Here is a 57314-nt window from a genome sequence, read left to right on the forward strand (position 1 = left end):
TCGTGTCCGATTCCCGGTCGAAGCGGGTCAAGCGGTTTTCGCTTTCCAGTTCTTCGCTTTCGCGTTTCCCTTTCCGGCGAGTCCGACTCTATCAGGCAATTCCTTTCCCTCCGACCAGGCCCCCGCAGGCATGCGGAAGTCCGATTCGGGCAGGGTTTCGCTGGGGAGTCGCCACCGGCCCCGGGACCAGAAGTCGCGGTGGGGCCAGGCAGATCTACGACAGTACAGCCTGGCCGGGAGACGAGGCAAATCGTTCGCGGTGCACTTCTACGTCAGCCAAACGGGACATCTCCGGCGGAATCATCACTTGGCATGACTTACCCTGCTGAGGAGCGCGCCGCCCTGCGCCATCAAGGGGTGGCCATCGAGCAGCCAGGCGTCCCAGCCCCACCTCCCGGAGGCATCCATGACCCACGTGACGTCCCCCCTCAGCGGACAGGCCATCGGACTGGCCGCGGTCCCCGACCCGGTCTTCTCGGGCGCGATGGTGGGGCCCGGCACGGCCATCGACCCCGTCCGGGAGCCCGGCGAGGCGGTCTCGCCGGTCGACGGCGTCGTGGTCTCCCTGCACCCGCACGCCTTCGTGGTCGTCGACAGCGAGGGGCACGGCGTGCTGACACACCTGGGAATCGACACCGTCCAGCTCAACGGCGAAGGATTCGAGCTCCTCATCAACAAGGGGGACACCGTCACACGCGGGCAGGGCATCGTGCGGTGGAACCCGGTCGAGGTCGAGGCGGCGGGGAAGTCCCCGATCTGTCCCGTGGTGGCCCTGGAAGCCACGGCCGACTCCCTCTCGGACGTCCAGGAGTCGGGTGACGTGAAAGCGGGAGGCACCCTCTTCGGCTGGCAGTGAACCTGCCCTTCCGTGACGAGCCAGTCGGACATCCACCGCGGGGTTTCCCGCCGCACAAACGGAGACGGGTGACATGGAGACAACGCTGCGAGGCGTCGGTGTGAGCCACGGGGTGGCCATCGGCGAGGTCCGGCACATGGGAACGGCGGTCCTGGAACCGCCGGTCAGGCAGATCCCCCCGGAGGAGACCGCACGGGAACAGGGACGTGCCCGGCAGGCCGTGGAGGCCGTCGCGGCCGACCTGATCGCGCGCGGCAATCTCGCCGGCGGTGAGGCACAGGGGGTGCTGGAGGCGCAGGCCATGATGGCGCAGGACCCGGAGCTGATGGCCGACGTGGAGCGGCGCGTCGCCGAGGGAAGCTCCGCCGAGCGCGGTCTGTACGACGCCTTCGCCGCCTACCGTGCGCTGCTGGCCAACGCCGGGGAGTACTTCGCCGGGCGGGTCGCCGATCTCGACGACGTACGCAACCGGATCGTGGCGCGGCTGCTCGGGGTTCCGATGCCCGGGGTGCCGGACAGCGACCATCCGTATGTGCTGATCGCGCGGGACCTGGCGCCTGCCGACACCGCGCTGCTCGATCCGACGCTGGTGCTCGGATTCGTCACCGAGGAGGGCGGGCCCACCAGCCACAGCGCGATCCTGGCGCGGGCGCTCGGGGTGCCGGCCGTGGTCGCGCTGCCCGGCGCCGGTGAGCTGGCCGAGGGCGTGGTGGTGGCGGTCGACGGCGGCACCGGCGAGGTGTTCGTCGAACCCAGCGCCAAGAAGCGGGCCTCGCTGGAGAGCGCGGCAGCGGCGCGCGAGGCCGCGCTCGCCGCCTCCAGCGGGCCCGGTGCCACCTCGGACGGGCACAGAGTGCCGCTGCTGGCCAACATCGGCGGTCCGGGGGACGTACCGGCGGCGGTGGAAGCGGGCGCGGAGGGCGTCGGGCTCTTCCGTACGGAGTTCCTGTTCCTGGACGACAGCGAGCAGGCGCCCTCGGAGGAGAAGCAGGTCGCGGCGTACCGCACCGTGCTGGAGGCCTTTCCCGAGGGGCGTGTCGTCGTCCGGGTCCTCGATGCCGGAGCGGACAAGCCGCTGGCCTTCCTCACCCCCGCCGACGAGCCGAACCCCGCACTCGGGGTGCGGGGGCTGCGCAGCCTGCTGGACCACCCCGACGTCCTGCGCACCCAGCTGACCGCTCTGGCCAAGGCGGCCGAGGGGCAGTCGGCGCAGTTGGAGGTCATGGCGCCGATGGTCGCCGACCGGACCGACGCGAAGGACTTCGCCGACGCCTGCCGTGAGGCGGGTCTGCGGGCGAAGGTCGGGGCGATGGTGGAGATTCCGTCCGCCGCGCTGCGGGCACGGTCGGTGCTCCAGGAGGTGGAGTTCCTTTCGCTCGGTACCAACGACCTCGCGCAGTACACCTTCGCCGCCGACCGGCAGGTGGGCGCGGTGTCCCGGTTGCAGGACCCGTGGCAGCCGGCGCTTCTGGACCTGGTGGCGCTGTCGGCGGACGGGGCGCGCGCCGAGGGCAGGAGCTGCGGGGTCTGCGGCGAGGCGGCGGCCGATCCGCTGCTCGCCTGTGTGCTGACCGGACTCGGGGTCACCTCGCTCTCGATGGGCGCGGCCTCGCTCCCCTACGTACGGGCGACGCTCGCGCAGTACACGCTGGCGCAGTGCGAGCGGGCCGCCGCCGCGGCGCGGGCCGCGGACTCGGCGGAGGACGCGCGGAGCGCTGCCCGGGCGGTGCTGGAGGGCGCGTAGCCGCCGCCGGGAACCGGCGGCGGAAGAAGCGGCAGGGGACGACGGAAGGACCGGACGGCCGTGGGACCGGGCGACCGGGTGCAGGGGCTTCCCGCCGTGGTGGCGGGGAGCCCCTGCACGTCGGAGCCCCTGCACGTCGGATCCGCTGCTCGTCGGATCCACTGCTCGTCGGATCCGCTGCGGGTCGGGGCCCGCTCGGGGTGGATCAGTGGTGGGGGCGGGGTTCCTCCGCTCCGATGTCGAATCCGGCGCGGTAGTCCACGCCCGGTTCGGGGCCGACCGGTTCGCCGGTCCCGGCGTCGGTGCAGTAGGCGGAGAACACCTCGCCCGCGGTCAGGGGCAGCAGGCTGCCCCGGTCGAGCCGCCAGCCGTGAACCCGGTCCGGTGCGTCGGGCGTCGTGGTGCGCAGGACGACGCCTCCGGGGGCCTCCAGCGCGACGCCGACCGCGAGTACGGTCGCCAGCTCGGTCCCCTCGGCGGGTGAGATGACGGGCGGGCGGCCTCCGTCCTGGTGGGTGCGGAGGACGGCGAGGAGCCGGTCGTCGGTGGAGCGGATGGAGCAGACGATGTGGTGGGTTCCCGCGCCTGCGGCCTCCAGGAGCCGGAGCAGCAGGTGCGAGGCCCGGTCGAAGGCGGCCCCGCCGATGTCCTGGCCGCAGTCGGCGCACGCCCCGAGGTCCGCCAGGAGCACGGTGGCGTACTCCCAGGTCGCGCGGCGTACGACGCGCGAGACGAGGAGCGGGAGAATCCGGTCGAGCGGCTGCCCGGTGTAGGGGACCGTGACGCCCGCGGCGGCGATCTCGGCCGTGAAACGGGTACGGGCGTCGGCGCTGTCGGGGTCGAGCCGGTGTTCGGCGCAGAACTCGCCGAACTCCGCCGGGTCGAAGAGCGCGAGGCTGGTGTGGAGTCCCTCGGCCTCGAAGCTCTTCAGCAGGCCCTCGACCTCGTGGAGATAGGCGGCGTGGTCCTCGAACGGAAAGGTGCGGTAGGCGCGCATCGCCGCGAAGTCCTGGGGGTCGACCAGGACGCCGAGGGTGCCGGGCACCTCGCGGCGCAGGGCACGGCGGGTGGACCGGGGCCGCCGGTCCGGCGGGGCCCCGGTGCGGCGGGTGCGGCGGGCGGGATCGGCGGCGCGGTCGGTGCGGTCGGTGCGTCCGGTGCGGTTCATGAGTGGTGCTCCCCCTGAGTACGGCGGTCCGGGACCGCGGTCTGCGGACGGCGTGCGCGCGCAGACGTACGGTCCAACTGTGCTCACTGAGCGTAACCAGGGGGTCTGACAACGGCCTTCTCAGGGGCGGGTGCGGGCCAGCTCGGCGTAGAAGCGGAGGAGTTTGACGTCGTCGATGGAGCCGGTGTTGACCGCCTTCTCCAGGGGGGTGCCCTGGAGGAGACGCTTGACGGGGACCTCGATGCGTTTGCCGGTGAGGGTGTGCGGGATGCCGGGGACCTGGATGACCTCGTCGGGTACGTGGCGCGGGGAAAGGTTCTCGCGGAGCGTGCGGGCGATCGCGGTGCGCAGGTCGTCGTCGAGCACGGCTCCGTCGGCGAGGTGGACGAAGAGGGGCATCCAGTAGCCGCCGTCGGGCTCCTCGATGCCCACGACGAGGGATTCGCGGATCTGCGGCAGCCGCTCGACGGCCTCGTAGATGTCGGCGGAGCCCATGCGTACGCCCTGGCGGTTGAGGGTGGAGTCGGAGCGACCGTGGATGATCACCGAGCCGCGCCCGGTGAGGGTGATCCAGTCGCCGTGCCGCCAGACGCCGGGGTACGTGGCGAAGTAGCTGTCGTGGTAGCGGCTGTTGTCCGGGTCGTTCCAGAACCGCAGGGGCATGGAGGGCATGGGCGCGGTGACGACGAGTTCGCCGACCTCCCCCAGGTGCGGTTCGCCTGCGGCGTCCCAGGACTGGAGGTCGGTGCCCAGGCAGGGGGCCTGGAGCTCCCCGATGTGGACGGGGAGGGTGGCCACGGCGCCCGCGAAGCAGCTGCAGACGTCGGTGCCGCCGCTGACCGAGGCGATCCACAGGTCGTCGGTGACCTCTTGGTGCAGCCAGCGGAACCCGTCCGGGGGCAGGGGCGAGCCGGTGGTGGCCACGCACTGCACGCGGCTGAGGTCGAAGTCGCGGCCGGGGTGGGCGCCGGCCTTGCGGCAGGCCATGACGTAGGCGGCGGAGGTGCCGAAGAAGGTGGTTCCGGTCTGTTCGGCGACGCGCCACTGGGCGTTGGCGTCGGGGTGTCCGGGGCTTCCGTCGTACAGCACGACGGTGGTGCCGGTGAGGAGACCGGAGACGAGGAAGTTCCACATCATCCAGCCGGTGGAGGTGTACCAGAAGAAGCGGTCCTCCGGGCCGAGGTCGCAGTGGAGCCCGAGTTGCTTGTAGTGCTCCAGCAGGATGCCGCCCTGGGACTGGACGATCGCCTTGGGCAGTCCGGTGGTGCCGGAGGAGTAGAGGACCCAGAGCGGGTGGGCGAAGGGGACCTGCTCGAAGCGGGGTTCGGTGTCGGCGCCGGTGAGGTCGGCCCAGGCGAGGGCGCCTTCGGGGGCGGGGGTGCCGAGCAGCGGGACGTGGACGACGGCGCGCAGGGTGGGGAGTTCGCGGCGGAGTTCGGTGACGGTGGCGGTCCGGTCGTGCTCCTTGCCGCCGTAGCGGTATCCGTCGACCGTGAACAGGACGACGGGTTCGACCTGCTGGAAGCGGTCGAGGACGCTTCGGGCGCCGAAGTCGGGGGCGCAGGAGGTCCAGACCCCGCCGACGGCGGCGGTGGCGAGGAAGGCGACGACGGCCTGCGGGATGTTCGGGAGGTAGCCGCTGACCCGGTCGCCGGGGGTGACGCCGAGGGCGCGGAGCTCCTCGGCGAGGGAGCCGACCTGGCGGCGGAGTTCGGACCAGCTCATGACCGCCTGGGCCTGCGTCTCGTCGACGTGGAAGAGCGCGGGCGCGTCGGCGCGGAGCGGGTCCTGGGCGGTGCGCAGGGCGTGTTCGGCGTAGTTGAGGGTGGCGCCGGGGAACCACTCGGCGCCGGGCATGGCGCGGCTCGCGAGGACGGTCTCGTAGGGGGTGGAGAACCGGATGTCGAACCATTCGGCGACCGCCTGCCAGAAGGTGTCGAGCTCCTCGACCGACCAGCGGTGCAGTGCAGGGTATCCACCCTCGGCGGGGGCCCCGTGGCGTTCGGCCGCCCAGCTCTGGAAGCGGGTGACGGCCGCGGCGGCGACGCGTTCGGGTCCGGGCTGCCAGAGGGGTGCTTCGTCGGCGCTTGCGGTCATGGGGGCGGCTCCTGGCTGACGGGTGCGCGGGGTGGGCGTCGGCGCGCACGGGCAGGGGTGGTGCGCGCGGGCACTCAGGACGATGCCATGTGATCGTCTCCGGCACCAGGGTCGGCAGGGGGCTCCGTGGCGTGGCGGCGGGCGGGCGTCCGCCGTGTCCGGTGCGGGGTGTTGGTGTACGACCGCCGGGCCCCGGGTGAACGGAAGTTGAACGAAATGCTCGCCGGGTTCGGCTGATGGCAAGGTGTGCGCCATGGACGGTCATGGCCTGGTGCGCTCGGTGAAGTTGATGGGTTCGGTCGGTGGCATGCGGACGGCCTGGCGGTCGTGGCGCGGGGACGCGTGGGTGCCGCCGCAGCGCGGTCCGGAGCTGGCCAGGGTGCCCGGGGCGTTGCTGGGGGCGGAGCCCGGGCCGGGGGGCGGCGTGGTGCGGTTCGCCCGTTCGGAGCTGAGCATCCGGGTGGCGGCGGGCGGCGCTGTGTTCTGGTCGTGGGACGGGGCCGGGGGGCGCCCTTCGTACGGTCTGCCGGGGACGGAGCCGGCGCCCGATCCGCGGGCGCGTCTGGAGCCGGGCACGGACGGGGGCTGGCAGGTGGTGTCGGAGCGTCTGACGGTGTCGGTGTCGCGCGTCGGGGCGGTGGAGCTGCGGACCCCGGGCGGCGTTCCGTTGCGGCGGGAGCTGCCGCCGCGCTGGTGGGAGGCGGTCGGCGGGGGACCCGCGCGGTGGATGCAGCGGGCCGAACTCCCCGCGGACGCACGGTTCTTCGGGCTGGGCGGGCCGCCGTCGGGCCCTCGGCTGCGGAACGGCTCGTACCCGTTGGGCGCCGTGGACGCGGGGCGGCTGCCGGACCGGGAGGACGGGGCGGGCGACGCGTGGGTGCCGGTGCTGCCGGTGCAGTTCGTGGTCTCGGACGCGGGGACGCACCTGGCGTTCTACGACACCACCGGCACGGGGCGGATGACCCTCCGCGAGGGTGAGGAGGGCGCGGGCTCGGGGCACGACCGGCCGGGCGCGAGCGAGGTCCGGATGGACGGCGGACCGTTGCGGTGCTGGGCGGTGGCGGGGACACCGGCCCGGGTGCTGCGCGGCTGGACGGGGCTCGCGGGTGCTCCGGCGCTGCCGTCGCCGGGGCCCGCCGTGGAGGGCGGGGCGGGCGGGGAAGGCGAACCGCGGGTGCGGCGGCTCTCGCCCGGGGGCGGGGCGGACGGCTGGCGGGAGTTGCGTGCGGCGCTGGCCACGGTCGTCGGGCGCGGCCTGTGCGGGGTGCCGTACACGGGTCCGGACCTGGGCGCGTGCGAGGACGGCGACTCGGCGGAGCTGTGTCTGCGGCGGCTCCAACTGGGCGCGCGTCTGCCGCTGTTCCGTGCCGGGGACGGGTCGTGCGCCGGGGGCGGGTCGTGTGCCGGGGACGGGGAGCCCGGGGAGGAGGTGCGGGCGCACGCGGGATCCGCGCTGGCCGAGCGCGAGCGGCTCGGCCCGTACTTCCTGACGCTGGCGCACGTGGCCCGGCTGACGGGTGCGCCGTACGTACGGCCCCTCTGGTGGGACGCCCCCCGTGACCGGGCGCTGCGGGACTGCGAGGACGCGTTCCTGCTGGGTGACGGGTTGCTGGTGGCGCCGGTGCTGGAGCCGGGCACGGTCCGGCGGACGGTGCGGCTGCCGCGCGGGCGCTGGTACGACACGGCATCGGGCCGGTCGTACGAGGGGCCGGGGCGGGTGACGGTGGAGGCGCCGTTGTCGCGGATCCCGGTGCTGGCGCGGGCGGGGGTGGTGATTCCGGTGCGGGGTGAGGGCGGCGGGACGGAGCTGGAGGTCTGGGCGCCGCGGCCGGGGCGGCGCGGTGGCGGGGTGCTGGTGCGGGGCGCCGGCACGGGGCGGGGGAAGCCGGTGGTGGAGCGTTTCCGTAGCCGCTGGGAGGGCGGCCGGGTGGTGGTGGAGCGGGACGGCCACGCGGGGCCGGTGCCGTACCCGGTGCGGGTGCGGGGCGTGTGACCGGGTGCCGCGTGCCGGTGTCCCGGCGTCCGCCGGGCCTCAGGCGTACCGGCCCGCGAACCAGGCGCGGGCGGCTTCGGTGTGCAGCGGGAACGCCAGTTCGCGGGGTGCGCGCAGCACCGCGTACCCGGCGGTCTCGTCGGTCGGTACGGACGGTGGAAGCCGGTCGAGGGGGCGGGCGGGGAGGAGGCCGAAGAGGAGGAGGTGGCCGTCCTGGGAGCTGAGCGCGTCGGCGAGGGTCACCTCGTCGGTGGCGGCCTCGATGCCGGTCTCCTCGCGGAGTTCGCGGACGACGGCGTGCCGCCAGTCCTCCCGGTGGTCGACGAACCCGCCGGGCAGGGCGAGTCCGCCGCGCCGGGGTGCGATGGTCCGGGTGATGACGACCAGGCCGCCGCCCTCCTGGTCGGTGACCGGGAGCAGGGCGACCGCGACGGGGAGCGGGTTGCGGTAGGCGGTCGTACCGCAGGTGGCGCAGGGGCGGGGCCAGGCGTCGGCGCGGAGTGCGGACGCGGCGTAGGGGGCTCCGCAGGCGGCGCAGTGGGAGTCGGGTACGGGCGGCGCGGTGGGCTCGGACACGGGCCGGACTGTATCCGATCACGCTTCCCCGGGGGGCCGGAACCTGATAGCGATGTGCACATGACAACGACGACCGCGGCTGGTGCCGCGCTCCGCACCCTCACCGTCCTCGCCGCCGTCCTGCTCGCCGCGACCGTGTCCACCCCTTCGGCGCGGGCGCGGCCCGAGCCGAAGGCGCCGGACGGCTTCGTGGCGCTGCGCTCCGTGGACCCCACCATCGTCGAGGAGATCCGGTACGCCACGCCGCACACCTTCATGGGCGTTCCGGTGGACGGCTACCGGGAGCCGGTGTGCCTCGTGACCCGCCCCGCGGCCGAGGCCCTGCACCGGGCGCAGACCACGCTGCGGCGCGCGGGCTACTCCCTGAAGGTGTACGACTGTTACCGGCCGCAGCGGGCCGTGGACCACTTCGTGCGCTGGGCGAAGGACCTCGACGACCAGACCATGAAGACGGAGTTCTATCCCCGCGTCGACAAGACACGGCTGTTCGAGGACGGTTACATCGCGGAGAAGTCCGGGCACAGCCGGGGCAGCACGGTCGACCTGACCCTGGTGAGGCTGCCCGCCGCGCCGACGAGGGCGTACCGGCCGGGCGAGCCGCTCGCTCCCTGCTACGGCCCCCGGGACGCGCGGTTCCCCGACAACTCGGTCGACATGGGCACCGGTTACGACTGCTTCGACACCCTCGCGCACACCGACGATCCGCGGATCCAGGGCGCCCAGCGGGCCAACCGGCAGCTGCTCAAGGGCACGCTCACCGGCCTCGGGTTCGTCAACCTGGCCGAGGAGTGGTGGCACTACACCTTCACGCCGGAGCTCTTCCCCGACACGTACTTCGACTTCCCGGTGGACGGGCGCTCGGTGCGGGGCCGCTGAGGCCCCGGGACGAACGGCACCGGACGGTCCCGGCGGCCACTCCCCCGCACCTGACCGGCGGGACCGTTTCCCGGCGGGGCCGGAGCCGTTACCTTGCCCCTATGACACAACAGACGTTCGATTCGTACGAGGAGTTCTGGCCCTACTACGTGGCGATGCACTCCAAGGCCGCGACCCGCTGGGTCCATCTGACCGGGACCCTGACCGGGCTCGCGATCACCGCCTACGGGCTGGCGCGCGGCCGGAAGCGGTACGCGGCGGCACTGCCGCTGTTCGGGTACGGGACGGCCTGGCCGGCGCACTTCTGGATCGAGGGGAACAACCCGGCGACCTTCGGCCACCCCGCCTGGTCGCTGCGCGGGGACGCGCAGATGATCCTGACCATGCTCGCCGGGCGTGACGCGGAGCTGGCGGAGACGGCCGCGAAGTGGCTGGCGGAGAACGCGGACCGGCCCGCCGAGGGATGAGCGGCCCGGACGAACCCCCTCAGGTGCCGGCGGGCTCCCGGAGCCGGCCGGTCCGGGCCAGCGCGTGTTCGACGAGCTCGACCAGGACGTCCCGGACCGAGGACCGTTCCCGGGCGTCGCAGAGCAGGACCGGGGTGTCCGGCCCGAGGTCGAGGGCGGCCCGCACGATGCCGGTGGGGTAGGTCTCCGCGCCCTCGAAGCAGTTGACGGCCACCGCGAACGGGATCGCCCGGCGCTCGAAGTAGTCGACGGCCGCGAAGCACTCCTCCAGGCGGCGGGTGTCCGCGAGGACGACCGCGCCCAGGGAGCCCTGGGCCAGCTCGTCCCAGAGGAACCAGAAACGTTCCTGCCCAGGTGTGCCGAAGAGGTAGAGCACCAGCTCCTCGCGGAGGGTGATGCGCCCGAAGTCCATCGCCACGGTGGTGGTCCGCTTGGTCTCCACCCCGGCGATGTCGTCGACGGGCCGCCCGGCCTCGGTGAGGTGCTCCTCGGTGCGCAGCGGTCTGATCTCGCTGACCGCGCCCACCAGCGTCGTCTTGCCCACGCCGAAACCGCCCGCCACCAGGATCTTCAGGGTGACGGGCGCGACGGCCCGCTTGCGGCGGCTAGAGCGCCCGAAGGCCATTGATCACCTCGCGCAGAAGGTTCACGTCCGGCAGTTCGGCCGGCGGAACGGGTCGGGTCACCTGCACCAGCTCCTCCTCGACGAGATCCGCCACCAGGACCCGTACCACTCCCACCGGGAGGTCCAGACCGGCGGCGAGTTCGGCGATCGACTGGGGCACGGCGCAGCAGAGTTCGACGATCTCCACGTGTTCCGGGGAGAGGGACGCGTCCCGGTCGGGGTCGTCGGCGGCGGGTTCGGGGACGACGACCGCTATCAGGTCGAGCCGGAGGCTGACGGCGCCCGCGGTGCGCCCGCGGGTCATCGCGTACGGGCGTACGACCGGTCCCGCGTCCGCGTCGAACCAGGGGAGGGGCCGGACGCCGGAGGCGGCGTCCGGCGATCCGGGGACGGTGTTCCGGGCCGGTTCTGCGCTCATGCCACCCCCTCACCCTCCGGCGGACGTACCGGATGTACGGGGTGCGTTGACCAGGTGGGCCCCCACGCGCTTGACCATGAGCGTCATCTCGTAGGCCACCTGGCCCACGTCGGAATCCGCGTCGGCCAGTACGGCGAGACAGCTCCCGTCCCCGGCCGCGGTGACGAAGAGGAACGCCTCGTCGAGCTCGACGACGGTCTGGCGCACCTGACCGGCGTCGAAGTGGCGGCCCACGCCCTTGGCCAGGCTGTGAAAGCCGGAGGCGACGGCCGCGAGGTGTTCGCCGTCCTCCCGGCTCAGGTCCCGGGAGGTGCCGGTGGCGAGGCCGTCCCGGGACAGGACCAGGGCCTGGCGGATGCTGGACACGCGGTCCACGAGTTCGTCGAGCAGCCAGTTGAGTTCGCCGGACCCCCTGCGTTCGGAGTCGTATGCGGCGGCGTGCGGTGCGGTCATCGACCGTCCCCTCCCGGTGGTGTTCCTGGGTCTGAGTCGCCCGTGTCGGTCGTCTCGCCTGCGTTCTGCCGGCGTCCGCGCTGCCAGCCCCGCTGCAGCGAGGCCATGCGGTCGCGGACGTGTTCGGCCTCGCGCTGGATGTCGTCGCGTTCGAGGGCGGGGGGCTCCGGCTCGGTGCGGGCCTCCGTCTCCTCGCGGAGCTGCGGCACGAGGCTCGCCTGGCGGATGCGCCGGGGCAGTCCGCCGACGGTGTCCACGGACCGGATGGTCACGGGTTCGGCGTCCGGCCGCGAAGGTGCGGGTGCCTGGACCGGTGCCTGGGCCGTTGGCGGTACGGGCACGGGTGCGGGCGCCGGGTCGGCCTGCCGGGGAACGGAGCGGGTCGGCCCGCCGGACCGGGGGGCGCCGACGCGTCGGCCGTGCTCGGCGACGAGGGTCGGGGGCGTGCGACGGGGCAGCGGCGCGGGTCCGTCGAACCGCATGGGGCGGACCGGCGGCACCGGGCCCTCGCGTTCGTCGCCCGCCTGCTGGTGCTGTTCCGGTCCGTCGCCCCGGCGCGTGTCGCGGGCGCGGAAGAGGCCGCCGCGTTCGCTGTCGCTGTCCTCCAGGTCGCCGAGGCTGCCGAGGACGGGGGCGAGGGCCGGATCGAGCGCCCGGTCGCGGTCGCGTTCGAAGGCCGCCCGCTCGCGGGGGCCCATCGGCGCCTCCAGCTCGACCGGGCCGTCGATCGGGCCCGGCGGGAGCGAGGACGCCGCACCGGCCGCGTGCTGCTCGGAGCGCGGTCCGGGCAGGGCGCGCTCGCTCCTGCGGTCGAGCCGGAACCCGGTGCCGTGGGTCTCCGGCGCCTCGGTGAGCAGGTTGGCGGGGATGAAGACGACCGCGGTGGTGCCGCCGTACGGGGACTTCTGCAGGGAGACCCGCACCTTCTGGCGCTGGGCCAGCCGGCTGACGACGAAGAGGCCGAGCCGGTCGGTGTCGGAGAGTTCGAAGTCGGGGGTCTCGGCGAGCCGGAGGTTCGCGTCCAGCAGGATCTCGGGGGTCATGCCGAGTCCGCGGTCGTGGATCTCCAGGGTGAAGCCGTTGGTGACGCGCTCCCCGTGCACCTGTACGCCGGTGTGCGGCGGGGAGAACGCCGTCGCGTTCTCCAGGAGTTCGGCGATGAGGTGGGTCAGGTCGGCGACGGCGGGCCCGCCGACGCCGATGCGCGGGAGCCTGCGGACCTCGACGCGTTCGTAGTCCTCGACCTCCGCGACGGCGGCGCGCACCACGTCCATCAGCTGGACCGGCTTGCGCCACTGGCGGGAGGGGGCGGCCCCGGAGAGGATCACCAGGCCCTCGGCGTGCCGTCGCATCCGGGTGGTGAGGTGGTCGAGGCGGAAGAGGTCGGCGAGCTCCTGGTCGCTCTCGGTACGCCGTTCCATCGCGTCGAGCAGGGTCAGCTGGCGGTGCAGCAGCACCTGGTTGCGGCGGGCCAGGTTGACGAAGACCTCGGAGACGCCGCGCCGCATGTCGGCCTGTTTGACGGCGGCTTCGACGGCGGCCCGCTGGAGGGTGTTGAGCGCCTGGCCGACCTGGCCGATCTCGTCGGGTTCGTAACTCAGGTGCGGGGCTTCGGTCTCCACGTCGATCTGCTCCCCCGCCGCGAGCCGCCGCATGACGCCCGGCAGGCGTACGCCCGACGCCTCGTGGGCCTCCTTGCGGAGGCTGGAGAGGTCGCGGACCAGCTCGCGGCCGATGCGTACCGACACGAAGACGGAGACGAGCAGGGCCAGGAAGCCGAGGACCCCGGCGACGCCCGCGAGGACGAGCACCCGGTAGCCGGCCGGGTCGGCGCGGTCCTGGAAGCGGTTGGTCATCTCGGTGTAGTCGTTGGCCAGCCGGTCCAGCACGGGGGGCGCGGCCTGCTGCCAGCGTGCCGTGTCGATCCCGGCGCGGTCCCGTGCCTCGCCGCCCGCGATGAGGGCGCTCTCGGCGGTGCGCAGGGGTTCGGTCTCGGGGCTGGCCCAGAACCGTTCGACGCGCAGGCGTTCGTCGCTGGGGAGCATGTCCAGGTTGACCTGGTAGAGCAGTTGGCGCTGGGCGACGAGGGCGGCGAGCTGGCGCAGATCGGCGTCGGTGAGCCGGGAGGTCAGGAGTCCGGAGGCGACCAACGCGTCCTCGCGGGAGAGGAGTTCGCGGGCCCGGGAGACGCCGACGAGCGCGCGGACCTGCTTGTCCAGGGAGACGTGCTCCATGGTGCTCAGGCCGTTGAGGAACCGGTAGGCGGGGTCCACCAGGCCGTCGTAGAAGTCCATGGCGCGCAGCCGGGTGATGCCGCGGTTCTCCACGGACTGCCGGAGGGCGGGGAGTCCGTCGACCGCGCTGAGCACGGCGTCGAGACGGCCCCGGGCGTCGTGGCTCAGTCCGTCGCGGATGCCGCCGCGCCCGGCGCCGTCCCTGATCTCGGCCACCGTCCGGTCGGTGATGGCCTGTTGGCGGCGGAGCAGCGGCAGCGCGTCGGAGGCCCGGGGGTCGGCGAGGAAGACGAGTGTCTGGCGGCGTTCGTCCTGGAGGGAGCGGACCGCCTGCTCCAGCGGGTGGCCCACCTTTTCGACCGTGGCGCCCGCGTCCATCATCTGGCTCGCCTGGCGCCCGGTCACGTACGTGGCGAACGCCCAGAGTGCGGTGAGGGAGACGAGGGGCACGAGAAGCAGTGCCGCGATCTTCCTGCGGATGGACTTCCCGCGAAAGCGCATGGCCTCCCCCAGCTCGACCCCCGCAGGCGGGGGTGTGTCCGTCGGTCCCGCCTCTGCGAACGGCGCGAGCCTACTACTGACACTCTGACAACTCGAAGGATCGTCCGGGCGATTTTCGGCCTTCCCGCGCGGAGTTGACGCGAATCATTCCCGCGTTTCCGGTCGGAGAACTCGGCGTGCGGCAGGGAGACGTGTGTCGGACGCCCGGAATTCCGGTACCGGACACTTGGCCGGAATGACGTGTTTCGTGACTCAAGACCGGGCCGGTCGTTGCCCACACGCGGGAATCTTCGTACCCACGTATTCGTCCGTACGTACGGGGCAGGAGTCACGCCGGAGGCCGGTGCGGCAGGACGGCGCGATCCGCCGTGCGGTCGGCCCGGCCGGTCCGCGTAGAACGCCGGCAAGCCGGGCAGTCACCCTCAAGTCGGTCAGCGGTGGGGAGTTGAAGGTCCTTTGAGCACTCGGGAATACCGGGGCGCCGCGTCGTCGGACGCCACACCGGTGCGGGACGTGCGTGTGCCTCGGCAGTTGTGGGTGGAGGAGCCCGCGGTCCGCCGACGGATGCCCGATCCCGTCCGCACGGCAGCGGTGCGCGCCGTGATGATCGTGTCGTTGACGCTCATCCAGGCCATGGTGGCGTTCCTGTGCACCCTGACGGGGTCCTGGCTCGCCTTCCCGATGGTGCTCGGCGGGGTGGCCGGCACGGTCGGGGCGACCTGGTCGGTGCTGGACGTCTGGGTGACCCGCCAGGTGTGGAACCAGCGCCACGGTGTGGTGTCGGTGCCGAGCAGCACCGCGCGGCAGATGCGCCGCGAGCGCCGGCGGGCCCGCCGCGCGGAGCGCCGGGCCCCGCGCGAGGGCGGCGCGGGCATAGGAGGACACGGGCACAGCGGTACGGGCCGGGGGCGGCTCTCCCGGGTGTGAGCCCCGGGCCCCACGCGCCGACCGCCCCGCGGACACGGCCGCTGAGGCCGTATGCCCGCACCCGATGCCCGCACCCCGTACGGCACGGGCATACGGGGTGCCGTGCAGCACCTCGTACGGCTCGCTCGTACGGCTCGCTCGTACGGCACGGGCACGCCCGCCGCGGTGCGGGCGTGCCCGTGCCGTCCTGCCGGATCAGGCCGTGGCCTGCTCCGTGCTCCGCTTGAACATCCGGGTGGCCGTGATCTCCCCGTGCACGGTCTCGCCCTCGGGGTCCTGCTGCGGCAGCCCCGGACGCAGGTGCTCCTCGACGCTGATGTACTTCAGCCCGGCCCGCAGGTCCGCGTCGTTGCGGAGCCTGATCACCAGCGGGAACTCCGCGAGCGCCGTGGTGTCGAACAGGCCGGTCGTGTAGAGCAGTTGGACGCCCAGCGCGTCCGACACCGCGCGCTGGAGCTCCAGCAGGTACGTGGCGTTGGCGCGGCCGATGGGGTTGTCCAGGAAGAGCGTGCCGGCGTGCCGGTGCTTGTCGCGGCCCCGGTCGTTGCTGCGGAGCGCGGCCATGGTGCAGTACAGCGCGATGGCCGCCGTGAGCAGCTGGCCGCCCGAGAAGACGTCCCCCATCTGTCCGACGGGTACGCGTTCGGCGCGCAGCACCGCGTCGGGCTTGAGGATCTCCACGGCGATGCCCTTGGGCCGCAGCGCCGCCTCGACCCCGCGCAGCAGCAGGGACATGCCGTCGCGGCGCAGGTCCGCGTTCTTCTTGAGGGCCGAGTGGGTGGCCTCGTCGATGACCTCGCCGAGGCGCTCGGTCAGGGTCGCCTGGTCGGGTTCCTCGAAGCGGATGCGGAGGAACTCCTGCCCCGACCACTCCCCCAGTCCCTCGGGCAGCCGGGACAGCCGCTGCGCGGAACGCAGGGTGGCGAGGGAGGACTCCACCAGGCCGCGCAGCCGGTCCACGATGGAGTCGCGGTTCCGTTCCAGCTGGGCGAGTTCGTCGGTGAGGACGCGGAGCCGGGGGGCGAAGGCGTCGGCCCACTTCTGCGCGTGCTCGGGCAGGGCGGAGGCCGGGAGTTCGCGGATCTGCTGGCGGGCGGGGGTGCGCACCTGTTCGTACCGCGTGGAGTTGGCGTGCCGTACGAGGATGTCGCTCGCCTCGCGGACCGCGGCCTCGGCGGCGGAGAGGTCGGCCGCGCAGCCGCGCAGCGAGCGGCGGGCCTCGGCGGCGGAGGTCCGGGCCTCTTCGAGGGTGCCGGGGTGGGGCTCGGGGCCGTCGTCCTCGTCCTCCGTGCCGTGGTCGCGCAGAAGGTCGCGCAGCAGGGCGGCGGTCTCCTCGAAGCCGCCCGCGGAGTCCTCGGCGGTGCGGTGGGCGTGCAGCAGCTCGGCGTGCGCGGCGCGCGCGGTGTCCAGGGCCGCGGTGGCGGCGGAGAGTTCGCCGGTGGCGGTACGCAGCAGGGTCTGGGCCTGTTCGGCGTCGGCCGGGACGAGCTCCTCGGGCAGTTCGGTGTGGTGCGGTGACTCGTCCTCGGGGGCGAGGCGTTCGGCCTCGCCGCGCAGCCGGCCCAGCTGCTCGCTCGCGGTGTTGGCGCGGGTCTCCAGGAGCTGGACGAGCGACTCGGCGCGGGCCGCCGCCGCCTGCCGGGAGGGGCCGTCGGCGCCGTCGGTGCCTTCGAGGAGCTGGGCGGCGCGGGTGCGCACCTTGTTGCTGAGGCGGTCGAGTTCGGAGAGCGCGGCGCTCTCGTCGCTCTCGGCGCGGGCCTGTTCGGCGCGGAGGTCGGCGCCGACGCCGACCTTCTCGTACAGCTGGGAGGCGGCGCGGTAGGCCTCGCGGAGGGTGGGCAGGGCCTGGCGGGCGGTGTGCTCGTCGGGCTCCGGCAGGGTCTCCGGGGCGCCCGCGATCTCGGCGCGCTCGGCGCGCAGCGCGCGGGCGGTGCGGCGGGCGTCGTCGGCGGCGCGCTGGGCGGCCCGGCGGTCCTCGTCGGCGGCGCGGGCGCGGTCCAGGAAGGTCCCCGCGCGGGCCTCGGACTCGGCGGCCTCGTCGGCAAGTTCGCGGAGCCGGATCTGCCAGCCGGCGCGTTCGCGGAGCCGGTGGGCGAGACCGGCCAGGGCGTCGGCGGCGCGGCGGGCGCGCTGGGCGGCCTCCTGGCGCTCCTCGCGGACCCGGGCGGTGTCGGCGGCGGCCTCATCAGCCTCGGCGCGGACGGCCCTGGCCTCGGCGAGGGCTTCCTCGGCGGTCTCGGCCGCGGTCCGCGCCGTGGTGGCTGCGGCGGCGAGTTCGGCGAGCATGCCGGGCGGGCAGTCGGCGCGCCAGGCGCCGATGCGGGCCGCCAGCGCGCGGTCGCCGGCCAGCCGGGCGGCGAGGGCGCGGATGTCCTCGTCGCGGTCGGCGGCGCGGGCGCGCAGGGCCTGGCGCTCCTCGTCGGCGGCGAGTTCGTCGTGCATGGCCGGGTTCGGCGGTACGAGGAACACGTCGTCGGTGCCGCCGGCCGCGTCGGGCACCGGGGCGAGCAGTGCGGCGGCGGTGCCGACCGCGACGGTGGAGCGGGGCAGCAGGGCGGCGCCGCCGAGGACCTCGCGGGCGCGGGCGTGGGCGCCGGGGTCGGTGATGACGACGCCGTCGACCAGTTCGGGGCGGGCGGCGAGGACGCGGGCGTGGTCGGCGGGGTCGACGGCCTGGGCGAGGTAGCGCCAGCCGGGCAGGGCGGGAATGCCGTGCTCGCCGAGGTATTCGACGGTGGCCAGCACGTCGGGGCCGGGCGGCAGCAGTCCGCCGTCGCCGAGGGCGCCGAGGATGCGGGAGTCGTCGGCGGCGGCCGTACGCAGGTCGAAGAGGCGGCGTTCGGCGGTCGCGATGCCCTGGTCGAGGAGGTCGCGCAGTTCGTCGGCGCTGCGGTCGAAGTCCTCGGTCGTCAGGGCGCGGGCGGTGACGGTGCGGCGGTCGGCCAGGGCGACCTGGCCGTCGGTGCCGTGCGGGGCGGACCCGGCCTCGCCGGGGTTGCGGGCGCCCTGCTGCGCGGTGCCGTGCGGTTCGTCGGGGTCCGCGCCGCTGCGGGGCTGGGGAACGCCGGTGCCGGAGGGCAGACCGAGGAGGTCGGCGAGGCGGCTCTCGGCGGCGAGGGCGTCGGCCGCGGCGCGCTCGTCCTCCCAGGACCGTTCGGCGGCCTTGGCTGCGTCGGCGGCGCGGGCGGCGGCGAGTTCGGCGCGGCTCTCGGCGGCGGCGGCTTCCCGGGCGTGGTCGGCCAAGGCGCGGGCGGCGGCGCGGGCGGTGTCCCAGGCCGCGACCGCGGCCTGTTCGGCGTCGCTCGCGGCGAGCGCGGCGCGGGCCGGGTCGGCGTCGGGGGCGGTGTCGTCGAGCCAGCCGGCCCGGACGGCCTCGGCGGTCTCCTGCTCGACCTCGGCGAGGCGCTGGCGCAGGTGACCCGCCTCGCTGCGGGCGCGCTGGGCCTCGGTGGCGGCGGTGGTGGCGTCGCGGTGGGCGCGCTCGCCCTCGGCCTGGAGGGTGTCGGAGCGCTCCTCCTCCTCGTTGGCCACCCGCTCGCCGTCCTCGGCGGCGGTGTGCAGGGCGCGTACCAGGTCGGCGGCGGCGGTGGCGCGGGCGGCGAGCGCGGGTGCGGCGTCGCGTTCGGCCTCGCGGATGGCGGCGGCGACGCGGGCCGAGCGGTCGGCGGCGGCGCGGTGGCGCAGCACGGCCTCGGCGGCCTGCCAGGCGGAGTGCAGCGTACGGGCGTCGCCCAGCTCGCGGCGCTGGGCGGCGGCGGCCTTCTCGGCGGCGGCCAGCGCGAGGGAGGCGTTGCGGTAGGCGAGTTCGGCGGCGACGAGGGCGCGGTGGCCCCGGGTGCGTTCGCCCTCGGTGACGGTATGGGCGGCGGCGGTGACGTGCTGGGCCAGCTCGGCGGTACGGCCGCGTTCCTCGGTGGCGCGGGCGGAGAGCCGGCGGGCGAGGGTGCGGGTGCGGCGTTCGGCGCCGGCGTGGACGTCGCGGCTGCGGGACCGGGCGGCGGTGGCCTCGACGATCCGGCCGAGGAGGTCGGCGGAGCCGGCGGTGAAGTCGCGTTCGGCGGTGAGTTCGGCGCGGCGGCCGAGCTTGTTGCCGAAGCCGCTGACGAGGTCGGCGAGGCCGTCGGTGTCGCGGGTGTCGGTCACGGCCCGCAGCAGCAGGTCGGTGAAGTCGGAGTCCTTCTTGACCGCGAAGAGTCCGGCGGCCTCGCCCTCGTCGGCGTTCATCTCACGCTGGTAGCGGAAGAGTTCGGGGTCGAGTCCGAGGTCGCCGAGGTGTTCGTTCCACCGGTCGTGGATCTCTTCCCAGTGCACGTCGAGGTGCTGGTAGAACTTCCCGGCGTCCATCAGGGCGTCGCGGAAGCCTTTCATGGTGCGGCGCCTGCCGCGGGCGCCGGAGGTGCCTTCGGCGGGGCGGCCGACGGCGGTGGCCTCGGCGACGGGGAGGTTGTCGAGGCTGAGCCCCGGCCCGGGGCGGAAGGAGTACCAGGCCTCGGCGAACCGGCGCGGGTCGTTGGAGACCTGGTGGCCTCGCCACTCGCTGACCTTGCCGACGACGACGCACTCGCCGGTGAGGGTGTGCTGCCATTCCAGGGCGACGTGCCCGCAGTCGTCGGCGAGCAGGAACTTGCGGAGTACGCCGGAGCTGGCGCCGCCGAGGGTGTTGCGGTGGCCGGGCAGCATCACCGAGAAGATCAGCTTCAGCAGGACGGACTTGCCGCCGCCGTTCTCCAGGAAGAGGACGCCGGCGGGGGCGGGCCGGCGCGGCGGGCCGACCGGCTCGTCCTCGAAGAACTCGGCCTGCGCCGGGGCGGGTTCGGGTACGGGCGCTCCGACGCCGCGCAGATCGAGAACGGTGTCGGCATAGCGCGCACCGGCCGGTCCGATGGAGTAGAGGCGGACCCGGGACAACTCGTACATGGCGGCGGACTCTCGTCGTTCGTGAAGCGGAACGGGCAGAACAGGTGGGGCGTGGGGGCGGGCGCGCCGGGCGCGTCAGCCGTGGAAGGGCAGGCCGGCGTCGGCGGCGAGGTCCAGGTCCTCGGTGTCGCGCGGGGGCAGCAGGGTGGCGGCCCCGTCGGTGACGGGGACGACTCCGAGTTCGAGGAGTTCGGCCATGGCGGCGCTGCCCGCCATGTCGCGGACCTGGAGCTGGTAGCGCGCGGTGGTGCGGTAGGTGCCGCCCGCGTCGTCGCCGGTGCGCTGGAGGAAGCCGGAGTCGGTGAGGAAGGCGACGGCCTTGCCGATGATGCCGGTGGTCGATCCTGCGAGGCGGCGGGCGTCCTTGGTGGCGCCGGTCGCGCTGCGGCGGGCGTAGACCCGCCAGCCGGCTTCGAGGCCGGGTGCGTCACTGGTGGGGTCGGTGTTCTCGCCCTGCTCGGCGGCGCGTTCCTCCAGCCGCAGGCACGCCTGGCGGACGAAGGCGTCGACGCCGTTGACGGTGATGCGGCCGATGTAGGCGTCGTCGGCGAGGTCCTCGGGCCGGGGGAACGCCATGGCGGCGACGGCGAGGTGGGCGAGGCCGTGCAGGAACCGGTCGGCGGCGTCGGAGGAGGCGCGTCGGGCGTAGTCGCCCATCCGTACGGCGAAGACCGAGTCCTCGTCGGCGGTGACGGCCATCCCGGCCCGGGTGGAGACCTCCAGGACGACCAGGCCGAGGCCGGTGGCGACGGCGTCCGCGAGCCGCCCGAAGGCGGGTTCCTCGCGGTAGCGGCGGAGCAGGTCGGCGTACTCGGCGTCCCGGGCGGGCACGAGCTTGGGCTGGAGGCCGAAGGAGACCAGGCGTGCGGCGTCGGCGGCGTCGGCCGGGGTGACGGCCGCCTGCCCCGGGGCGGGAGTGGGCTCCACTGCGGGGGTGACGGCGGGTTCGTCCCACGCGTCGGTGTGCTCGGCGCGGTGGTCGCTCACGGCTGGGGCTCCTCGGTGCGGAGTTGCTTCGGTACGGGGGTGCGGACGGGTGCGGGGCCGCTGTTCGCCGGCGAGGCGCTCATGTCGCCTCCTGGCGGTCGGCCGCCATGCCCACCGCGTCGAGCAGGGCGGTCCCCACGATGAGGTCGGCGCCGCCGAACTCGGGGTCGTCGAGCTCGGTGCCGTCGTCCACGGCGAACAGCAGGCGACGCTCCCCCTGGCGGTAGGCGGTGCCGACCGGCGGGCTCGCCGCGTGGACCGCCAGCAGGGCCACCAGGTACGGCAGTTCGGGGTCGTCCACGTGGGTGGCGCGGGCCTCGGCCAGCAGTCCGGAGAGCCGGCGGGGGGCGTCGTGCTCCAGGTCGAGGAGGGCCGTCGCACGGGCGAGCTGGTCCTCGCTGAACCGGCTGTCGTCGGGGGTGGCGATCAGGTCGGGCTCGGGCATCTCGGCGCCCAGGTGCTCACGCTCCACGGGCGGGGCGAGCAGCAGGTCGACGAGGTCGCCGACGCGTACGGAGGTGGGGGTGCGCAGTCCGGTGCCCCGGGCGAAGAACGCGTCGGTGGCGCGGATGGACTGGTCGACGGGGAGCGGCAGGATCGGGGCGAGGAGCTGCCCGTAGAGGTCGAGGCCGGTGCGCGAGGCCGGGGTGGCGAAGGCCTGCCGGTCCTGTTCGGCGCGGAAGAGGGGGCCCGCTTCCAGGAGCCGGGACTGGAGCTGGGTGTGGCGGCGGATGCAGTCCTTGACGATGTCGACGAGCTCGGCGGCGCGGCGCTTGTTCTCGGGTTCCTCGGCCTCGTCGCGCGCCTTGCGGATGTTGGTGAGGATCGCGTTCTCGTGGCGGTAGCGGTCGGCGACGTGGTCGAGCGCTTCGGCGATCATGTCGGGGACGGCGTTGAGCCAGTCGACGGCGCGGACGTTGCGGCGTGTCGCCTCCAGCGTGCGGCGGAGCGTCTCGGCGTACTGCACGGTGCGGTAGCGGGCCTGTTCGGCGGCGAGTTGCGCGTCGGCGAGACGGCCGCGGCTGACCAGCACCTCCAGCTTGACCTCGGCGGCGATCTGCGCGCTGGTCACGTCGGTGTCCAGGGCGCCGACGAGGACGTTGACGGCCTCGTCGGTCGCCCGGAGGAAGACGGTGCCGCCGTGGCCGGGGACTTCCTCGACGAGCTTGAAGTCGTAGTCCCTGCGGACGTAGACGCCGTCGGGTCCGAAGGTGCCGTAGACCGCGCGGAACCCGCGGTCGACGCTGCCGACGTTGATGAGGTTGTCCAGCACCCAGCGGGCGACCCGCTCGTGTTCGGACGCGGGGCGGTCGGGCGCCTGGGCGTGGACCCGGGGCAGCAGCCTGGTCACTATCTGTTCGTGGTCGGCGCCGGTGTCGAAGTCCATGTGGAGGGTGACCACGTCGATCGCGGCGAGGGCGATCTCGGCCATCGCGTAGACGGTGTACTCACCGGCGAGGTTCGCCTTGCGCACGTCGAGATCGTGCAGCGGCGCGGTGCAGGCGAGCGCGCGGAGCCGCCGCGCGAGCCCCTCGTCGGCGGCCGGGCCGGGTGCGGGCCGCGGGCCCGCGCTGAGCTGGGGCGCGGCGTTGTCCGTATCGGCAGGCGAAGTCACGCGTCACAGATTAGGTCCTCACCCTGACAACGGTCGAAACGGCGCAGATCCGACCGCCCCGCCCGGGACGTGCCCGGCCCCGCGGGAGGGCGTCGGAGGGGGGCGGAGGGCACCGCCGGAACACCGGTTCTCCGGCGGTCGCGGATGCGCGGGATCCGTCCCGGGGCCGGTCGCGGGCGGCCCCGGCCCGGCTCCTCGCCCACGCACGGTGAGCGGAGGCGGAGGCGGAGGCGGAGGCGGAGGGCCGGGGCTACCGGGGTGGCACGGGTCGTACGGCGGCCAGCGCGGCGAGCACCGTGCGCCGGTGCTCCTGGTCGAGGCGGGCGGTGGTGCCGAGCGCGGCGTGGCCGGCCTCCCGGGCGGCCATCAGGAGGAGCTGGGGCAGCAGGTCGGTGGAGCGGCGGGCCAGCCACCCCGCGCCCTCGGTGACGAGCAGCCGTACGGAGGCGGCTCGGCCGGGGCGGGGCAGCCGGGGTTCGGGGCCGGGCGGCGCTCCGGTCGCCAGGCCGCGCGCGGTGAGCAGTCCGTGGAAGTCGGCGGCGACCTTGCGGTGGCCGCGTTCGGCGGGGTGCAGGCGGTCCGGGCTCCACAGCGAGCGGTCCGCCACCCAGGCGGGGTCGCAGGCGTGGAGGTGGACCGCCGCGTACCGGGCCGAGAGGTGGTGCACGACCGCGTTCACGCCGCTCTGGCGGCGCGCGAGCGGGCGGCCGAGGACGGCGGGCAGTCCCAGGACGGCTCCCGGGTCCGGGAGACAGGCCGTCAGGAGTACGGCTCCGCCCGCCGCCAGCTGTCCGCAGACCTCGTCCATGCGGTGGGCGAGGCGGTCCAGGTCGAAGGGGTGGCGCAGGGTGTCGTTGGTGCCGAAGACGACGGCGGCCAGGTGCGGGCGGAACGCGGCGGCGGCCGGGGCCTGGCGGGCGCGCACGTCGGCCGAGAGCGATCCGCTCACCGCGTAGTTGCGGAACTCCACGCCCCGGGACCCGTCGTCGAGCGCGTCCGCGAGGAGTGCGGCCCACCCCCGCCTCCCCTGGGCCACCGGGTCGCCGACCCCGGCGGTGAACGAGTCGCCGAGCGCCGCGAACCGCAGCCGGGCGGGCGGTTCTCCCGCTCCGTCCGGGACTCCGTCCCGGGCCGTGACGCCGGTGGGCGCGCTCATGTCCGGGCCTCCCGGGCCCCGTCGCGGCGCGGTACGTCGTGGGCCGCCAGGAACGCGGTGACCGAGCGGTCCCAGCCGTAGAGTCCGGCGCGTTCGCGGGCCGCGGCCCGGCGGTCCCTCTCCGGGCGGGCGAGGAGTTCCCGTACCGCGGCGGCGAACGCCTCGCCGGTGTCGGCGGCGGCCAGGCCCGCGCCGCCGAGGACCTCGGGGAGCGCCGAGCCGGCGCTCGCCACCACCGGGGTGCCGCAGGCGAGGGACTCCAGCGCGGAGAGGCCGAAGGTCTCGGCGGGGCCGGGGGCGAGGACCAGGTCGGCCGATGCCTGGAGGCGGGCCACCCGGTCGCGGGAGGCGATGTGCCCGAGGAACAGCGCGGGGAGGCGTTCGGTCCTGGCGCGGCGTTCCAGCGCGGTCCGCAGCGGGCCGTCCCCGGCCACCACGAGGCTCGCCCGGACCCCGCCGTGTGCCCGGAGCGCGGCCAGGGCGTCCAGGGCGCGCCCGGGGCGCTTCTCCACGGAGAGGCGGGAGCAGAGCAGGAGGAGGACGTCCTGGCCCCTGAGCAGGCGGGCTCGCAGCCGCGGGTCGTGGCGTCCGGGGGCGCAGCGGTGCAGGTCCACGCCGAGGGGTGCGCGGACCACGTTGGCGGCGCCGGTCCGCAGGAACTCGCGGGCGGCCCACTCGGTGGTGCAGACGATCCGGGTGAAGGCGTGCGCGCTGCGGAGGTTGAGGCGGTCGGCGGCGTGCCGGGCGGTGCGGTCCGGGACGCCCCAGGTGCGCAGCACGCCGTGGGCGGTCTCGTGGGAGACCATGACCGCGGGGACCCGGGCGCGGCGGGCCCATGCGCCGGTCCAGCGCAGCGTGGTGCGGTCGGAGACCTCCAGCCGGTCGGGGCGCAGCTCCTCCAGCAGGGCGGTGAGCCGTCGGCGGCCGAGCAGGACGCGGTAGCCGCCGCTGCCGGGCAGCACGGGTCCCGGCAGGGTGATCACCCGGCCGGCCGGGGTGCGCCGGTCGCCGTCCTCGGCGCCGGGGACGACGAGGACGGGGTCGTGTCCGGCTTCGCGGTAGCCGCGGCCGAGTTCGTCGAGTGCGGTGCGCAGTCCGCCGGAGGCGGGGGTGACGAAGTTGGCGAGTCTGACGATCCTGAGCCCGTTCACGCGGCCACCGCCGTGCGCTCGCGCAGTACCTCGTCGTAGTGGTGCAGGAGCAGGTCGCCGACCGCTTCCCAGGTACGGCCGCGTACCGATGCGCGCCCGGCCCGCCCGTAGGCGGCGGCGCGTGCGGGGTCGGCGGTCAGCGCGTGGACGGCGTCGCGGACGGCTCCCGCGTCGAGCGGGGGCACCAGCAGTCCGGTGCGGCCGTGGTCGACCAGGTCGAGCGGCCCGCCCGCGGCGGGGGCGACGACCGGCAGCCCGGAGGCCATCGCCTCCTGGACGGTCTGGCAGAAGGTCTCGTACGGGCCGGTGTGGACGAAGACGTCCAACGAGGCGTAGAACCGGGCGAGTTCGTCGCCGGTGAGGCGGCCGAGGAAGACGGCGCCGGGGAGGGTCCCGCGCAGCGGGGCGCGGCTGGGCCCGTCGCCGACGACGACGACCTTGACGCCGGGCACGGTGCAGGCGCCGGCGAGGAGTTCGACGTGTTTCTCGGGGGCGAGGCGTCCGACGTACCCGACGAGGCGTTCGCCGTCCGGGGCGAGGGTCCGGCGCAGCCGCTCGTCGCGCAGGCCGGGGCGGAGCGTCATGGAGTCGACGCCCCGGGGCCAGAGGTGGACACGCGGGACGCCGTGCGCGACGAGGTCGCCCAGTGCGGCGGTGGAGGGGGCGAGGGTGCGGTCGGCGGCGGTGTGGATGGCGCGCGTGCGGCGCCAGGCGGTCTGCTCGCCGGTCCCGAGGTAGGTGCGGGCGTAACCGGCGAGGTCGGTCTGGTAGACGGCGACGGCGGGCAGTCCGAGCCGTCCGGCGACGTTCATGCCGCGCGCGCCGAGCACGAACGGGCTTGCGAGGTGGACGAGTTCGGCGCGGTGGGCGGTGAGGGCGGCGGCGAGCCTGCGACCGGGCAGGGCCACCCGGACCTGTGGGTAGCCGGGGAGCGGGAGGGAGGGGACGCGGACCACCGGGCAGGGGGCGTCGGCGTCGGGAGAGGTGTCCGCCGCGTCGGTGCCGGCCGTGGCCGGGGCGATGACGAGCGGCCGGTGGCCGCGGGCGGCGAGGTGCCGCGCGGTCCGCAGAGTGGTGTGGGCCACGCCGTTGACGTCCGGCGGGAAGGATTCGGTGACGATGACGACACGCATACGGGGGTTGTTCTCACCGCGGGCGTGAGCGGGCCGACAAGGATCTGTCCGGCCGGAAAACGTCCTGTGGCCGTTCGCACCCGTGCGGGGCGCACGGACCGGCGCCCGGCCGGGCGGCGGTGCGGGCCGCCGCGCGCCCCGGGGATGTCACGGTCCCCGGGGGCGCTTCGCGCGTTCCGGCCGGGTCAGACCCCGGTCGCCTCGGGTTCGATGCGGCTGCGCACCGCGGTCTGCACCTCGGCCTCCTCGGCGGGGTCGGCGGCGAGTCGTCGCAGCCGCTCGGCGACGCGTACGTCCCCGGTCTCCGCGTGCAGCGCGGCGATCTCGCGGGTGGTCTCCTCGCAGTCCCACAGGCACTCGACGGCGAAGCCGGTCGCGAAGGACGGGTCGGTGGCGGCGAGCGCGCGGGCGGCGCGGCCCCTCAGGTGCGAGGAGGGGGTTTCCCGGTAGACGTGGCGCAGGACGGGGGCGGCGCAGGCGATGCCGAGGCGGCCCGCTCCGTCCACCAGCGGCCCGAGCCGCAGGGTGTCGGGCCGGCCCGCGCGCACGGCCTCGCGCAGCGCGCCGAGGACGAGGGGGGCGTCGGCGGGGGTGCCGCGGCGGGCGAGCGTGCCGGCGGCCGAGGCGCCCAGCGCGTCGGGCCGGTGCGCCCAGCGGCGGGCCCGTTCGACGGCGGCGTCGCCGGGCATCCGCTCGAAGGCGGCGACGGCGGTCTCGGCGACCGTGCGCGAGGGGTCGGCGGCGGCGGCGTCGATCAGGTCGAGCACGGCGGGGTCCTCGGCCTCGGCGAGGTAGTGCAGGGCGGCGCAGCGGGCACCCTCGGGGCCGCTGCGGGCTGCCGCCACGATCGCGGGCCGGTCCTCGGCGCCCGCGACGGCGGCGAGGCAGCGGGCGGCGGGCACGTGCAGGGCCTTGCCGCGTTCCAGGGCCTGCTGGGCCCAGTCCAGGACGGCCTGGACGCTCCATCCGGGGCGGGGGCCGCCGGGTGACATCTGGCGCTGCCAGCGGTCGAAGGAGCCGCGTTCGCCGGCGGCGCGGACGCGGGCGCCGACGGCGGCGCGCGGGTCGTCGGCCCAGAGCCGCCAGGGGCGCGGTTCGAAGGCGTCGCGTACGGCGGCGGCGAGCTCGGCGGCGCCTTCGGGGGTGTCGGCGAACCGGGCGAGGACGGGCAGCGCGAGGGAGCGCAGGCCGGCGTCGTCGTCGCGCAGGGCGAGTTCGTCGAGCGCCCAGGCCCAGTTGGCTCCGGTGGCGGCGTACGTCCGCAGCAGCGCCAGGGCGTCGCCGCGTCCGTACGAGGCGAGGTGGCCGAGGACCGCGAGGGCCAGGCCGGTACGCGCGTCGTCGGTGTCGAGGTGGTCCTCGGGATCGGCGAGGTGGCGCTCGATCTCCTCCAGACCGCCGTCGAGGTCGATGTAGAGCCGGGCGTAGTAGAGGGAGCGGTTCTCGACCTGCCAGTCGTGGCGGGGATCGCTCAGAACGCAGTGGTTGAGTGCCGCGAGCGCCTCGGTACGGGGTGCGGCGAGCGCGTGGAGCGTGCCGTCGCCGCGGCCCCTCTGCAGCAGGCCGAGCAGGGTGCCGCTCGGCGCTATGAATGGATCGAACATGGAGAAAGCCTCACATCAAGCTGTCGACGCGACCGGGACTGTTCAGTTCCTGGGTGGTGTCCGGAGGATCAGGGGCGGACAGGGGGCTGCCCCTGCCGTGATCCGTCGGTCACCCGCCTAAACCGCGCAGCGACATGATCGGCCGACCGCCGTCTTCTGCCTGGTGTAGAGCATCTTCCTCAGCCTCTCGTCGGTGGTCCGGAGCGGACCCGCGACGTCATGATGACCCAGCCATTTCGCCACCGCGACCACATTTCCGACGGACCGGTCGTCGTGGGCCGCGCCGCCCGCGCGGGCGGCGGTCTCAGCGGGCACCGAAGAGTTCCAGCAGGTCGGCCTTGCCGAACATGCGCGCGGTGTCCACCGCGGAGGGGGTTCCTCCGGCGGGATCGGCGCCGGCGGCGAGCAGCGCCTCGATGACGTCGTCCTCGCCCTTGAAGACGGCTCCGGCGAGCGGGGTCTGGCCCCGGTCGTTGGCGCGGTCGGGGTCGGCGCCCCGGGCGACGAGGGCGGTGACGGCGGGGGCGTGGCCGTGGTACGCGGCGAGCATGAGCAGCGAGTCGCCCCGGTCGTTGGTGAGGTCGGCGGGCACGCCCGCGTCCACGTAGGCGGCGAGGGTGTCCGTCTCGCCGCGGCGGGCGAGGTCGAAGACCTTCGTGGCCAGCTCGACCACCTCGGGGTCGGGGGTTTCGCTCATCGGTCGGACCGCCTTCCATGGCCGCTGTCGTTGCCGTTGTCGTCGCCGCTGCCCGGCCGGGGCGTACGGCCGGGGGCCGCGCGGGTAAACCGACAGGGTACTGCCCCGCAACGGCGCGGGTCCGGGACATCCGGAGGGACGGGTCCGGGGGTGCGGTGGGGCCGGGGCCCCGTCGCGCGCCCTCGCCTCCCGGTGCGGTCTTCCTCACATCCGGGGCGGGGTTCCGGCGCACCCGGCGTACGGCCGAGTGGCCACCTTTCCTGGACCGGTCGGGTGAAAACATCACTGTCTCACCCGAATGCACCTTTTATCGTATAGATACACCGGGTGAGCCTGGAAGGACTCATGGTGACCGTCCCTCTTCACCCAGGAGAACCGCTCATGATCCTTTCCATCTCGGGCGTGGTACTGCTCGGCATCATCGTCTTCCTGTTCTTCAAGAAGGACGGGCTGAAGGCGTCCCACGCACTGATCTGCGCCCTGTTCGGCTTCTACCTGGCCGGCACCGCCATCGCGCCCAGCATCACGGCGGGCGGGGCGAGCCTCGCCGGCCTGCTGGGCGGGATCAAGTTCTGACCCTCCGCACCGAACCCACACCCCCACCCAGGAGACAGACGTGGCCCGGCGACCACTTCCCCGCATTCTGAGCAGCGGCGGCGCTTCGATCACTCGCGGTCGCGAGCTCGCGCGCACGGCCGCCGACAGCGCCACCGACGTCCTCCACCCGCTGATCACGGTCACCCGTGGCCTGCGGCTGCTGGCCGTCGCAGGACGGCAGAGATGGGCCGCGACGCCCAAGGACCGGCGCGGTTCCAAGCTGCTCCTCGTCGCGGCCTGCCTGACCGCGGTGGCGCTCATCCCGCACGGGCCGGTGCTGGCCCTGATCGCGGTGATGGGCGCCGCCGCATGGAAGGGCCGCGACCGCACCCCCGCGAAGACCGGACCGGGCGAGGCGGAGGAGACCCGGCTGCGCACCCTGTACGAGGCGCTGGTCCCGTACTTCTCGGTGGCGGACGACCCCGCGCCGCTCTTCGCCCACGGCGGCGACTGGGAGCAGCCCTTCGGCGACTGGGCCTTCGACGGCGACGGCCGGCTCGTCCGGCTCCGGGTCACCTACCCGGCCTGGTTCACCGACGGCGAGAGCGAGGCCCGGACCCGGATCGAACAGGTGGTGCACGCCAAGTCCGGCCGGGGCCGCGAGTACCACTTCGCGTGGGACGAGGAGGCCAACCAGCTCGCCATGACCGTGCTCGGCCCGCTCCCGGCCACGATCGCCGCCCAGCGGTTCGTCACCGCGCCGGGCGAGACCCTCCTCGGCTTCACCGACCCGGGCGCGGTCGGGCGCACCGTACCGGTCCAGGACGGCGACGAGCACCACGACGCCTCTCCCGTCGTCTGGCGGACGGGCCCCCGCTCCGCGGAGCCGCATCTGCTCGCCGTCGGGACGCCCGGCAGCGGGACGACGACGCTGCTGCGCTCCATCGCGCTGCAGGCGCTCCGGGACGGCGACGTGCTGGTCGTGGACGGCGGCGGCACCGGCGAGTACGGCTTCCTGGCCGGGCGCGAGGGCGTCCTCGCCGTCGAGTGCGGGCTCGCGGGCGCGCTGGCGACGCTCGAATGGGCGGCGCACGAGACGGAACGGCGGCTCATCGACGCCAACCGCGAACGCCAGGCCGGACGCCCCGCCGCCGAGACCACCGGGCGGCCCCTCTGGATCCTGCTGGACCGGCCGTCCGTCCTCGGGCACCTGGCGGCGGCGGACGGGCGGCCCGACCCGCAGGACCTTCTCCAGGTGCCGCTGCGGCACGGCCGGGCGGCCGGGGTCACCGTGGTGCTCGCCGACCAGTTCGACGCCGTGGACGGCCTCTCGGACGCCGTAATGGCCCACACCCGGGCCCGCGCCGTCCTCGGCGCCGCCTCGCGCGAGCAGGTGTCCGCCGTCCTCGGCGCCGAACCGCACACCACGCCCGTGCCCGGGGTGCCCGCCGGACGCGGCTACGCGCGGCTGGGGGCGGGCGAGGTGCTGAGGCTCCAGGTCCCGGCCACTCCCGACCCGTACGACGAGGCCGCCGCGGAGGCGGACCGCGCGGCCGTGCTCGCCCTGCTCCCGGAGCGCACCGCCGGGGACGCCGCCCCCGAGGCACCCGGGGCGCCGGCGGACGACCCCTTCGAGAAGCGGGACGCGTTCCGGGCGCCGCTGCCGGCGGTCGCGGAGGGCTGACGGGCGGTACGACGGGCGCGACGCACACCGCGGGCGGGCACGGACCGGAGGGTCCCGGCCCGCCCGTCGTCCGTTCCGCCCGGTGCGCGCCTCAGGCCACGAAGGTCCGCGGCATGTCGGCGCCCGCCCCCGCCCCGGCCCGGACCAGTGCCGCCGCGGCGGCCAGTCGCGCCGCGGCCTCGTCCGCCACCGGGCTGCCGACCGTGAACGGCAGCCGCACGTATCCCTCGAACGCCCCGTCCACCCCGAAGCGCGGTCCGGACGGCACCCGTACGCCGACCCGCTCGCCGGCCACCGCCAGGCGCGACCCGGAGAGCCCGCCGGTGCGCACCCAGAGGGTCAGGCCCCCGCGCGGCACCTGGAACTCCCAGTCGGGCAGCTCCCGGCGCACCGCGGCGACCAGGGCGTCCCGGTTGTCCCGGGCCTGTTCGCGCCGGAGCGCGACCGCCTCGGTCCAGCCGCCGGTGCGCAGCAGCCAGTTGATGGCGAGCTGCTCCAGGACGGGCGTACCCATGTCGGCGTACGCGCGTGCGGAGACCAGGCTGCGGATGGTGTCGGGCGCCGCCCTGACCCAGCCGATCCGCATCCCGGCCCAGAACGCCTTGCTGGCCGATCCCACGGTGATCACCGTGCTGCCCGCCGGGTCGAAGGCACAGACCCTGCGGGGCATCTCCACGTCCTCGTCGAGGGCCAGTTCGTGCATCGTCTCGTCGACGACCAGGACCGTGCCTGCCGAGCGCGCCGATTCCACCAGGCCGCGTCGCTGCTGCTCGTCGGCGAGCGCGCCGGTGGGGTTGTGGAAGTCGGCGACGACGTAGGCGAGGCGGGGGGCGGCGTCGCGCAGGACCTGGCGCCAGCGGTTCATGTCCCAGCCACCGAGCCCGTCCCGCATGGCGACGGGCACCAGCCGGGCGCCCGTCTCCCGCATGAGCTGGAGGATGTTGGCGTAGCTCGGCGACTCGACGGCGATGCGTTCGCCGCGCCCGGCGAAGAGATGGCAGATGGCGTCGATGGCGCCCATCGCCCCGGTGGTCACCATGATCTGCTCCGGCATGGTGGGGATGCCGTCCTCGGTGTACCGGTCCGCGATCATCCGGCGCAGGGCGGGCAGCCCCGCCGGGTAGTCGCCGTGCGTGTGGGCGTACGGCGGAAGCTCCTCCAGGGCGCCCTGGACGGCCCGGGTCAGCCAGGGTTCCGGGGCCGGCAGCGAGGCGCAGCCCAGGTCGATCATCGCGCCGAGCGCCTCGGGGGGCAGTGGTTCCAGGCCCCGGGCCGGCAGCGGGTTGCCCGCGGGAACGGCGGTCCAGCTGCCCGCGCCGCGCCGGGACTCCAGGAAGCCCTCGGTGCGCAGCGCCTCGTAGGCCGCGGCGACGGTGGTGCGGCTGACGGCCAGGGCGAGGGCGAGCTCGCGTTCGGCGGGCAGGCGCGCGGCGACGGGCACGCGGCCCTCCAGCACGAGGAGCCGTACCCCGTCCGCGAGCGCGCGATAGGCGGGCGGTTTCCTGGCTCCGGGGAGGCTGGGGCGGGAGAGCGAGGCCTGGAGCTGGCGCGCGAGCTGGGCGGCTCCCACGGTCGAAGTCCACTGAGCCATGAAATCAGTCCACCTTCCTCGGATTGGCCATGGCTGGCGGCCAATCTCCCGCCACAGAGTGACATGAGTCAGTCCACCACCATCACAGCAGGGGGTACCCATGTCCGCCACCGCCGTCCCGCACCACTCCTCTCTCCCCCGCCGGTCTCTCCCCCGCCGTCTGGTGCGGCTCTACGCCGGACTGGTCCTGTACGGCGTGAGTTCGGCGCTGCTGGTCGTCGCCGGGCTCGGGCTGGAGCCCTGGGGCGTGCTGCACCAGGGGATCTCGGAGCTCACCGGCGTCGCCATCGGGACGGTGTCGATCGCGGTCGGCGCGCTCGTGCTGCTGCTGTGGATTCCGCTGCGGCAGCGCCCGGGGCTGGGCACGGTCTCCAACGTCTTCGTGGTGGGCCTGGCGATGGACGCCACCCTCGCGCTCGTCCCCGAGGCGCACGGCTGGGTGCTCAGGACCGCGGTGATGGTGGCCGGAGTCGTACTGAACGGGATGGCGACCGGGCTCTACATCACGGCCCGGTTCGGTCCGGGGCCGCGCGACGGGCTGATGACCGGTCTGCACCGGGCGACCGGCCGGTCGGTGCGCCTGGCGCGCACGGTGATCGAGGTGGCGGTCGTGGCGGCCGGTTTCGCGCTCGGGGGCTCGCTGGGGATCGGGACGGTCGTGTACGCGCTGGCGATCGGGCCGCTCGCCCAGTTCTTCCTGCGCCTGTTCGCCGCCCCCGGGTCGCCGGGAGCGACCGGGGCCGTTGCCGGGCGGTCACCGGAGGCGGCCATACTTCCGCAGTGACCTCAGGACGCCACCCGTACCTCGACCATCCGTCGACGATCCCGTTCGCCCACCGCGGCGGCGCGGCAGGCGGGCTGGAGAACACCGCCGCCGCATTCCGCCGGGCGGCGGCGGAGGGATACCGCTACTTCGAGACCGATGTGCACACCACGGCGGACGGCCGGCTCGTCGCCTTCCACGATCCGACCCTGGACCGGGTCACCGACGCCGGGGGCCGGATAGCCGACCTGCCGTGGAGCGAGGTGCGGCGGGCCCGGGTGGACGGCCGGGAGCCCCTGCCGCTCTTCGAGGAGCTGCTGGAGGAGTTCCCGGAGGCCCGCTGGAACGTCGACGTGAAGGCCGCGTCCTCGCTCGAACCCCTGCTCGCGCTGATCCGCCGGACGGACGCCTGGGACCGGGTGTGCGTCGGCTCGTTCTCGGAGGCCCGGGTGGCCCGCGCGCAGCGGCTCGCCGGCCCCCGCCTGGCCACGTCGTACGGCGTGCGGGGCGTACTGGCCCTGCGCCTGCGCTCGTTCGGGATCCCGGCGCCGCTGCGCCGGGGCGCGGTGTGCGCGCAGGTGCCGGTGAGCCAGAACGGCGTCCGGGTCGTCGACCGCCGTTTCGTCCGTACCGCGCACGCGCTGGGCCTCCAGGTCCATGTCTGGACGATCGACGAGGCGGACGAGATGACCGCTCTTCTCGACCTCGGCGTGGATGGCATCATGACCGATCACATCGGAACGCTGCGTACGGTGCTGAGCGAGCGCGGGACCTGGTCCTGACGCCGGTCCGGCCGGACACGGACGGAACAGACCGAGCAGGGGGCGCGGGTTGAGCACCGGAACCACAGGAACGGCGGAACCGGCGGAACCGGACGGGCGACCGGCGGACGCGGCACGGGCCGTCGCCCGCAGACGGGAGCAACGGGGCTGGTACTTCTACGACTTCGCGTGTTCGGTCTACTCCACGAGCGTGGTCACCGTCTTCATCGGGCCCTATCTGACCTCGGTGGCGAAGGCGGCCTCCGACTCCGAGGGGTTCGTCCATCCTCTCGGCATACCCGTGCGGGCCGGGTCGCTCTTCGCGTACGCGGTCTCCGCGTCGGTGATCCTGGCGGTCGTGCTCATGCCGATCGTGGGTGCGGCGGCGGACCGGTCGGGCCGCAAGAAGCCGCTGCTCGCGGCAGCCGCGTACACGGGTGCGGCGGCCACGACCGGGATGTTCTTCCTGGACGGCCACCGGTATCTGCTCGGCGCCGTCCTGCTGATCGTGGCCAACGCGGCGATCTCGGTGTCGATGGTGCTCTACAACTCCTACCTGCCGCAGATCGCGGAAGCCGACGAGCGGGACGCGGTCTCCTCGCGGGGCTGGGCGTTCGGCTACACCTCGGGCGCGTTCGTCCTCGTCCTCAACCTGATCCTCTACTCCGGGCACGACTCCTTCGGCCTGACCGAGTCGGAGTCGGTGCGCATCTGCCTGGCCTCCGCCGGTCTGTGGTGGGGTGCCTTCACCGTGGTGCCGCTGCGCAGGCTGCGCGACCGCCGGACGGCGCCGGGCGGCGAGGGGGCCGTCGGTTCGGGCTGGCGGCAACTGCTCAGCACCCTGCGCGACATGCGGCGCCACCCGCTGACGCTCGCCTTCCTGCTGGCGTACCTCGTCTACAACGACGGGGTGCAGACCGTCATCACCCAGGCCTCGGTGTTCGGCTCCGAGGAACTCGGCCTCGACCAGACGACGCTGATCACCGCCGTCCTGCTGGTGCAGATCCTGGCGGTGGCGGGCGCGCTCGGGATGGGGCGGCTCGCCCGGACGTACGGCGCGCAGCGCACGATCCTGGCGTCGCTGGTGGTCTGGACGCTGATCCTGGTCGCCGCCTGGTTCCTGCCGTCCGGGGCACCGGTCTTCTTCTACGTCCTGGCGGCGGCGATCGGGCTCGTCCTCGGCGGGAGCCAGGCCCTCTCCCGCTCCCTTTTCTCGCATCTGGTCCCGCGCGGCAAGGAAGCCGAGTACTTTTCCGCGTACGAGATGAGCGACCGCGGGCTGAGCTGGCTGGGACCGCTGGTGTTCGGCCTGGCGTACCAGCTGACCGGCAGCTACCGGCAGGCGATCATCTCGCTGGTGGTGTTCTTCGTCATCGGTTCGGTGCTGCTCGCCAGGGTGCCGGTACGGGCCGCCGTGGCCGCCGCGGGCAATCCCGTACCGGAACGGATTTAGACGTTGAAGTAAAAGGCCGGTAGTGTACGCCTTTGGCCTGCCCGGAAAGACCGTTACTGCGCGTGGATGACGTCAAACTGTTGGGTGACACATCCGTTCAAAAGTGACAAACCGGGCAGCGGTGGGTATTCAACCCTGATACAGCAGCGGCAAGACGGGCGACGCGTGGCCGGCAACGGGAATCTTTACCGCCGAGCGGACGTTGAACGGATGACGACGACAGCGACACCTGTCCTGTGGGCGACAAGCCCGGGAGGCACGATTCATGAGTGAGCGAGCTCTCCGCGGCACGCGACTCGTGGTTACCAGCTACGAGACGGACCGCGGCATCGATCTGGCCCCGCGCCAGGCGGTGGAGTACGCATGCCAGAACGGGCATCGATTTGAGATGCCCTTCTCGGTAGAGGCGGAAATTCCGCCGGAGTGGGAGTGCAAGGCGTGTGGCGCCATGGCACTTCTGGTGGACGGGGATGGCCCCGAGGAGAAGAAGGGCAAGCCTGCGCGTACGCACTGGGACATGCTCATGGAGCGGCGCACCCGCGAGGAGCTGGAGGAGGTGCTGGCCGAGAGGCTGGCGGTCCTGCGCTCCGGTGCCATGAACATCGCCGTGCACCCGCGGGACAGCAGGAAGTCCGCCTGATCCGCGCGAGCACCGAACGGACGGCCGCACCGCATGCGGCCACTACAGCCGCGGGCCGTGACACGTCTTCTGTGTCACGGCCCGCGGCTTTGTGCGTGCCGGTCCCGCGGGTCACTCGGGTTTCGGCCCCGCAGCCCTACAGGGTTGTGTAGGTCCCCTCGGGGCTCACGGAGGTCCCTCAGGGTTTCGTGGGTCCCCCGCGGGTCCCGCAGGTCCCTCAGGGGGTCAGCGGGGGTCGGGGGCCCCGGGTTCCGTCGTCGCCGTGCGGGGGCGGCGGCGTGCCGTCCTCACGGATGACCTCGCCCTGGACCACCTTCCCGTCCGGGCGGTGCATACGGGCCTGCTGGAACGCACCGGAGAGGCTTCCGGAGGCAGCGGCGCTCATCCGGCGCTCCACGGCCCGCTCGGTGAAGCCGCTGAGGGCCTTGCGCACGGGCGGCACCAGGAGCAGGAGGCCGGCCAGGTCCGAAAGCATGCCGGGGACCATCAGCAGGATCCCGCCCAGCATGAGGAAGCCGTTGCCCCGGGCCGCCGGTCGCGGCTCCGGCCGCTCCGCCCCGTCGCCGGGCTGTCCCGGCGTCTGCCGGAGAGTCTCGGAGAGGTTCGAGAAGGCGCGGCGCCCCGCCTTCTTGACCACGGCCGCGCCGCACACGAGACCCGCCACCAGGAGCAGCAGCACGGTGAACCCGCCGGCCGCGTCGGCCACCAGGATCAGCAGCCAGATCTCCAGCACCAGCCAGGCGGCGATGGACAGCGGCAGGAATCTGCGGACGCGCGAGCGCCGGGGACGGTTCGGGGGCGGTGTGCCGGTCGTCATGCCCCCAGTGTGCCTGCACGGCGGTACGAGCGGCACGGGCGGGGGGTCCGGCCCGGAACGCCCGGGGCGTCACCGCCCCGGGATCGTCCGCCCCGGGTTCCGCTCCCGGAGCGGCGCGCGCGTCAGGAGGGGTCGGTGTCCGGAGCGGTGGCGGCCGGGGCTTCCGGAGTGGCCGGGGCTTCCGGAGCGGCGGTGTCCCGGGGGGCGGCGCTCGGCGCGTCCTCGGCGGTGGCGTCCTCGGCCCGGTTGTCCTTGACCGTGGAGTCCTCGGCCCGGTTGTCCACGGCCGGGTTGCCCTTGGCCGTGGCGTCCTCGGCGGTGGCGTCCTCGGCCGGGGCCTCCGGGTCGGCGGCGTCGGCCGGACGGGCGGGCCTGCGGCCCAGCACCTTGTCGGTGACCTTGTTGGTCCGGGCGGTGATGCCCCAGCCGGTGACCCGGAACAGCGCCTCGACCAGGATGTCGCGGCTCATCTTGGAGTCGCCGATCTCCCGGTCCACGAAGGTGATCGGGACCTCCACCACGTGGAATCCGGCCTCCACCGCGCGGCGGGCCAGGTCGACCTGGAAGCAGTACCCCTGGGAGGCGACCTCGTCCAGGCCGAGCCCCTTGAGGGTTTCGGTGCGGAATGCCCGGTAGCCGCCGGTCACGTCGCGCACGTCGAGGCCGAGCGCGAGCCGCGAGTAGAAACTGCCGCCGCGGGAGATCATCTCCCGGCTCTTGGGCCAGTTCACCACTCGGCCGCCCGGCACCCAGCGCGAGCCGAGGACGAGGTCGGCGCCCTTGAGGGCGGTGAGCAGGCGGGGCAGCTCCTCGGGCTGGTGGGAGCCGTCCGCGTCCATCTCGACGAGTACGCCGTAGCCGTGCTCGGCGCCCCAGCCGAATCCGGCCAGATAGGCGGCGCCCAGCCCTTCCTTGCCCTTGCGGTGCAGCACGTGCACGTGGCCGTCCTCGGCCGCGATCTCGTCGACGATCTTGCCGGTGCCGTCGGGGCTGTTGTCGTCGGCGACCAGGATGTCGGCCTCCGGGACGGCGGAACGCACCCGGTCGACGATCGGCTTGATGTTCTCGGCCTCGTTGTAGGTCGGGATGATCACCAGGACTCTGCCGAGCGGGTCGTACCGCCGCTGACCGCCGTCGTTCACTAACTGCCCCTTAAAGGTCCGTACGCAGATGCACACCATATCGACCGTCCGGGACCCGTCGTGCGCCCCGGGCGCGAGGCGGCGCCCGGACCGTGGGACAGACCCGTGGAAGTGAGGACAGATCAGCGCCGGGCCCCGGTGGCTTTCCGGTGAACGGCGGGCGAAGCACCGGTCCCCCGCACCGGCGGCGGTCCTGCGGATCGGGGCCCGGCGCCCTTCGGGCCGACCTGGCGCCCGCTGGCTGCGGGTCGACCGAAAGCCGTTGTCTACTGGACGTCCGGGCCCCACCCGGGTCGCACCCGCCGACCGGCGAAACCTTCCCTCGCCCCCGAGGCGCGGGCGCTGAACCTGGCTGTCAGTGATGGTGGGCCGGTGCGGCTCACCACCCCGTGACCCAGCGGCGTTCGACGACTGCATGGAGGTTCGACCGGTGGACGTCCTGTGGTGGACCCGGCCGAACCTACCGGCCGGTGACCGCTTTCTGTCAACAACGGTCCGACCTGCGGTCTTGCCTCAAATTGCCTGGTCAGCGGCGAAGATCCGCAGGTCGCGTGCGACCACTCCCCCCATCGATCGGCGGTACGGAAGATCGCCTCATCACTCGTTCGGTCGTACGTAGACAGTCTGTCCGCCCACGACGGTGCTCAGGCAGACCGGGAGATCGGCCGCCGGGGAGAGATCGGGCAGGCCAGGGGTGCCGGAGCGGGGGTCGGTCGACCACCGGGCGACCCGGTCGTCGGGCGCTTGGACGACCAGTTCCGAGGTACGCCAGATCGCGTAGTCGGCCGGAGCCCCGGGCACCAGGATTCCCGCGTCGTCGCGGCCCGCGGCACGCCAGCCACCCCGGGTGTGGGCGGTGAATCCGGCGCGCACCGAGATCCGGTGCTCCGGGTTTTGGTGGAAGGCGGCGGCCCGCACGGTGCCCCAGGGGTCGAGCGGGGTGACCGGGCTGTCCGAGCCGAACGCGAGCGGTACGCCCGCACGCAGCAGGGCCGCGTAGGGGTTGAGGCCGGCGGCGCGCTCGGCGCCCAGGCGCCGGGCGTACATGCCGTCCTCGCCGCCCCAGGCCGCGTCGAAGGCGGGCTGCACGGAGGCGGTCAGGCCGAGTTCGGCGAAGGCGGCGATGGTCTGCGGGGTGAGCATCTCCGCGTGCTCGACGCGGTGACGCGCGGCCCGCACGCGGGCCAGGCCGACCCGCTCGGCGGCGGCGCGGATGCCGTCCACGACGGCGGTGATCGCGGCGTCGCCGATGGCGTGGAACCCGGCCTGGAGCCCCGCTTCGGTGCAGGCCGCCACGTGGGTGGCGATGCGCGCGGCGTCCAGGTGGGCGGAGCCGGTGTGCGGGGCGTCGGCGTAGGCCTCGTGCAGACAGGCGGTGTGCGAGCCCAGTGAACCGTCCGCGAACAGGTCCCCGGCGGCGCCGTGGGCACCGAGTTCGCGGATGCGCGCGGCACCCTTCCCGTCCTCGACGTGCTCGGCCCAGAGCCCGAGGACCCGGGGGCCGGGCTCGGCTCCGGCCAGGGCCAGCAGCGAGGTGAAGTCGTCCTCGTCGGAGATGTCGGGGCCGCCGCACTCGTGGACGGTGCCGATGCCGAGCGAGGCGGCGTGGCGCAGGGCGGCGCGCTGGGCGTCCGCCCGCTGCCGCGCGGTGACGGAGGCGTGCGCGGCGGCGCGTACCGCGTGGTGGGCGTCGCCGGTCAGCGGGCCGTCGGCGCGGTAGCCGGACAGGGCCGTGACCCCCGGGACGCGGTCCAGCAGGGCCGTGGTGACGACCGCGGAGTGCACGTCGATGCGGGTCAGGTAGAGGGCCCTGCCGCCGGCCGCCTCGTCCAGCTCGCGGCGGGACGGGGGCTGCCGCTCGGGCCAGCGCGCGGCGTCCCAGCCGTGGCCGAGCAGGACCGCGTCGGCGGGCCGGCCGTCGGCGAAGGCGCGGACGAGGTCCAGCGCCTCGGAGAGGCCGCGGGCGCCGGACAGGTCGAGCCCGGTGAGCGCGAGACCGGTGGAGGTGGTGTGCACGTGGGCGTCGGTGAAGGCGGGGGTGACCAGGGCGCCTTCCAGGTCGACGACCTCGTCGGCGCCGCCCGCGAACGCGTCGGCGGCCCCCTCGGATCCCACCCAGGCGACATGCCCTCGTTCGACGACCATCGCGGTGGCGAACGGGTCTGCGGGGCTGTGGACGTCTCCACCGCGCAGCAGCACGGTGCGGTGTTCGGGGGCGCTCAGGGGGGCGGTGCTCTGGGTCATGGGACCAGTCTCCCGCGTGCCCCCTCGGCGCCCGTCCGCGCCCCTCCCGGGACGGCGCGCCCGACGCGGGAAGAGACGGACCGGACCGGTCGTGTACGACCGCGTGTGGCCGGACACGGCCCGGGAACCGGCGCGGACCGGCCTACGCCCCGCGCCCGACCGGTCAGATGCGCGGCGGCCGGGCTTCGTACGGGGTGGACAGGACCACCGTGGTCCGGGTGGAGACCCCGGCCAGCGAGCGGATGCGGGTCAGCAGGTGCTCCAGCTCCAGCGGCGTGGCCACCCGCACCTTGAGGATGTAGTTCTCGTCCCCGGCGACGCTGTGGCAGGCCTCCAGTTCGGGCACGCCGGTGAGCCGCTCGGCGATGTCGTCCGGAGCGCTGGGGTCGAACGGTTTCACCGAGATGAACGCGGTGAGGGGCAGGCCGACGGCCTCGGGGTCGACGACCGCGGCGTAACCCCGGATCACCCCGCGCTGCTCCAGCCTGCGGACACGCTGATGAACGGCCGATGTGGACAGGCCCGTGGCCTTGCCCAGGTCGGTGTAGCTCATCCGCCCGTCCTTGACGAGCAACTCCACGATCTGACGGTCCAGCTCCTCCATGCGGTCAACCTATTGCCCAGGCTCCTGTCCGCAAAGTCCCGCGACACGCCCGGCGGACCCACCGCGGGGTGCCCGAGGCGTACGGACGCGGGGCGGAGCATCGTTTCCACGCCGGACATAGCTGCATATTTCTCACGGAACGCCCTCCGGGCACCCCTGGTTTCGCAGGCCCTGCGCGGCTTCGCGGGCACCCGCCCGGCTGCCCGGAGGGCGGCCCGGAGAAGGCCGGAAGGGCCCTTGCGTGCCCCGTGTGACCAAGGCCACATGTTTACCGCCTGTTGTCGACCCCGGTGGCGGTTACGGCGGAGTCACGGAGGGAAGTGCTTGCTGTGGTCGAGGCCACAGTGCCTCACCGGCCCACTGAGGGGGGATTTCCCATGCAGAGCCTGAAGCTCACCGGTCACAGCGAACCGGAGCCCGTCGATACGGACGAGGACAGCGTGTCCGACGCGTACGACACCTTTGAGATGTACCGGGTCTTCTGCCCGGACTGCGAGCAGCCGATCGCGCTCCTGGCCGACGAGGACGTGTTCCCCGAGCACGCACTCTGCCCGACCCCCTGGAACCCGTTCGTGCTCACCGTCTGCGCCGGCACGGGCCGCGACGCCGCCGAGGCCGAGCCCGCCGACGAGACGCTGGAGGCGCAGGAGCAGGAGACCGCGCTGCTGCTGACGCTCCCCCAGGGACTCGACTGGCGCATGCAGCCCTTCTCGCACGCCGGGGGCCCCGGCTCACGCCCGATGCGCATGCCGCAGATGCGCCGCGCCGCCTGAGTCCCGAAGTCCGCCGAGCCCGTACCCCGCGCACCGCGACGGCGCCGCCGACGTGGTGCGGGTACCGGTCTCCGCACCGGGTCGAACACCCGCGCGCCTCTTTCGCACAGTGACCCGGCGCCGCCCCGGGCGTTGGTCCGGTATGACCATCCCGGACACCGCGGCGGGCTCCGGTCGTCGCCGTCTCGTCGCACCGCCATCCGAAGAATCGGTTCCCCGGCTCACGGCGCCGCCCCGCCCGGAGCCGGCACCCGCCGCCCGCCCCGGTGCGGGCGCTCCCCCGGCGGAGGCGCGCCGCGGGGTCTTGCCTCCCGAGGTCCGGACCCCGCCCGCCGTCCTCTCCCCGCCCGCCGATCCCCCCATCTACGTCGCGCTCCTGCGCGACTGGGAGGGTTCCGGGCGCACCCTGCCGGGCGGTCACGACCAGGAGTGGACCCGGATCGCGACCACGCCGGTGTGGTCGGGGCTGCCCCAGCGGATCAGTGCGATTCGGGGCCGGCGAGGTGGCGGGCGATGACCATCCGCTGGATCTGGTTGGTGCCCTCCACGATCTGGAGCACCTTGGCCTCCCGCATCAGGCGTTCGACGGGGAAGTCGCGGGTGTAGCCGTAGCCGCCCAGTACCTGCACGGCGTCGATGGTGACGCGCATGGCCGCGTCCGTGCAGAACAGCTTCGCCATGGCGGCCTGCCGGGAGAAGGGCTGTCCGGCGTCGCGGAGCCGGGCGGCCTCCAGGTAGAGCGCCCGGCCGGCCTCGATCTGGGTGGCCATGTCGGCGAGCAGGAAGCGCAGCCCCTGGAAGTCGGCGATCGGGCGTCCGAACTGCCGCCGGTCCGTGGCGTATCCGACGGCCTCGTCCAGCGCGGCCTGGGCGACGCCGATCGCGCAGGCGGCGATGCCCAGGCGGCCGGAGTCGAGCGCGGAGAGCGCGATGGCGAAGCCCTGCCCCTCCTCCCCGATCCGGCGGGCGTCCGGGACCCGTACGCCGTCGAAGTTGAGCTGGGCGGTGGGCGATCCCTTCATGCCCATCTTCCGCTCGGGGGCCGCCGCGTTCAGCCCTTCGGCGTCGCCGGGGACCAGGAAGGCGGTGATGCCCCGGGGTCCGTCGACGCCGGTGCGGGCGAGCACCGTGCAGAAGTCGGCGATGCCGCCGTGGGTGATCCACGCCTTGGTACCGGTGAGGACCCAGTCGTCGCCGTCCTTCACCGCCCGGGTGTGCAGCGAGGCGGCGTCGGATCCGGACGCGGGCTCGGAGAGGCAGTAGGCGCCCAGGAGTCCGCCGGAGAGCATCGCGGGCAGATGCGCCTTCCGCTGCTCCTCGGTACCGAACCCGGCGAGCGCGTGGCAGGCGAGCGAGTGGACGCTGACGCCGAGTCCCACGGTCAGCCGGGCGGCTGCCAGTTCCTCCAGGACCTGGAGGTAGACCTCGTACGGCTGGTCGCCGCCGCCGAAGTCGGAGTCGTACGGCAGACCCAGCAGACCCGACGCGGACAGGAGGGAGAAGAGTTCGCGCGGAAAGTGGCCCGCCTCTTCTTCGTCGGCCGCCCGGGGCGCGATCTCGTGGGCGACGATGTCGCGGACCAGCGTGAGCAGTTGCCGGGATTCCTCGGTGGGCAGACGGCGTTCCACCTGCTGCGGGGCTCGGTCGGGCATGACGGCGCTCTCCTCCCTGTCGGGCGTGACGGCGGGCGGGCCCGGGGTGGGGAACCGCTCGCCGAGTGGTCCGGGCGGGGCCCGGCACAAGCGGTGCGTGCCCAACCGATCCTGCCCTTCCGGATCGCGGAAGACGCCGGTCAGCGGCTGTGGCGCGTCGAGTATGCACGATCGGGGCGCCGCCGTCACGGGGTCGCGGGGACCTTGATCAACCGTCAGCAGAGGCCGTACGCCGGCCGCGCGCGTCGCGGCGGGCCGCCACGCGCACCACGGTCGGCCGTCCACGCGCACCACGGTCGGCGGCCGTCGGCGGAGGTCACATGAGTCCGGCCCGGGTGACGAGGAGGGCGAGGACGACGACGAGGGTCCAGCCGAGGACGTGTTCCAGGACCTTCGGGCCCCGCTCCCCCGGGCCTCCGGTACGGGCGCGGCGGGAGAGGTGGAGCTGGTCGGCGGCTGCGGTGGTCGCGGTCATGGCATCTCGCTCGGTCGTACGGCTGTGGTGTCCCCCGACCGCACCACAGTGCCCGAGAGACGGTGCCCTGCGGAAGGAGATCCCCGTCACCGTGCTCGCCGCGCCCCGGTCGCCGGGGCGGGGACGGACCAGCGGGCACAAGGGGAGGGACGCCGAGGGGCGCCCGGTGCGGGGCGGCGGCTGTGCCGGACGCCACAGGCGGGTGCGCGGCGCGCCAGGGGGTCGCGTGCGCGGGAGCGGTGGGCGCGGGATGGCGTGCGCGGGAGCGGTGGGCGCGGGATGGCGTGCGCGGGGCGCCGGGTGCAGGGGGCGACGGGCGGCCGGGGCCTCAGCCGGTGGTCGGAGCGTCGCCGCGGTCGGTCGGCGCTGCGTGCGCGGTCTCGGGGGTGGCCCCGAGGGTGGTGAGACCTCGGCTCAGCAGGGAGAAGGCGTGGTCGGCGTCGGCGAGGGCTTCGGGGCGGACGTCCTGCGCGGACCTGCCGTCCACGATCCGCTGCCAGTTCGTCATGGCCAGGATGCGCTGGGTGGCGACCAGTTGGCCGGCCAGCAATCGGGGCGTGACCTCCCGGGACTCCTCGCCGAGCGTTTCGGCGAGCGCGCGGGCCAGCTCCTCCTCGGCCCGGGCGAGGTACTGCGCGGAACGCGCCACGAGACCGGGGGTGGAGTAGAGGAGGCGGTGGAAGGAGAGGACGGCCTCGTGGTCGCTGAGTCCCGTGACGGGGTCTCCGGCTTCCAGCCCTTCCACGAAGTGCCGGTGCAGGGCGTCGAGCGGGCCGACTCCGGCCGGACGGTTCCGCACCACCTCGGCGGCCTCGTCCTGGTGGTCGGCGAAACGCTGGACGACCAGGTCCTCCTTGGTGGGGAAGTACCGGAAGAGCGTCGGCTTGGAGACTTCCGCGGCGGCGGCGACGTCGGCGACGGAGACCTGGTCGAATCCGTGCTCCAGGAACAGCGCGATCGCGACCTCGGAAATGGTCTCCCGCGTCCGCTGCTTCTTGCGCTCTCGCAACCCCATAGACCCGTCCACCCAGCAAGTCTAAGGGCGGCCCTTGCCCAGGGGATCGGCCCGGCAGGTGTCCCGGTACGCGCCCCGGCGCGACGGTCCGGACCGGGCGGTGGCGGCGGTGTTCCCCGGGGGCGTCCCCACCACGACCACCTGGTCCCCGGCGCTCCACACGCGCCGCTCGCCCTTGGGCGGGTTGAGCCGGACGCCGTGGTCCGTACCGGGGGCGGAGCGGTCGAGGCAGCGGTAGCCGATCGCGCAGTCGCCCCGGTCGCGGGCGGCTGCGACGACGGTGGCGAAGGTGGTCTCGGCGCCCGTACGGACGTACGTACCGGCGGGGCGCAGCAGGACGTTCGCGCCGTCTCCGGAGAACAGCTCGTCGAACACCGGGGCGAGATGCCGGTTCTGGGTGATCTGGGCCATCAGCAGTCCGGTCAGTTTGCCGCTGACGATGACGTCGGAGCCGTGGTTGACGGGAGCCAGCGGGCGGTTGCGGTCGTCGGTGAGTTCGGTGACGACGCGCAGCTCCCGTCCGGCGCGCTCCTCCAGCAGCCGCAGGGCCAGCAGGGTGACGAGGGTCCAGTCGTCGGGCCGGTCGGGACCGTCGCCCGGATCGGGTCCGAGGACGACCAGTCCGTCGTACGGGGTGAGGTCGAGCCCGAGCAGGGCGTCGGGCCTCGACAGCTCGGCGGACCGGAACCGTACGGTCGCGCCTTCGGGTGTGCCGTTCGTGGACGGGGGTGTCGTGGGCGTCCCGCTCACGGGTTCCCTCGGTGCGGGGACGGTGCTGTCGGTGATCACGTCCAGGACGGAGCCGGGGCGGGCCGTGTCCCGCAGCTGGCCGACGACGAGCGGGGCGCGCCGGTTCCAGCCGAGCACCAGCAGGCGGGTCGGGTCGTCGTCGGGCGGGGGGTCGTCCGTGGCGGTCGCGGCGGGATCGACCAGATGCCGGCAGTCCTCCACCCGTGTGCCGGCGTCGTCGAGGGCGAGCACGATCAGGCGGCTGCCCGGCTCGACCGGGGTCTCGGCCGGCGGGTTGAGCAGCGTACGGCCGTCGGGGGTGAGCAGACCGACCGCACAGGAGTCCGGGTGGCCCAGCAGCGCCGTGCCGAAGGTGTCCCCGTGGAAGGCGGTGGCGTCGGCGAGGTGGAACTCGTCACCGGCGAAGTCGAGGAGGTCGCGGAGTACGAGGGAGAGTCCGGGCCTGCCGACGCACTGGGCGATCAGCCGGGCGGTGACGGTGTCGGTCTCCAGGACCGTGCCGCGCGGCCCGGCGGCCAGTCGGGCGGGGGCGCGGTACCGGTCGTCGCGCACCGCGGCGAGCACCGGCGGCCCGTCGGTGCCCTCGCCGAGCACGGCGCGCAGCGACAGCAGCACCCGCAGCACCTCCGCGTCCGCCGCCGGTTCCCCCGAGGGCAGCACCAGCACGGTGCTCGCGGTGTGCGGGCTGACGAGCGCGAGCACCTCGGGATCGCTCGCGGGGCCGCTGCGGCAGATGATCCGCCCCCGGGCGCACAGTGGGAGGTGGGCGGCGAGGGCGCGTTCCATCTCGGCCTTGTCCCGGTCGGCGAGCAGCACGACGGCCCGGGGCCGGTGCGGTGCCTGGGCCGCCACCAGCTCGCTCACCACCGTGGTCGCCTGGTCCGACCAGCCGAGCACGACGACGTGCCCGTGCTCCAGGACCCGCGACCGGCCCCGGCTCAGCTCCGCCATGCGGTCGGCGAGGCCGGTGGTGACCACCCCGACCAGGGTGGAGACGCCGAGCAGGGCGACCAGCCCGAGCAGGGCCGACAGGGCGAGCCGGAGCGGGGCGCCGGTGGCCGAGCCCAGGCGGAGCGTCTCCGCGCTGGTCCGCCACACGGCGGTCAGCCGGTCCGCGAGCGACCGGGGCGCGGCGGGGTCGGTCCACACCAGCACCGTGCTCACCGGGACCACGACGGCCAGGCAGATGAGGACCAGCCAGCCCATCAGGGTGCCGGTGGACCGCGCCAGCGTCCGGTCGAACAAGTAGCGCGCCCGGTCCCGCAGCGGTGCCGGTGGCCTCCCCTTGACTGGTTCCACGGTCACTCCCCGGTCACTCCCCTCACGCCCGCTCCCGCGCTGCCCGCGCCCGGCGCGGAGGTGACGGCACCACCCGCCCCTTCCGCACCGTGGTGCCTGCGATGTCGGGACACGCCGCATTCGAGGGCAGGTTCACCCTTTCGAGCGGATACTTCGGGCCGACGGGGCGGAGCTCCCGCTCTACCCGGTGGAACACGACTGGGCACGCACCTGACGGCCGGTGAGCACCGAGGTGAGCGGCCGTCACCGCTACGCTCCGTACCGGCGTCAGGTCCGTCGGCGCCGAGGAGGCCCGGAGAGCTCCGGCGCGCGGGAGCGTGCCGGAGCCGTCGCCCTCCTCCCCCTTTTCGTCCGGGCGGTACGAGCCGATGGGTTCCGTGCGCCGGAGTCATCCACCGGAACACCGGACGTCCTCGCAATCGAAATCACGTTCGGGTCATATCGGTGCACCATGTTAGGTTGCGGCCATGCACAACGGGCGTCCTCAGCTGTCCGACCGCCTGACCACGGCCCGCGAGCGGGCCTTCGTGGGGCGCTCCCACGAACTCGGCCGGTTCCGCGCGGCGCTGACGGCGGATCCTTCCGCTCCGTCCGTCCTCTTCGTCCACGGGCCCGCCGGGGTCGGCAAGTCGACACTGCTGAGACGGTTCGCCGACGAGGCGCTGACCGCCGGACGCCGCCTCGCCCGGGTGGACGGCCACCACATCGACCCGTCACCGGCGGGGTTCGAGGCCGAGGCCGCCAAGGTGGACTCCGCCGAGCCGACCGTGCTGCTGGTCGACGCCTTCGAGCACTGCCAGGGCCTGGAGGACTGGCTGCGGGAGAGCTACCTGCCCGAACTGCCCCAGGGTTCGGTCGTGGTGGTGGCGGGCCGGCTGGCGCCGGACACCCGCTGGGTCCACGACCTGGCGTGGCAGGGCGTACTGGAGGTGCTGCCGCTCGCCCCGCTGGACACCGGCGACGCCCGGGCGCTGCTGGAACGGCGCGGGGTGCCCGCGAACCTGCGGGAGGCCGTCCTGGCCTTCGCCGGAGGACACCCCCTGGCGCTCAGCCTCGCCGCGAGCGTCGCGGTGACGGAGTCCCCGGTGGCCGAGGACTGGTCACCGACGCCGGACGTCGTCGCGGCCCTGCTGACCTCGCTGGTGGGCGAGCTCCCGCCCGCGCGCGAACGCCTCGCGCTGGAGACCGCGGCCCACGCCCTCGTCACCACCGAGGGCCTGCTGCGCTCGGTGGTCGGCGAGGAGAGCGCCGCCGAGATGTTCGCCTGGCTGCGCTCCCTGCCGTACGCCGAACTCGGCAGGCACGGACTGTTCCTGCACGAGACGGTCGCCGAGGTGATCGACCGCGATCTGCGCTGGCGGGACGCCCAGGGGTACGAGCGGATGCACCGCAGCGTCGGCCACCACCTCCTGCAGCGCGCCCGCACCGCGCCCGAGGAGGAGGCCATGGCCGCCATCCGGGCGCTCACCCACCTCAAGCGCTACGGCCCCATGGGGGCGTACTTCTCCGGCATCACCCGCGAAGGCGACGCGTGGGAAGGCCCGTTGAGGCCCGACGAGCACGACACGGCCGTCCGGATGACGGCCGCGACGGAGGGTGAGCGCTCCGCCGGGATCGCGCGGTACTGGCTCCGACGGCGCCCCGGCGACTTCTGGGCCTACCGCTCCGCGCGCACCGGCGAGCTGGTCGCGTACATGGCCTGGCTGCGCCTCAGCACGCCCGGCGAGGGGTCGGAGGCGGACCCCGTCGCGGCGGCGGCCTGGCGGCACGTCACCGACACCTCCCCGCTCCACCCCGGCCAGCACCTGCTGATGTGCCGCTTCATGGTCCACCCGGCGGCCTACGGCGAGATATCGACCGTCGGGCACCTGATGCAGCTGCGGATCTGCCGCGACTGGATGCGCACCCGCAACCTCGCCTGGTCCTTCATCGTGTCGCCGGACGCCGCGCTGTGGAGCGGTCTGATGCACCACCTCGGACACCGCCTGGTGGCCGAGGCGCCGTGGGACCTCGGCCGTGTCTTCGCCACCTTCGGCTGCGACTGGCGGGTCACCCCGCTGGAGATCTGGTTCGACCGCACCCAGCCCGGCGCGCTGCACGCGAGCACGCCGACCGGCACCCCGGACGCGGCCGTCCAGGACCTCGGGCGCACGGACTTCCTGGCCGCCGCCCGTGACGCGCTGCGCTCGGTGCTCCGGCCCGGGGCGCTGAACGGCAACCCGTTGCTCGGCAGCCGTGTCCTCGCCGACCGGGCGCTCACCAGCGAGGCCGAACCCGCCGACCTGCTGCGCGCGCTGCTCGCCGAGGCCGTGGAGCAGCTGGGGAAGGACGAACTCCACCGCAAGGCGCACCAGGCCGTGGTGACCACGTACCTCCAGCGGGTCAGGACGCAGGAGAGCGCGGCGCAGCGGCTGGGGCTGCCCTTCAGCACCTACCGGCGCCATCTGGCCCTCGGCACGGACCTGGTGTGCGGCGCCCTGTGGGAGCGCGAACGGGCCCTGGCCGCGCTGGGCGACGCGCCGTAACCCTCGGCGGGTACCCGAGCCGTTGGGCATCCGGGACGCCGAACGACGAGACTCGGCAACGGACTTGGGGCTCCACCGCTCGCCACGCACGCCGGGAATGGCCTACCGGCGGCGGGCGTTCGGTTCGAACGTACCGGCGTCCGGGAGAGGCGCGCCGGACGGACGGAGGGACAGAGATGCCGGCAGCAGTGGTGATCGGAGCGGGGCCCGGAATCGGGGCGTCGGTGGCCGACCGGCTGGCCCGCGAGGGGATGTCCGTGACGGTGGTCGCGCGGAGCGGCGAGACCGTCCGGGCCACTACCGAGCGGCTCGAACGGAGCGGACGGAAGGCGCTGGGGCTGACCGCCGACAGCACGGACGAGGCCGCGTTGCGGGCCGCACTGGACACGGCGGCGGCCGAGAACGGGCCGACCGGACTCCTCGTGTACAACGCGGCGCTGATCCGCCCGGACGCGCCCGGGGAACTCGACGCCCAGGGGCAGCTCGACGCCTGGGCGGTGAACGTCGTGGGCGCGCTGACCGCCGCCGCGCACCTGGCTCCCGGCATGGCCGCCCGGGGCGGCGGGACCATCCTCATCACCGGCGGCATGCCCCGCGCCAAGCCCACCCACGTCAGCCTGTCGCTCGGCAAGCTCGGGGTACGCAATCTCGTCGAACTCCTGGACGGCGCCTACGGAGCCTCCGGAGTCCACGTGGCGTCGGTGACCGTGCCCGACCGGGTCGTGCCCGGCACGGACCACGACCCCGACGACATCGCCGAGCACTACTGGAAGCTGCACCTCCAGCCGCGGGAGCGCTGGCAGCACGAGGTCGTGCACGGCGTACGGCCCGCGGTCTGACGGGAGTCGGCCCCGGACCGGGCGCGGGCACGGACCCGGACCCGGACCAGGGCCCGGACCGGGTGCGGCCCGGACCGGGTGCGGGCCCGTGACACCGCACTCCCGTCCCCTCCCCCGAACGGCGAGCGCGGGCGACCGCGGGGGCTCCCGGGGGAACGACGCCGTCACACGCCGACGGCGGGCGGATGCCGTGGCATCCACCCGCCGTCGGTGCGTCGCCCTCGCGTGCCCGGCCCGTTCACCGTGGCCCGCGCGGGCTCCGCGCTGTTACGCGCCCGCGCGGTAGACCGAGATCTCGGTCAGGCTCGGGGTGTACTGCTCCGTGGCGATCTGGCTGGTGAGAGCCACCCGCAGCTTGGAGCTGGTGACGGTGCCGAAGCCCGTCACCGTGAGGTCGTGTCCGACACCCGCGTCACGGGTGGCGAAGGTGACCCAGGAACCGGTGGCCGCGTCCCAGCGCTGGAGCTCGAAGGACTGCACGCGGGGGTTGGTGCCCGCGTCGGTGTACTCGTCCAGGTAGACCTGGTCGAACGTGGTGTCCGCACCGAAGTCGACGTCGAGCGTGATCGGGTAGGTCGCGTCGTCGGCGGCGGCCCAGCGGGTGGACAGGTTGCCGTCGGTCAGCTTCTCCGCGCCGAGCGAGCCGTTCGCCCCGGGGTGGGTCGAGCTGGCGGTCACGGGCTTGCCCAGGGCGAGGTTCACCCTGTTGTCCGTCTCGTCCTCGATCGGGTCGGTGTCGACCGGGTGGGCCACCTTGCGGCCGGACTTGGACTCGGCGATGCCGATGTCCGGGGCGTCGCCGTAGTAGAGGTGCGTACCGAGGAAGTCCTCGGTGCCCAGGTGCGCGTTGTAGCGGCCCGCGTCGATCAGGGGCGAGTCCTTGCGCAGCGCGAAGGGCGCGGCGGCCTTGCGGATCTTGTCGACGCCCGCACCGGTGACGTAGTGCGCGGGGTCACCGACGAACTTCGGGTCGGCCCGCAGCCCGTCCGGGTCGGCCGGCTCCTGCGCGGAGTGGACGCCGGACGCCTCGTAGTAGTCGTTGTTCGAGAACACGGCCTGCCGCAGGGCGCCGGTACGGCGGTACCACGGCGTCGGGGTGGTCTCCGAGGTGTTGTAGAAGATGTTGTTCAGGAAGTAGACGCGGCTCAGGAACGTCTCGTCGTGGACGGTGTTCAGGTCGGCGCCGTCGTAGACGAAGGTGTTGTTGGTGAAGTAGGTCGGCGCGTAGTTCGTCGACAGCATGTTCTTCACGAGCACGCCGTTGTCGTTGACGCTGAGGTTGTAACGCGCCACCGAGTTGGAGCTGTTGCCCATGTAGGCCATCCAGCCCGCGGCGTTGTCGTGCGAGTAGTTGTACTGGTAAGTGACGTTGAAGTTGGTGTACTCCAGGTCCCAGGGGGTGCCGTCGTACTCGTTGTCCGGACCGCCGTAGACCTCGTTGTACTGCATGGTCGAGTCGGCGCCGGCCCACAGGTAGAGCCCGCAGGAGACCGCGTTGTAGCGCTCCAGGAAGCCGTTGACCTCGTTGTACTCGACCGTCATCCGCTGCGAGTCGGCGAGCTGGAAGGCGCCCTGACCGATGCTCTTGGCGTAGTTGTGGCCGATGTAGACGTCACGGCTGTACAGGTCGCGGGTGCGCACCCACAGCTGCTCCCAGCCCTCGTGCCACTTGCCGGCCTCGTCGTACTGGCCGGAGTCGGCGCTGTCGGCGGCGAACCAGTTGAACGCGAACTGCACGGCGTGCAGTTCGACGTTCTCGAAGGTGTTGTTCTCGATCCGGACGTCCTTGAAGTGGTATCCGCCGGCCGGGTACGCCTTGTAGCTCTTGCTGCCGAAGACCTGGAAGTCGACCGCACCGTAGTGGATCTTCTGCCAGCTGCTCGGGCCGTCGAGGTTGTGGACGTAGATGTCCGATATGCGGAAGTGGTCCATGACCGTGTCCGCGCCGTCCGGGAAGAGGTCGGCGTTGATCGAGACCATGATGCCGTCGCGGACGTAGGTGCCCTTGGTGATGTCCGTGGCGAAGTCGTCGTCGTTGGACAGCTCGACGTTGTCGATGTCCCAGTACTGCTGGTTGCGCAGCACGATGGCACCGGTCAGACCGACGGTCTGCGGGTTCTTCGTGCCGTCCGCGTTGAACGGGCTGGGCACGTGGCCGTTGGTCGCGATGTAGGGCCGTCCGGCGCGCTTGTCGCCGTACGCCGAGATGGTGATCGGCTTGCCCGCGCTGCCGGAGCCCTTCGGCCACAGCTGCTCGTTCTGCCACTGCTCGCCGGCCTTGAGCAGGATGCGGTCGCCGGGGTGGAACGTCGTCGCGTTCGCCTTGGCCAGGCTGCGCCAGGCGTTCTTCGGCGAGGTGCCGGCCGCGGTGTCGTGGCCGAGCGTGGCGTCGATGTAGTAGTCCTTGCCACCCGTCGCGTTGTGCTTGTTGCCGGGCCAGGACGTGGCGGCGGCGGCGGGGGCGGCGGCGTGCTTCGGTTCGCTCGCGGCGTGCGCGGCCGGGGCGAGCGAGCCCACGAGCAGCGCGGCGAGCGCGGAGGCGAGGCCGGTGCGAACCGTCCGCGTGGTGAGCCACGGGCGCTTCACCGACGCCTCGTCGGCGGGCGGGCCGATGTCGGCAGGTCTCATTGCTGCACGTCCTTCGCGTTGATGGCGGCCACCGCCGAGCTGTCGACGTGCATCGAGGCGTCGTCGGCCCGGCGCTGGAGGTAGGTGGCGTACTTCTTCTCGACGAGCGACTGGCGGATCCGCTGGGAGTACTCGGTGTACGCCTTGTCCTTGTCGGTCTTCACGCTGTCGAGCTGGTAGTACGTGATCTGGCCGGTGCCCTTGACGGGCCCGGAGACCTGGCCTCGATGGAGGTCCCCGAGTACGGAGACGAGGTCCTGGTCGTGGGTGCTCAGCCCGGTCGAGCCGCTGCCGCCGTAGGTGCCGGTGGTGAGCTTCGCGCCGTCCACCCCGGTGACGTCCGCGAGGTGCCCGGCGGCCGTCACCCGGCGCTGGAGGGCGGCGGCGAAGTCCGCCGGGGCGCCGTCCGGCACCTGGACCACGAGTTGCGTGTACGCGTACGTGGTCGCGTTGGCGCTCCAGGAGTCCGGGTCCGCGTCGAAGGCCTTGCGGACCTCGGCGTCGGTGACGTGGAGCGGGTCGCCGGGATTCTTGCTGAGCAGGTCCTTGAGGGTGGTGGTGAGTTCGGTCAGCCGGTGGGTCCAGTACTCCTCGGGGGAGAAGTCGGTGACCCCGTAGACGGTCTGGCCGGCCTGGACCGCCTGGGCGCGGGCTTCGTTCTCCGCCGTGCGCTCCGCGGAGAGGTCCGCGAAGTCGACGGAGTCGACGAGACCCCGCTGCTGCGCGAGGACGAGGGTGGCCCGGTCCTGGCGGATCTCGTCGAACGCGCTGCTCTCCAGGCGCTGGAGCGCGGTCTTCGCCCCCGCCTTCGCGTCCCAGCTGAACGGGGTCGCCAGGTGGTAGGTGGTGGTCAGCTCGTTCTGCACGGTGGGCGCGAGCCGTCCCATGTGGAAGAGGAGTTCCTCGCGGGTGACCGGGCGCCCGCCCAGGGTGGCGACGTCGTCACCCCGGTGCCCGCCGGACATCGTCACCGTCGCGACGACCACCGCGACGACGGCGAGGACGGCGCCGGTCACCGCGGCGAGGGTCCGCCGCGACGGGCGCCGGGGCGCCGGTGCCGTGCGGGCGGCGGCGACGGCGCCGCGCCCGGCGGCCGGCTTGCGGGAGCCGGGCTTGCGGGAGCCCGCCGGGGGGCGCGGCGTCCGTGTGCCGGGCGCCGCGCCCTTCACGAACCCGCCCCGATCGCCGCCACCCGGGCGACGACGGGGGTGTCCCGGGTCGCGGTGATCGCGAACTCGACCGTGTCGACCTCGGCGGGCGGGAAGGTGAGGATGCGCTGGTAGCCCACCGCGCGCGTCTCGGCGAGCGTGGTCCACTCGCCTTCCCGGCGGCCCCGGACGACGACGTGCTCGACGCGCTGGCCCTGGGTGATGTCCTCGCCGAGCACGACCGCCTCGACCCGGCGGGGTCCGTCGAAGGCGAGGGTCACGGTGGGGCGGGTGTCGGTTCCGTCCGGGCGCCAGGGCGCCTTCGCCCTGCCGGGCCAGGCGGTGGCGACGTCCCCGGGGGCGCCGGAGGTGACCGTGGCGCTCGCCCCGATCCGGCGGGAGCGGAACTCCTCGATGCGCCGGCCGAGTCCGCCCAGGGCTGCCACGTCGGCGTCCCGCAGACGTCCGTCCGCGGCCGGGGGGACGTTCAGCAGGAAGCAGGAGTTGCCGCCGACGGCACGCTGGTAGATGGTGAACAGCTCGTCCACCGAGCGGACTTCGGTGTCCTCGGCCGTGTGGTGGAACCAGCCGGGGCGGATCGAGGTGTTGACCTCGGCCGGGTACCAGACCAGGTCCGACTCGTGCCCCTCGAGCGCGGCCCGGCTGCCCAGGTCGCGGTCGTCGCTGCGGACGAGCCGGGAGAATGCGCCGTCGTCCGCCTGCTGCGAGACGGAGGCGGTCCGCTCGGCGTCCTGGAGGGCGCGCGGGACCACGCTCCACTCGTCGGGGCGGGTCTCGCCGGCCTCGTTGCCGCACCAGCGGACGTCCGGACCGCACACGTTGATCACCGCGTCGGGCTGGAGCTCGCGGACCACCGCGTAGTAGCGCTCCCAGTCGTAGACCTGGCGCTTGCCGTTGGGGCCCTCGCCGTTCGCGCCGTCCAGCCACACGGAGAACACCGGGCCGTAGCGGGTGAGCAGTTCGGTGAGCTGGGCGACGTAGAAATCGTCGTACGCGCTCCCGGAGCCGTAGGACGCCTCGGTGCGGTCCCACGGGGAGAGGTAGACGCCGAACTTCAGGCCGTGCCGGCGGGCGGCTTCGGCGACCTCGGCGACCACGTCGCCCTTGCCGCCGCGCCACGGCGAAGAAGCGACCGAGTAGTCGGTGGCGTCGCTCGGCCACATGCAGAAGCCGTCGTGGTGCTTGCAGGTGAGGATGACGCCGGTCATCCCCGCGCTCTTGAGCGAGGCCACCCACTGGTCGGCGTCGAGGTCGGCCGGGTCGAAGAGGGCCGGGGCGTCGTGCCCCTCGCCCCATTCCCGGTCGGTCATCGTGTTCATGCCGAAGTGGATGAAGCCGTAGAACTCCATCTCCTGCCAGGCGAGCTGCCGCTCACTGGGCCGGACCTCGGCGAGCGCCCGTGCGGACGTGGCCGCGGTGGTCACTGGTACCTCCGGTTGTACGAGGCGAGCAGGGCCATCAGCCCGGCCAGCGCGAGGAGCATGATGCCGAGGTGTCCCCAGCCGATCGTCCTGCGCTCCACCACGACGAGCGCCACGCAGGCCGCCGCGACGAGCGTGCGCACGCCGACGAGCAGCGCCGTACGCGTCGAGTCCTTCATGTCGGTCCTTCCTTCCACCGGGGCCGCTCGGGCCCGGTCGCTGTGGGGCCCGTCAGCCCTTGACGCCGCCGGATGCCATGCCCTCGATGAGCCGCTTCTGGATGAAGGCGTAGACGATCAGGACGGGGACGATGACGATGACCATGCCGGCGTACAGGCGTCCGTAGTCCGCCGCCGCCTTCTGTGCCGTGAACAGGTTGAGCAGGCCGACCTGGACGGTCTTTCCCTCGCCGGGAAGCAGGGTCAGCGAGATGATGAAGTCGTTCCAGTAGGCGAGGAAGTTGAACAGGATCACGGTGGTGATCGCGGGCCGGGCCATCGGCAGCATGATCCGGGTCATGATCCGGAACCGGGACGCCCCGTCGATCGACGCGGCCTCCTCGTAGGCGACCGGGATGGACCGGAAGTACGCGGTGAGCAGGTAGATCGTGAACGGGATCGACGTGGCCGCGTAGACGAGCGAGAGCACCGAGGGGTTGTCGAGGAAGAACCCGCCGGGGAAGACGTCGACGAGCGCCTTGTCCCAGTCGACCAGCATCAGGAAGATCGGGACGACGATGTAGTTGACGTTGACGAAGAGCCCGCCGAGCAGCAGGAGTTCGACGAAGCCCTTGCCCTTGAACTCGTACCGGGCGATGACGTACGCGGCCGGCACGGAGACCGCGAGGACGAGGACCAGGCCGAGCACGGTGACGAACACCGAGGTCGCGAAGTACTGGCCCATGTGCGCGTCGGTGAACGCGTCGACGTAGTTCTGCAGGCGCAGTCCCTCGGGCAGCGTCCAGGGGCTGCCGAAGAACTCGCTCTTCTTCTTCAGGGAGGCGAGCAGTACCCAGGCGACCGGCACCGCGATGGCGAGGGCGAGGGCGATGACGAGCACGTACGTGAGTACGCGGCCGATCCGCGAGCGGGCGGCGGGAGGGCGGGGTGTGTTGATCACGGTCATGGTGTCTGTCCTCAGAACTGAAGGGGCTCGCGCTTGGTCGCCCGGCTCATCAGGAGCGACACGAGGAAGGAGAACGCGAAGATGACGACACCGATGGCCATGCCGTAGCCGTACGAGGAGTTCGTGTACGCCTGCTTGTACATGTAGCTCAGCAGGACCTCGGAGGAGCTGTCGGGACCGCCGCCGGTCATCGCGCGGACCAGCACGAAGCTGAGGTTGACCGCGCTCATGATGAAGAAGGTCAGCGAGGTCCGCAGGTTCTGCCAGATGAGCGGCATCGTGATGGAGAAGAACTGCCGGGTGGCGGAGGCTCCGTCGAGCCCGCTGGCCTCGTACAGCTCCTCGGGGATGCTCGACATGCTCGACATGTAGAGGACCATGTAGTAGCCCAGGGACTGCCAGACCATCGCGATGCCGACGGAGTAGAGCACGACCTTCTGGTCGCCGAGCCAGACCTGCTGCCAGCTGTCGAGGGAGACCAGCCGCAGCATGCTGTTGAGCAGACCGTTGTTCTGGTCGTAGATGGCGGAAAAGACCGCCGCGATCACGACCACGGAGAGCACGTTCGGGATGTAGAGCACGAACCGGAGGAAGTTGCGGCTGCGCAGCTTCTGCCGCGTCATGATCGCGGCGAGGAACAGGCCCATCCCCATCGTCACCGCGGTGACCACGACCAGCAGCGTCACCGTGTTCTGGAACGCCCGCACGAACTGCTCGTCGTCGACGAGGTGGCGGAAGTTGTCCAGCCCCACGAACTTCATGTCCGGGGAGAAGCCGCTCCAGGTGTAGAGCGACATCCGGAACACGTTCACGGTCGGGTAGACCATGAACACCGCGAAGAGCACCAGCGCGGGAAGCAGGCAGGCGAGCACGAAGCGGGTGTGGCCGGACCGGCGTGCGGGGGACGCCTTGCCGCGCCGGGATTCACCGGCGGACGTGCGCGTTTTCGATACGGGGTCCGCTGAGTCTTGGGGTGGGGTGGAAAGGGTCGTCACCGTGCCGGTCCTTCGGTCGTACGAGGCGGTCCTGAGTGGGGTGGGGAAGGTCTCCCGGCCAGGGGGTGTGTCGAACGTCGCGCCGTCCGCCCGGAGAGCGGGTCCGGCGGTGCCGGGTGCGGGCGGTCCCGGCACCGCGGCGAGCGTGCGTGCCGGGCGTCGCCGGACGGGCGGGACGTTCGACAACGCCCTGGTGGAGGCGCCGGCGGCTGTCTCT

The 57314-nt window shown here is 73.7% G+C and carries 44 protein-coding genes and 1 pseudogene; 15 read left to right on the forward strand and 30 right to left on the reverse strand.

Going from position 1 to position 57314, the window contains the following annotated elements; translation table 11 throughout:
- Positions 1-406: 406 nt before the first annotated feature.
- Entirely contained in the window at positions 407-856 is a 450-nt protein-coding gene (locus tag ACFWEE_RS27430; RefSeq protein WP_386893048.1) for a PTS glucose transporter subunit IIA, read from the forward strand.
- Between the two features lie 73 nt (positions 857-929).
- Complete coding sequence (gene ptsP, locus ACFWEE_RS27435) at positions 930-2600, forward strand: phosphoenolpyruvate--protein phosphotransferase (protein WP_386893049.1); 1671 nt, start codon at positions 930-932, stop codon at positions 2598-2600.
- A 205-nt stretch (positions 2601-2805) separates the two neighbouring features.
- Here ptsP and ACFWEE_RS27440 read toward each other — a convergent pair whose 3' ends face one another.
- Both ACFWEE_RS27440 and ACFWEE_RS27445 read right to left on the reverse strand, forming a co-directional pair.
- Positions 2806-3768, reverse strand: a complete 963-nt coding sequence (locus ACFWEE_RS27440; RefSeq protein ID WP_386893051.1) for a hypothetical protein — start codon at positions 3766-3768, stop codon at positions 2806-2808.
- Positions 3769-3888: 120 nt separating this feature from the next.
- The gene (locus tag ACFWEE_RS27445; protein WP_386893053.1) at positions 3889-5865 is read right to left on the reverse strand and encodes an acetoacetate--CoA ligase; all 1977 of its coding nucleotides are present in this window, start codon (positions 5863-5865) and stop codon (positions 3889-3891) included.
- Positions 5866-6118: 253 nt separating this feature from the next.
- Between ACFWEE_RS27445 and ACFWEE_RS27450 the strand changes: the two genes are divergently transcribed.
- Positions 6119-7858 (forward strand): TIM-barrel domain-containing protein, encoded by a 1740-nt coding sequence (locus ACFWEE_RS27450; RefSeq protein WP_386893054.1) that lies wholly within the window; start codon positions 6119-6121, stop codon positions 7856-7858.
- A 39-nt stretch (positions 7859-7897) separates the two neighbouring features.
- Here the strand turns inward: ACFWEE_RS27450 and ACFWEE_RS27455 are convergent, their stop codons facing one another.
- A complete protein-coding gene (locus ACFWEE_RS27455) occupies positions 7898-8434 on the reverse strand; it encodes an NUDIX domain-containing protein (RefSeq protein WP_386893055.1) in 537 nt (178 codons plus the stop codon).
- 60 nt (positions 8435-8494) lie between these two features.
- On the opposite strand from ACFWEE_RS27455, the gene ACFWEE_RS27460 reads away from it, so the two are divergent.
- Positions 8495-9310, forward strand: coding sequence for a M15 family metallopeptidase (locus ACFWEE_RS27460; RefSeq protein WP_386893056.1), 816 nt, complete (start codon positions 8495-8497; stop codon positions 9308-9310).
- Between the two features lie 101 nt (positions 9311-9411).
- Positions 9412-9777: an Mpo1-like protein gene (locus ACFWEE_RS27465; protein ID WP_386893058.1), complete on the forward strand. Its 366-nt coding sequence runs from the start codon at positions 9412-9414 to the stop codon at positions 9775-9777.
- 19 nt (positions 9778-9796) lie between these two features.
- Here the strand turns inward: ACFWEE_RS27465 and ACFWEE_RS27470 are convergent, their stop codons facing one another.
- The 4 genes from ACFWEE_RS27470 to ACFWEE_RS27485 are packed head-to-tail and all read right to left on the reverse strand — an operon-like array spanning position 9797 to position 14008.
- Positions 9797-10402, reverse strand: coding sequence for an ATP/GTP-binding protein (locus ACFWEE_RS27470; RefSeq protein WP_386893060.1), 606 nt, complete (start codon positions 10400-10402; stop codon positions 9797-9799).
- Positions 10383-10820 carry a DUF742 domain-containing protein gene (locus ACFWEE_RS27475; RefSeq protein WP_386893062.1) on the reverse strand — a complete coding sequence of 146 codons (438 nt, stop codon included), beginning with the start codon at positions 10818-10820 and terminating at the stop codon, positions 10383-10385. The genes ACFWEE_RS27470 and ACFWEE_RS27475 overlap by 20 nt, the downstream gene beginning before the upstream one ends.
- A 9-nt stretch (positions 10821-10829) precedes the next feature.
- Positions 10830-11273, reverse strand: coding sequence for a roadblock/LC7 domain-containing protein (locus tag ACFWEE_RS27480; RefSeq protein WP_386893063.1), 444 nt, complete (start codon positions 11271-11273; stop codon positions 10830-10832).
- Positions 11270-14008, reverse strand: a complete 2739-nt coding sequence (locus tag ACFWEE_RS27485) for a nitrate- and nitrite sensing domain-containing protein (protein WP_386893064.1) — start codon at positions 14006-14008, stop codon at positions 11270-11272. Before ACFWEE_RS27485 ends, ACFWEE_RS27480 begins: the two co-directional genes overlap by 4 nt.
- 531 nt (positions 14009-14539) lie before the next feature.
- Here ACFWEE_RS27485 and ACFWEE_RS27490 point away from each other — a divergent pair.
- Positions 14540-14935: a hypothetical protein gene (locus ACFWEE_RS27490; protein ID WP_386893111.1), complete on the forward strand. Its 396-nt coding sequence runs from the start codon at positions 14540-14542 to the stop codon at positions 14933-14935.
- Between the two features lie 195 nt (positions 14936-15130).
- Here the strand turns inward: ACFWEE_RS27490 and ACFWEE_RS27495 are convergent, their stop codons facing one another.
- The 8 genes from ACFWEE_RS27495 to ACFWEE_RS27530 all read right to left on the reverse strand — a co-directional run bounded on the left by ACFWEE_RS27495 (position 15131) and on the right by ACFWEE_RS27530 (position 28195).
- The gene (locus ACFWEE_RS27495) at positions 15131-19852 is read right to left on the reverse strand and encodes a hypothetical protein (RefSeq protein ID WP_386893066.1); all 4722 of its coding nucleotides are present in this window, start codon (positions 19850-19852) and stop codon (positions 15131-15133) included.
- Between the two features lie 75 nt (positions 19853-19927).
- Positions 19928-20839 (reverse strand): hypothetical protein, encoded by a 912-nt coding sequence (locus ACFWEE_RS27500; RefSeq protein WP_386893068.1) that lies wholly within the window; start codon positions 20837-20839, stop codon positions 19928-19930.
- A gap of 79 nt (positions 20840-20918) precedes the next feature.
- On the reverse strand, positions 20919-22454 hold the full coding sequence (locus tag ACFWEE_RS27505; RefSeq protein ID WP_386893069.1) for a hypothetical protein: 1536 nt from the start codon (positions 22452-22454) through the stop codon (positions 20919-20921).
- A 250-nt stretch (positions 22455-22704) separates the two neighbouring features.
- Entirely contained in the window at positions 22705-23610 is a 906-nt protein-coding gene (locus ACFWEE_RS27510) for an SGNH/GDSL hydrolase family protein (RefSeq protein WP_386893071.1), read from the reverse strand.
- On the reverse strand, positions 23607-24761 hold the full coding sequence (locus tag ACFWEE_RS27515) for a glycosyltransferase (protein WP_386893073.1): 1155 nt from the start codon (positions 24759-24761) through the stop codon (positions 23607-23609). The genes ACFWEE_RS27510 and ACFWEE_RS27515 overlap by 4 nt, the downstream gene beginning before the upstream one ends.
- The gene (locus ACFWEE_RS27520; RefSeq protein ID WP_386893074.1) at positions 24758-25894 is read right to left on the reverse strand and encodes a glycosyltransferase family 4 protein; all 1137 of its coding nucleotides are present in this window, start codon (positions 25892-25894) and stop codon (positions 24758-24760) included. The genes ACFWEE_RS27515 and ACFWEE_RS27520 overlap by 4 nt, the downstream gene beginning before the upstream one ends.
- A 185-nt stretch (positions 25895-26079) precedes the next feature.
- On the reverse strand, positions 26080-27498 hold the full coding sequence (locus ACFWEE_RS27525; protein ID WP_386893076.1) for a HEAT repeat domain-containing protein: 1419 nt from the start codon (positions 27496-27498) through the stop codon (positions 26080-26082).
- A gap of 304 nt (positions 27499-27802) precedes the next feature.
- Positions 27803-28195: an ankyrin repeat domain-containing protein gene (locus ACFWEE_RS27530; RefSeq protein WP_386893077.1), complete on the reverse strand. Its 393-nt coding sequence runs from the start codon at positions 28193-28195 to the stop codon at positions 27803-27805.
- A gap of 381 nt (positions 28196-28576) precedes the next feature.
- On the opposite strand from ACFWEE_RS27530, the gene ACFWEE_RS27535 reads away from it, so the two are divergent.
- Both ACFWEE_RS27535 and ACFWEE_RS27540 read left to right on the forward strand, forming a co-directional pair.
- A complete protein-coding gene (locus tag ACFWEE_RS27535; protein ID WP_073722514.1) occupies positions 28577-28771 on the forward strand; it encodes a hypothetical protein in 195 nt (64 codons plus the stop codon).
- Between the two features lie 40 nt (positions 28772-28811).
- Complete coding sequence (locus ACFWEE_RS27540) at positions 28812-30416, forward strand: hypothetical protein (RefSeq protein ID WP_386893079.1); 1605 nt, start codon at positions 28812-28814, stop codon at positions 30414-30416.
- Between the two features lie 91 nt (positions 30417-30507).
- Here the strand turns inward: ACFWEE_RS27540 and ACFWEE_RS27545 are convergent, their stop codons facing one another.
- Positions 30508-32007, reverse strand: a complete 1500-nt coding sequence (locus tag ACFWEE_RS27545) for a PLP-dependent aminotransferase family protein (protein WP_386893081.1) — start codon at positions 32005-32007, stop codon at positions 30508-30510.
- A gap of 100 nt (positions 32008-32107) precedes the next feature.
- Here ACFWEE_RS27545 and ACFWEE_RS27550 point away from each other — a divergent pair, with 100 nt between their 5' ends.
- The 4 genes from ACFWEE_RS27550 to ACFWEE_RS27565 all read left to right on the forward strand — a co-directional run bounded on the left by ACFWEE_RS27550 (position 32108) and on the right by ACFWEE_RS27565 (position 35624).
- Positions 32108-32791: a YitT family protein gene (locus ACFWEE_RS27550; RefSeq protein ID WP_386893083.1), complete on the forward strand. Its 684-nt coding sequence runs from the start codon at positions 32108-32110 to the stop codon at positions 32789-32791.
- Positions 32788-33552: a glycerophosphodiester phosphodiesterase family protein gene (locus tag ACFWEE_RS27555; protein ID WP_386893084.1), complete on the forward strand. Its 765-nt coding sequence runs from the start codon at positions 32788-32790 to the stop codon at positions 33550-33552. The genes ACFWEE_RS27550 and ACFWEE_RS27555 overlap by 4 nt, the downstream gene beginning before the upstream one ends.
- Positions 33553-33601: 49 nt before the next feature.
- Positions 33602-34984 carry an MFS transporter gene (locus tag ACFWEE_RS27560; RefSeq protein ID WP_386893085.1) on the forward strand — a complete coding sequence of 461 codons (1383 nt, stop codon included), beginning with the start codon at positions 33602-33604 and terminating at the stop codon, positions 34982-34984.
- Between the two features lie 265 nt (positions 34985-35249).
- Positions 35250-35624 carry an RNA polymerase-binding protein RbpA gene (locus ACFWEE_RS27565; protein WP_007262928.1) on the forward strand — a complete coding sequence of 125 codons (375 nt, stop codon included), beginning with the start codon at positions 35250-35252 and terminating at the stop codon, positions 35622-35624.
- A gap of 217 nt (positions 35625-35841) precedes the next feature.
- Here ACFWEE_RS27565 and fxsA read toward each other — a convergent pair whose 3' ends face one another.
- From fxsA to ACFWEE_RS27585, 4 genes and pseudogenes are all read right to left on the reverse strand, one after another.
- Positions 35842-36441 carry an FxsA family membrane protein gene (gene fxsA / locus ACFWEE_RS27570; protein ID WP_386893086.1) on the reverse strand — a complete coding sequence of 200 codons (600 nt, stop codon included), beginning with the start codon at positions 36439-36441 and terminating at the stop codon, positions 35842-35844.
- A gap of 371 nt (positions 36442-36812) precedes the next feature.
- Positions 36813-37583: pseudogene (locus tag ACFWEE_RS27575) on the reverse strand (polyprenol monophosphomannose synthase); the annotation flags it as partial.
- A 597-nt stretch (positions 37584-38180) separates the two neighbouring features.
- The gene (locus tag ACFWEE_RS27580; RefSeq protein ID WP_386893088.1) at positions 38181-39827 is read right to left on the reverse strand and encodes an amidohydrolase; all 1647 of its coding nucleotides are present in this window, start codon (positions 39825-39827) and stop codon (positions 38181-38183) included.
- 163 nt (positions 39828-39990) lie between these two features.
- Entirely contained in the window at positions 39991-40431 is a 441-nt protein-coding gene (locus ACFWEE_RS27585) for an Lrp/AsnC family transcriptional regulator (RefSeq protein WP_327174629.1), read from the reverse strand.
- A gap of 377 nt (positions 40432-40808) precedes the next feature.
- On the opposite strand from ACFWEE_RS27585, the gene ACFWEE_RS27590 reads away from it, so the two are divergent.
- Positions 40809-41204, forward strand: a complete 396-nt coding sequence (locus ACFWEE_RS27590) for a hypothetical protein (protein WP_386893090.1) — start codon at positions 40809-40811, stop codon at positions 41202-41204.
- Positions 41205-41683: 479 nt separating this feature from the next.
- Here the strand turns inward: ACFWEE_RS27590 and ACFWEE_RS27595 are convergent, their stop codons facing one another.
- The 4 genes from ACFWEE_RS27595 to ACFWEE_RS27610 all read right to left on the reverse strand — a co-directional run bounded on the left by ACFWEE_RS27595 (position 41684) and on the right by ACFWEE_RS27610 (position 46395).
- A complete protein-coding gene (locus tag ACFWEE_RS27595; protein ID WP_386893092.1) occupies positions 41684-42856 on the reverse strand; it encodes an acyl-CoA dehydrogenase family protein in 1173 nt (390 codons plus the stop codon).
- Between the two features lie 316 nt (positions 42857-43172).
- A complete protein-coding gene (locus ACFWEE_RS27600; protein ID WP_386893093.1) occupies positions 43173-43331 on the reverse strand; it encodes an SCO1431 family membrane protein in 159 nt (52 codons plus the stop codon).
- Between the two features lie 328 nt (positions 43332-43659).
- The gene (locus tag ACFWEE_RS27605) at positions 43660-44358 is read right to left on the reverse strand and encodes a TetR/AcrR family transcriptional regulator (protein ID WP_386893095.1); all 699 of its coding nucleotides are present in this window, start codon (positions 44356-44358) and stop codon (positions 43660-43662) included.
- 9 nt (positions 44359-44367) lie between these two features.
- Complete coding sequence (locus tag ACFWEE_RS27610; RefSeq protein WP_386893097.1) at positions 44368-46395, reverse strand: NAD-binding lipoprotein; 2028 nt, start codon at positions 46393-46395, stop codon at positions 44368-44370.
- Between the two features lie 467 nt (positions 46396-46862).
- Between ACFWEE_RS27610 and ACFWEE_RS27615 the strand changes: the two genes are divergently transcribed.
- Together ACFWEE_RS27615 and ACFWEE_RS27620 are read left to right on the forward strand one after the other, a co-directional pair.
- The gene (locus ACFWEE_RS27615) at positions 46863-48920 is read left to right on the forward strand and encodes an AAA family ATPase (RefSeq protein ID WP_386893099.1); all 2058 of its coding nucleotides are present in this window, start codon (positions 46863-46865) and stop codon (positions 48918-48920) included.
- Positions 48921-49096: 176 nt separating this feature from the next.
- Positions 49097-49759 carry an SDR family NAD(P)-dependent oxidoreductase gene (locus ACFWEE_RS27620; RefSeq protein WP_386893101.1) on the forward strand — a complete coding sequence of 221 codons (663 nt, stop codon included), beginning with the start codon at positions 49097-49099 and terminating at the stop codon, positions 49757-49759.
- Between the two features lie 267 nt (positions 49760-50026).
- Here the strand turns inward: ACFWEE_RS27620 and ACFWEE_RS27625 are convergent, their stop codons facing one another.
- From ACFWEE_RS27625 to ACFWEE_RS27650, 6 genes are all read right to left on the reverse strand, one after another.
- Positions 50027-52387 carry a discoidin domain-containing protein gene (locus ACFWEE_RS27625; RefSeq protein ID WP_386893103.1) on the reverse strand — a complete coding sequence of 787 codons (2361 nt, stop codon included), beginning with the start codon at positions 52385-52387 and terminating at the stop codon, positions 50027-50029.
- Positions 52384-53403, reverse strand: a complete 1020-nt coding sequence (locus ACFWEE_RS27630; protein ID WP_386893105.1) for a peptidyl-prolyl cis-trans isomerase — start codon at positions 53401-53403, stop codon at positions 52384-52386. The genes ACFWEE_RS27625 and ACFWEE_RS27630 overlap by 4 nt, the downstream gene beginning before the upstream one ends.
- Positions 53404-53552: 149 nt before the next feature.
- Positions 53553-54980 carry an alpha-L-fucosidase gene (locus ACFWEE_RS27635; RefSeq protein WP_386893107.1) on the reverse strand — a complete coding sequence of 476 codons (1428 nt, stop codon included), beginning with the start codon at positions 54978-54980 and terminating at the stop codon, positions 53553-53555.
- Positions 54977-55156 (reverse strand): DUF6903 family protein, encoded by a 180-nt coding sequence (locus ACFWEE_RS27640; protein WP_328722821.1) that lies wholly within the window; start codon positions 55154-55156, stop codon positions 54977-54979. The genes ACFWEE_RS27635 and ACFWEE_RS27640 overlap by 4 nt, the downstream gene beginning before the upstream one ends.
- Positions 55157-55208: 52 nt before the next feature.
- Complete coding sequence (locus ACFWEE_RS27645; RefSeq protein WP_327174642.1) at positions 55209-56102, reverse strand: carbohydrate ABC transporter permease; 894 nt, start codon at positions 56100-56102, stop codon at positions 55209-55211.
- Between the two features lie 11 nt (positions 56103-56113).
- On the reverse strand, positions 56114-56974 hold the full coding sequence (locus ACFWEE_RS27650; protein ID WP_386893110.1) for a carbohydrate ABC transporter permease: 861 nt from the start codon (positions 56972-56974) through the stop codon (positions 56114-56116).
- Between the last annotated feature and the right edge of the window lie 340 nt (positions 56975-57314).

It is taken from the genome of Streptomyces sp. NPDC060184, assembly GCF_042728795.1.
GTDB lineage: Bacteria > Actinomycetota > Actinomycetes > Streptomycetales > Streptomycetaceae > Streptomyces.

Excerpts from the sequence above, each read along its gene's own strand:
- ACFWEE_RS27470 (WP_386893060.1), bottom strand. The coding sequence starts at position 10,402 with ATGGCCTTCGGGCGCTCTAGCCGCCGCAAGCGGGCCGTCGCGCCCGTC.
- ACFWEE_RS27545 (WP_386893081.1), bottom strand. The coding sequence starts at position 32,007 with ATGGCTCAGTGGACTTCGACCGTGGGAGCCGCCCAGCTCGCGCGCCAG.
- ACFWEE_RS27475 (WP_386893062.1), bottom strand. The coding sequence starts at position 10,820 with ATGAGCGCAGAACCGGCCCGGAACACCGTCCCCGGATCGCCGGACGCC.
- ACFWEE_RS27440 (WP_386893051.1), bottom strand. The coding sequence starts at position 3,768 with ATGAACCGCACCGGACGCACCGACCGCACCGACCGCGCCGCCGATCCC.
- ACFWEE_RS27530 (WP_386893077.1), bottom strand. The coding sequence starts at position 28,195 with ATGAGCGAAACCCCCGACCCCGAGGTGGTCGAGCTGGCCACGAAGGTC.
- ACFWEE_RS27640 (WP_328722821.1), bottom strand. The coding sequence starts at position 55,156 with ATGAAGGACTCGACGCGTACGGCGCTGCTCGTCGGCGTGCGCACGCTC.
- ACFWEE_RS27645 (WP_327174642.1), bottom strand. The coding sequence starts at position 56,102 with ATGACCGTGATCAACACACCCCGCCCTCCCGCCGCCCGCTCGCGGATC.
- ACFWEE_RS27460 (WP_386893056.1), top strand. The coding sequence starts at position 8,495 with ATGACAACGACGACCGCGGCTGGTGCCGCGCTCCGCACCCTCACCGTC.
- ACFWEE_RS27495 (WP_386893066.1), bottom strand. The coding sequence starts at position 19,852 with ATGTACGAGTTGTCCCGGGTCCGCCTCTACTCCATCGGACCGGCCGGT.
- ACFWEE_RS27550 (WP_386893083.1), top strand. The coding sequence starts at position 32,108 with ATGTCCGCCACCGCCGTCCCGCACCACTCCTCTCTCCCCCGCCGGTCT.
- ACFWEE_RS27580 (WP_386893088.1), bottom strand. The coding sequence starts at position 39,827 with ATGACCCAGAGCACCGCCCCCCTGAGCGCCCCCGAACACCGCACCGTG.
- ACFWEE_RS27465 (WP_386893058.1), top strand. The coding sequence starts at position 9,412 with ATGACACAACAGACGTTCGATTCGTACGAGGAGTTCTGGCCCTACTAC.
- ptsP (WP_386893049.1), top strand. The coding sequence starts at position 930 with ATGGAGACAACGCTGCGAGGCGTCGGTGTGAGCCACGGGGTGGCCATC.
- ACFWEE_RS27600 (WP_386893093.1), bottom strand. The coding sequence starts at position 43,331 with ATGACCGCGACCACCGCAGCCGCCGACCAGCTCCACCTCTCCCGCCGC.
- ACFWEE_RS27430 (WP_386893048.1), top strand. The coding sequence starts at position 407 with ATGACCCACGTGACGTCCCCCCTCAGCGGACAGGCCATCGGACTGGCC.
- ACFWEE_RS27450 (WP_386893054.1), top strand. The coding sequence starts at position 6,119 with ATGGACGGTCATGGCCTGGTGCGCTCGGTGAAGTTGATGGGTTCGGTC.
- ACFWEE_RS27445 (WP_386893053.1), bottom strand. The coding sequence starts at position 5,865 with ATGACCGCAAGCGCCGACGAAGCACCCCTCTGGCAGCCCGGACCCGAA.
- ACFWEE_RS27585 (WP_327174629.1), bottom strand. The coding sequence starts at position 40,431 with ATGGAGGAGCTGGACCGTCAGATCGTGGAGTTGCTCGTCAAGGACGGG.
- ACFWEE_RS27525 (WP_386893076.1), bottom strand. The coding sequence starts at position 27,498 with ATGTTCGATCCATTCATAGCGCCGAGCGGCACCCTGCTCGGCCTGCTG.
- ACFWEE_RS27595 (WP_386893092.1), bottom strand. The coding sequence starts at position 42,856 with ATGCCCGACCGAGCCCCGCAGCAGGTGGAACGCCGTCTGCCCACCGAG.
- ACFWEE_RS27615 (WP_386893099.1), top strand. The coding sequence starts at position 46,863 with ATGCACAACGGGCGTCCTCAGCTGTCCGACCGCCTGACCACGGCCCGC.
- fxsA (WP_386893086.1), bottom strand. The coding sequence starts at position 36,441 with ATGACGACCGGCACACCGCCCCCGAACCGTCCCCGGCGCTCGCGCGTC.
- ACFWEE_RS27510 (WP_386893071.1), bottom strand. The coding sequence starts at position 23,610 with ATGAGCGCGCCCACCGGCGTCACGGCCCGGGACGGAGTCCCGGACGGA.
- ACFWEE_RS27565 (WP_007262928.1), top strand. The coding sequence starts at position 35,250 with ATGAGTGAGCGAGCTCTCCGCGGCACGCGACTCGTGGTTACCAGCTAC.
- ACFWEE_RS27480 (WP_386893063.1), bottom strand. The coding sequence starts at position 11,273 with ATGACCGCACCGCACGCCGCCGCATACGACTCCGAACGCAGGGGGTCC.
- ACFWEE_RS27625 (WP_386893103.1), bottom strand. The coding sequence starts at position 52,387 with ATGAGACCTGCCGACATCGGCCCGCCCGCCGACGAGGCGTCGGTGAAG.
- ACFWEE_RS27535 (WP_073722514.1), top strand. The coding sequence starts at position 28,577 with ATGATCCTTTCCATCTCGGGCGTGGTACTGCTCGGCATCATCGTCTTC.
- ACFWEE_RS27620 (WP_386893101.1), top strand. The coding sequence starts at position 49,097 with ATGCCGGCAGCAGTGGTGATCGGAGCGGGGCCCGGAATCGGGGCGTCG.
- ACFWEE_RS27520 (WP_386893074.1), bottom strand. The coding sequence starts at position 25,894 with ATGCGTGTCGTCATCGTCACCGAATCCTTCCCGCCGGACGTCAACGGC.
- ACFWEE_RS27485 (WP_386893064.1), bottom strand. The coding sequence starts at position 14,008 with ATGCGCTTTCGCGGGAAGTCCATCCGCAGGAAGATCGCGGCACTGCTT.
- ACFWEE_RS27590 (WP_386893090.1), top strand. The coding sequence starts at position 40,809 with ATGCAGAGCCTGAAGCTCACCGGTCACAGCGAACCGGAGCCCGTCGAT.